The sequence below is a fragment of the Phaeobacter sp. CECT 5382 genome, assembly GCF_001457775.1.
In the GTDB taxonomy this organism is placed as follows: Bacteria; Pseudomonadota; Alphaproteobacteria; order Rhodobacterales; family Rhodobacteraceae; genus Pseudophaeobacter.
In genome coordinates this window covers 283,509-340,014 of record NZ_CYSG01000002.1, presented here as the reverse complement: position 1 = coordinate 340,014, position 56,506 = coordinate 283,509, and the positions used below count along the sequence as shown (strand labels likewise).

The 56,506-nt window shown below is 58.8% G+C and carries 54 protein-coding genes (1 of these 54 running past the window's edge); 29 read left to right on the top strand and 25 right to left on the bottom strand.

What is annotated here, in order from left to right; genetic code table 11:
* The 3 genes from PH5382_RS03595 to PH5382_RS03580 form a co-directional block, all read right to left on the bottom strand.
* Window positions 1–542: the 5' portion of a branched-chain amino acid ABC transporter permease gene (locus PH5382_RS03595; RefSeq protein WP_058332969.1), read on the bottom strand. Its footprint begins 454 nt before the window's first position; 542 of the gene's 996 nt are visible here — the first part of the coding sequence; its start codon is at window positions 540–542; its stop codon lies off the left edge, out of view.
* Between the two features lie 29 nt (window positions 543–571).
* Window positions 572–1,390, bottom strand: coding sequence for an ABC transporter ATP-binding protein (locus PH5382_RS03590; RefSeq protein WP_058332968.1), 819 nt, complete (start codon window positions 1,388–1,390; stop codon window positions 572–574).
* A 327-nt stretch (window positions 1,391–1,717) separates the two neighbouring features.
* Entirely contained in the window at window positions 1,718–3,682 is a 1,965-nt protein-coding gene (locus tag PH5382_RS03580) for an AMP-binding protein (RefSeq protein ID WP_058332966.1), read from the bottom strand.
* A gap of 256 nt (window positions 3,683–3,938) precedes the next feature.
* Between PH5382_RS03580 and PH5382_RS03575 the strand changes: the two genes are divergently transcribed.
* The 3 genes from PH5382_RS03575 to PH5382_RS03565 are packed head-to-tail and all read left to right on the top strand — an operon-like array spanning window position 3,939 to window position 6,814.
* On the top strand, window positions 3,939–5,840 hold the full coding sequence (locus PH5382_RS03575) for a hybrid sensor histidine kinase/response regulator (RefSeq protein ID WP_058332965.1): 1,902 nt from the start codon (window positions 3,939–3,941) through the stop codon (window positions 5,838–5,840).
* Window positions 5,837–6,541, top strand: a complete 705-nt coding sequence (locus PH5382_RS03570) for a response regulator transcription factor (RefSeq protein ID WP_058332964.1) — start codon at window positions 5,837–5,839, stop codon at window positions 6,539–6,541. The genes PH5382_RS03575 and PH5382_RS03570 overlap by 4 nt, the downstream gene beginning before the upstream one ends.
* A gap of 45 nt (window positions 6,542–6,586) precedes the next feature.
* Entirely contained in the window at window positions 6,587–6,814 is a 228-nt protein-coding gene (locus PH5382_RS03565; RefSeq protein ID WP_058332963.1) for a WGR domain-containing protein, read from the top strand.
* 65 nt (window positions 6,815–6,879) lie between these two features.
* On the opposite strand, the gene PH5382_RS03560 is transcribed toward PH5382_RS03565, so the two are convergent.
* Window positions 6,880–8,073, bottom strand: a complete 1,194-nt coding sequence (locus PH5382_RS03560) for a hydantoinase/carbamoylase family amidase (RefSeq protein ID WP_058332962.1) — start codon at window positions 8,071–8,073, stop codon at window positions 6,880–6,882.
* A gap of 368 nt (window positions 8,074–8,441) precedes the next feature.
* On the opposite strand from PH5382_RS03560, the gene PH5382_RS03555 reads away from it, so the two are divergent.
* From PH5382_RS03555 to PH5382_RS03525, 7 genes are all read left to right on the top strand, one after another.
* Complete coding sequence (locus PH5382_RS03555) at window positions 8,442–9,092, top strand: histidine phosphatase family protein (protein ID WP_058333022.1); 651 nt, start codon at window positions 8,442–8,444, stop codon at window positions 9,090–9,092.
* A 78-nt stretch (window positions 9,093–9,170) separates the two neighbouring features.
* Window positions 9,171–9,785, top strand: a complete 615-nt coding sequence (locus tag PH5382_RS03550; RefSeq protein WP_058332961.1) for a glutathione S-transferase family protein — start codon at window positions 9,171–9,173, stop codon at window positions 9,783–9,785.
* 11 nt (window positions 9,786–9,796) lie between these two features.
* On the top strand, window positions 9,797–10,849 hold the full coding sequence (locus tag PH5382_RS03545; protein ID WP_058333021.1) for a saccharopine dehydrogenase: 1,053 nt from the start codon (window positions 9,797–9,799) through the stop codon (window positions 10,847–10,849).
* On the top strand, window positions 10,849–11,097 hold the full coding sequence (locus tag PH5382_RS03540; RefSeq protein ID WP_058332960.1) for a SemiSWEET family sugar transporter: 249 nt from the start codon (window positions 10,849–10,851) through the stop codon (window positions 11,095–11,097). Before PH5382_RS03545 ends, PH5382_RS03540 begins: the two co-directional genes overlap by 1 nt.
* Before the next feature lie 12 nt (window positions 11,098–11,109).
* The gene (locus PH5382_RS03535; RefSeq protein ID WP_058332959.1) at window positions 11,110–12,252 is read left to right on the top strand and encodes a saccharopine dehydrogenase family protein; all 1,143 of its coding nucleotides are present in this window, start codon (window positions 11,110–11,112) and stop codon (window positions 12,250–12,252) included.
* 140 nt (window positions 12,253–12,392) lie between these two features.
* The gene (locus PH5382_RS03530; protein ID WP_058332958.1) at window positions 12,393–12,980 is read left to right on the top strand and encodes a Crp/Fnr family transcriptional regulator; all 588 of its coding nucleotides are present in this window, start codon (window positions 12,393–12,395) and stop codon (window positions 12,978–12,980) included.
* 107 nt (window positions 12,981–13,087) lie between these two features.
* Entirely contained in the window at window positions 13,088–13,279 is a 192-nt protein-coding gene (locus tag PH5382_RS03525) for a YgaP family membrane protein (protein ID WP_058332957.1), read from the top strand.
* A gap of 141 nt (window positions 13,280–13,420) precedes the next feature.
* Here PH5382_RS03525 and PH5382_RS03520 read toward each other — a convergent pair whose 3' ends face one another.
* Window positions 13,421–14,545 carry an adenylate/guanylate cyclase domain-containing protein gene (locus PH5382_RS03520; RefSeq protein ID WP_231751784.1) on the bottom strand — a complete coding sequence of 375 codons (1,125 nt, stop codon included), beginning with the start codon at window positions 14,543–14,545 and terminating at the stop codon, window positions 13,421–13,423.
* Window positions 14,546–14,775: 230 nt separating this feature from the next.
* Between PH5382_RS03520 and PH5382_RS03515 the strand changes: the two genes are divergently transcribed.
* Window positions 14,776–16,428: a U32 family peptidase gene (locus PH5382_RS03515; protein WP_058332955.1), complete on the top strand. Its 1,653-nt coding sequence runs from the start codon at window positions 14,776–14,778 to the stop codon at window positions 16,426–16,428.
* A gap of 52 nt (window positions 16,429–16,480) precedes the next feature.
* On the opposite strand, the gene PH5382_RS03510 is transcribed toward PH5382_RS03515, so the two are convergent.
* The 8 genes from PH5382_RS03510 to PH5382_RS03475 all read right to left on the bottom strand — a co-directional run bounded on the left by PH5382_RS03510 (window position 16,481) and on the right by PH5382_RS03475 (window position 25,325).
* Window positions 16,481–16,804: a DUF3775 domain-containing protein gene (locus tag PH5382_RS03510; protein ID WP_058332954.1), complete on the bottom strand. Its 324-nt coding sequence runs from the start codon at window positions 16,802–16,804 to the stop codon at window positions 16,481–16,483.
* A gap of 96 nt (window positions 16,805–16,900) precedes the next feature.
* Window positions 16,901–18,196, bottom strand: coding sequence for an adenylate/guanylate cyclase domain-containing protein (locus tag PH5382_RS03505; RefSeq protein WP_058332953.1), 1,296 nt, complete (start codon window positions 18,194–18,196; stop codon window positions 16,901–16,903).
* The gene (locus PH5382_RS03500; protein WP_156414825.1) at window positions 18,193–19,407 is read right to left on the bottom strand and encodes a DNA recombination protein RmuC; all 1,215 of its coding nucleotides are present in this window, start codon (window positions 19,405–19,407) and stop codon (window positions 18,193–18,195) included. The genes PH5382_RS03505 and PH5382_RS03500 overlap by 4 nt, the downstream gene beginning before the upstream one ends.
* Window positions 19,407–21,329 carry a DNA mismatch repair endonuclease MutL gene (gene mutL / locus PH5382_RS03495; RefSeq protein ID WP_058332952.1) on the bottom strand — a complete coding sequence of 641 codons (1,923 nt, stop codon included), beginning with the start codon at window positions 21,327–21,329 and terminating at the stop codon, window positions 19,407–19,409. Before mutL ends, PH5382_RS03500 begins: the two co-directional genes overlap by 1 nt.
* Before the next feature lie 123 nt (window positions 21,330–21,452).
* A complete protein-coding gene (locus tag PH5382_RS03490) occupies window positions 21,453–22,382 on the bottom strand; it encodes a metal ABC transporter permease (protein ID WP_058332951.1) in 930 nt (309 codons plus the stop codon).
* Entirely contained in the window at window positions 22,379–23,584 is a 1,206-nt protein-coding gene (locus tag PH5382_RS03485) for a metal ABC transporter permease (RefSeq protein WP_058332950.1), read from the bottom strand. The genes PH5382_RS03490 and PH5382_RS03485 overlap by 4 nt, the downstream gene beginning before the upstream one ends.
* A gap of 11 nt (window positions 23,585–23,595) precedes the next feature.
* Window positions 23,596–24,390 carry a metal ABC transporter ATP-binding protein gene (locus PH5382_RS03480; protein ID WP_156414824.1) on the bottom strand — a complete coding sequence of 265 codons (795 nt, stop codon included), beginning with the start codon at window positions 24,388–24,390 and terminating at the stop codon, window positions 23,596–23,598.
* 2 nt (window positions 24,391–24,392) lie between these two features.
* A complete protein-coding gene (locus tag PH5382_RS03475) occupies window positions 24,393–25,325 on the bottom strand; it encodes a metal ABC transporter solute-binding protein, Zn/Mn family (protein ID WP_231751783.1) in 933 nt (310 codons plus the stop codon).
* A gap of 264 nt (window positions 25,326–25,589) precedes the next feature.
* Here PH5382_RS03475 and deoC point away from each other — a divergent pair, with 264 nt between their 5' ends.
* The 3 genes from deoC to PH5382_RS03460 are packed head-to-tail and all read left to right on the top strand — an operon-like array spanning window position 25,590 to window position 29,805.
* Entirely contained in the window at window positions 25,590–26,582 is a 993-nt protein-coding gene (deoC, locus tag PH5382_RS03470; RefSeq protein WP_058332947.1) for a deoxyribose-phosphate aldolase, read from the top strand.
* Window positions 26,583–26,594: 12 nt separating this feature from the next.
* Window positions 26,595–28,937, top strand: a complete 2,343-nt coding sequence (locus PH5382_RS03465; RefSeq protein WP_058332946.1) for an aldehyde dehydrogenase family protein — start codon at window positions 26,595–26,597, stop codon at window positions 28,935–28,937.
* Window positions 28,938–28,974: 37 nt separating this feature from the next.
* Window positions 28,975–29,805: an SDR family oxidoreductase gene (locus PH5382_RS03460; RefSeq protein WP_058332945.1), complete on the top strand. Its 831-nt coding sequence runs from the start codon at window positions 28,975–28,977 to the stop codon at window positions 29,803–29,805.
* 84 nt (window positions 29,806–29,889) lie between these two features.
* Here the strand turns inward: PH5382_RS03460 and PH5382_RS03455 are convergent, their stop codons facing one another.
* The 7 genes from PH5382_RS03455 to PH5382_RS03425 form a co-directional block, all read right to left on the bottom strand.
* Window positions 29,890–31,218, bottom strand: a complete 1,329-nt coding sequence (locus tag PH5382_RS03455) for a M16 family metallopeptidase (protein WP_058332944.1) — start codon at window positions 31,216–31,218, stop codon at window positions 29,890–29,892.
* Window positions 31,215–32,594 (bottom strand): M16 family metallopeptidase, encoded by a 1,380-nt coding sequence (locus PH5382_RS03450; protein ID WP_058332943.1) that lies wholly within the window; start codon window positions 32,592–32,594, stop codon window positions 31,215–31,217. The genes PH5382_RS03455 and PH5382_RS03450 overlap by 4 nt, the downstream gene beginning before the upstream one ends.
* Before the next feature lie 338 nt (window positions 32,595–32,932).
* Window positions 32,933–33,454 (bottom strand): DUF3035 domain-containing protein, encoded by a 522-nt coding sequence (locus PH5382_RS03445; protein WP_058332942.1) that lies wholly within the window; start codon window positions 33,452–33,454, stop codon window positions 32,933–32,935.
* A gap of 55 nt (window positions 33,455–33,509) precedes the next feature.
* Window positions 33,510–33,995 (bottom strand): signal peptidase II, encoded by a 486-nt coding sequence (gene lspA, locus PH5382_RS03440; RefSeq protein WP_058332941.1) that lies wholly within the window; start codon window positions 33,993–33,995, stop codon window positions 33,510–33,512.
* 37 nt (window positions 33,996–34,032) lie between these two features.
* A complete protein-coding gene (gene purH / locus PH5382_RS03435; RefSeq protein ID WP_058332940.1) occupies window positions 34,033–35,622 on the bottom strand; it encodes a bifunctional phosphoribosylaminoimidazolecarboxamide formyltransferase/IMP cyclohydrolase in 1,590 nt (529 codons plus the stop codon).
* A gap of 33 nt (window positions 35,623–35,655) precedes the next feature.
* Entirely contained in the window at window positions 35,656–37,410 is a 1,755-nt protein-coding gene (locus tag PH5382_RS03430) for a heparinase II/III family protein (RefSeq protein ID WP_058332939.1), read from the bottom strand.
* A gap of 123 nt (window positions 37,411–37,533) precedes the next feature.
* Window positions 37,534–38,796: an RsmB/NOP family class I SAM-dependent RNA methyltransferase gene (locus PH5382_RS03425; RefSeq protein ID WP_058332938.1), complete on the bottom strand. Its 1,263-nt coding sequence runs from the start codon at window positions 38,794–38,796 to the stop codon at window positions 37,534–37,536.
* Between the two features lie 113 nt (window positions 38,797–38,909).
* Between PH5382_RS03425 and PH5382_RS03420 the strand changes: the two genes are divergently transcribed.
* Both PH5382_RS03420 and PH5382_RS03415 read left to right on the top strand, forming a co-directional pair.
* Window positions 38,910–39,119 (top strand): DUF1674 domain-containing protein, encoded by a 210-nt coding sequence (locus tag PH5382_RS03420; RefSeq protein WP_058332937.1) that lies wholly within the window; start codon window positions 38,910–38,912, stop codon window positions 39,117–39,119.
* Window positions 39,120–39,140: 21 nt separating this feature from the next.
* Window positions 39,141–39,473 carry an NIPSNAP family protein gene (locus PH5382_RS03415; protein ID WP_058332936.1) on the top strand — a complete coding sequence of 111 codons (333 nt, stop codon included), beginning with the start codon at window positions 39,141–39,143 and terminating at the stop codon, window positions 39,471–39,473.
* A 75-nt stretch (window positions 39,474–39,548) separates the two neighbouring features.
* On the opposite strand, the gene dapB is transcribed toward PH5382_RS03415, so the two are convergent.
* Window positions 39,549–40,358 carry a 4-hydroxy-tetrahydrodipicolinate reductase gene (gene dapB / locus PH5382_RS03410; protein WP_058333019.1) on the bottom strand — a complete coding sequence of 270 codons (810 nt, stop codon included), beginning with the start codon at window positions 40,356–40,358 and terminating at the stop codon, window positions 39,549–39,551.
* A gap of 110 nt (window positions 40,359–40,468) precedes the next feature.
* Between dapB and rbfA the strand changes: the two genes are divergently transcribed.
* The 8 genes from rbfA to PH5382_RS03370 all read left to right on the top strand — a co-directional run bounded on the left by rbfA (window position 40,469) and on the right by PH5382_RS03370 (window position 46,884).
* On the top strand, window positions 40,469–40,864 hold the full coding sequence (gene rbfA / locus PH5382_RS03405; RefSeq protein ID WP_058332935.1) for a 30S ribosome-binding factor RbfA: 396 nt from the start codon (window positions 40,469–40,471) through the stop codon (window positions 40,862–40,864).
* Window positions 40,861–41,601, top strand: coding sequence for a phosphodiester glycosidase family protein (locus PH5382_RS03400; protein WP_197409985.1), 741 nt, complete (start codon window positions 40,861–40,863; stop codon window positions 41,599–41,601). The genes rbfA and PH5382_RS03400 overlap by 4 nt, the downstream gene beginning before the upstream one ends.
* Before the next feature lie 105 nt (window positions 41,602–41,706).
* A complete protein-coding gene (gene truB / locus PH5382_RS03395; RefSeq protein ID WP_058332934.1) occupies window positions 41,707–42,615 on the top strand; it encodes a tRNA pseudouridine(55) synthase TruB in 909 nt (302 codons plus the stop codon).
* A 74-nt stretch (window positions 42,616–42,689) separates the two neighbouring features.
* Entirely contained in the window at window positions 42,690–43,211 is a 522-nt protein-coding gene (locus PH5382_RS03390; RefSeq protein WP_058332933.1) for a DUF1643 domain-containing protein, read from the top strand.
* Between the two features lie 162 nt (window positions 43,212–43,373).
* Complete coding sequence (locus PH5382_RS03385; protein WP_058332932.1) at window positions 43,374–44,474, top strand: calcium-binding protein; 1,101 nt, start codon at window positions 43,374–43,376, stop codon at window positions 44,472–44,474.
* Between the two features lie 254 nt (window positions 44,475–44,728).
* Window positions 44,729–44,998, top strand: coding sequence for a 30S ribosomal protein S15 (rpsO, locus tag PH5382_RS03380; RefSeq protein WP_009810119.1), 270 nt, complete (start codon window positions 44,729–44,731; stop codon window positions 44,996–44,998).
* Between the two features lie 155 nt (window positions 44,999–45,153).
* Entirely contained in the window at window positions 45,154–45,405 is a 252-nt protein-coding gene (locus PH5382_RS03375; RefSeq protein WP_058332931.1) for a DUF6525 family protein, read from the top strand.
* Between the two features lie 153 nt (window positions 45,406–45,558).
* Window positions 45,559–46,884 carry an FAD-dependent oxidoreductase gene (locus PH5382_RS03370; protein ID WP_231751782.1) on the top strand — a complete coding sequence of 442 codons (1,326 nt, stop codon included), beginning with the start codon at window positions 45,559–45,561 and terminating at the stop codon, window positions 46,882–46,884.
* On the opposite strand, the gene PH5382_RS03365 is transcribed toward PH5382_RS03370, so the two are convergent.
* Window positions 46,881–48,251, bottom strand: a complete 1,371-nt coding sequence (locus PH5382_RS03365) for a pyridoxal phosphate-dependent decarboxylase family protein (RefSeq protein WP_058332930.1) — start codon at window positions 48,249–48,251, stop codon at window positions 46,881–46,883. The two genes, PH5382_RS03370 and PH5382_RS03365, sit on opposite strands and share 4 nt — an antisense overlap.
* A gap of 58 nt (window positions 48,252–48,309) precedes the next feature.
* On the opposite strand from PH5382_RS03365, the gene PH5382_RS03360 reads away from it, so the two are divergent.
* Entirely contained in the window at window positions 48,310–48,630 is a 321-nt protein-coding gene (locus PH5382_RS03360; protein WP_058332929.1) for an ArsR/SmtB family transcription factor, read from the top strand.
* A gap of 24 nt (window positions 48,631–48,654) precedes the next feature.
* On the opposite strand, the gene PH5382_RS03355 is transcribed toward PH5382_RS03360, so the two are convergent.
* Entirely contained in the window at window positions 48,655–49,092 is a 438-nt protein-coding gene (locus PH5382_RS03355; protein ID WP_058332928.1) for a PACE efflux transporter, read from the bottom strand.
* Between the two features lie 337 nt (window positions 49,093–49,429).
* On the opposite strand from PH5382_RS03355, the gene pnp reads away from it, so the two are divergent.
* The 3 genes from pnp (at window position 49,430) to PH5382_RS03340 (ending at window position 53,052) form a co-directional block, all read left to right on the top strand.
* Window positions 49,430–51,562, top strand: a complete 2,133-nt coding sequence (gene pnp / locus PH5382_RS03350; RefSeq protein ID WP_058332927.1) for a polyribonucleotide nucleotidyltransferase — start codon at window positions 49,430–49,432, stop codon at window positions 51,560–51,562.
* Between the two features lie 154 nt (window positions 51,563–51,716).
* Window positions 51,717–52,433, top strand: coding sequence for a glycosyltransferase family 25 protein (locus PH5382_RS03345; protein ID WP_058332926.1), 717 nt, complete (start codon window positions 51,717–51,719; stop codon window positions 52,431–52,433).
* A 136-nt stretch (window positions 52,434–52,569) separates the two neighbouring features.
* Window positions 52,570–53,052 carry a hypothetical protein gene (locus PH5382_RS03340; protein ID WP_058332925.1) on the top strand — a complete coding sequence of 161 codons (483 nt, stop codon included), beginning with the start codon at window positions 52,570–52,572 and terminating at the stop codon, window positions 53,050–53,052.
* Between the two features lie 145 nt (window positions 53,053–53,197).
* On the opposite strand, the gene PH5382_RS03335 is transcribed toward PH5382_RS03340, so the two are convergent.
* A complete protein-coding gene (locus PH5382_RS03335) occupies window positions 53,198–53,851 on the bottom strand; it encodes a peroxiredoxin (protein ID WP_058332924.1) in 654 nt (217 codons plus the stop codon).
* A gap of 277 nt (window positions 53,852–54,128) precedes the next feature.
* Between PH5382_RS03335 and PH5382_RS03330 the strand changes: the two genes are divergently transcribed.
* A complete protein-coding gene (locus tag PH5382_RS03330) occupies window positions 54,129–55,568 on the top strand; it encodes an aldehyde dehydrogenase family protein (RefSeq protein WP_058332923.1) in 1,440 nt (479 codons plus the stop codon).
* A 280-nt stretch (window positions 55,569–55,848) separates the two neighbouring features.
* Here the strand turns inward: PH5382_RS03330 and PH5382_RS03325 are convergent, their stop codons facing one another.
* Entirely contained in the window at window positions 55,849–56,292 is a 444-nt protein-coding gene (locus PH5382_RS03325) for a glyoxalase superfamily protein (protein ID WP_058332922.1), read from the bottom strand.
* Window positions 56,293–56,506: the final 214 nt, after the last annotated feature.

The window sequence follows — 56,506 nt, the reverse complement described above, 5'->3', positions numbered from 1 at the left end:
GCAACGATATCGAGATTGTCGATGAAGAAGCCGTAGAAATTGTCAGAGCCCAAACCTGCGCTCATGTCTTCGATCCAGAAGGAGCCACCCTGGGGCAGGCCCACGTCCAGCGTCTTGATCTCAGAGCCCCACATCAGGTCGGAAAACCCTTCGAGGAAATAGGCCAAGCCGATGGTCGCCATGAACAGAATGATCGGCTCTTGCCCTACCAGATGGCGCATGACGATACGCTGCACCAGCCAGGCAAAGATCACCATCACGCCAACGGTCAGCAGGATCGCCAGCAGGGCGGGCACATGCCAGCCAAAATGATGCACCTCAGTGCCAAACACTGCGTTGATGATATGGCTAAAGGGCACCTGCCCTTCCATGATGCCCACCAGAGTCATGGCCGCAAACAGCGCCATCACGCCCTGAGCGTAGTTGAAAATACCGGAAGCCTTGTAGATCAACACAAAACCCAGTGCCACCAGCGCATAGAGCACGCCGGACATCAGGCCGTTGATGAAGACTTCGGTTGCAAAAAGAAACTGGTCAGACATCAGTCGCTCTCCTCATATCTGTCAGAACTTTAGTCATGTGCCACACCGAGATAGGCGTCGATCACATCTTGGTTGTTACGCACCTCATCAGGTGTGCCATCGCCGATCTTTTTGCCGTAATCCATCACCACAACGCGATCAGACAGATCCATCACAACGCCCATGTCGTGTTCGATCAGGGCGATGGTGGTGCCAAATTCATCATTCACGTCGAGAATGAAGCGGGACATGTCCTCTTTTTCTTCGACGTTCATGCCCGCCATCGGCTCATCCAGCAGCAAAAGCTTGGGCTCAGCTGCCAAAGCACGCGCCAGTTCCACTCGCTTTTTCAAACCATAAGGCAGACGCCCTACCGGAGTTTTGCGAATGTGCTGAATTTCCAGAAAGTCGATAACCTTTTCAACCACTTCACGGTTCGCAGTCTCTTCTTTCTCGGCTTTGCCTTTCCACAGTGCCTGTTGGAACAGGCCCGATTTCATGTGGTTCAGACGACCCGTCATCACGTTGTCCAGAACACTCATGCCTTCAAACAGGGCGATGTTCTGAAAGGTCCGTGCGATACCCTGCTGTGCAACCTGATAGGGGCGCATCTGCGGGCGCGGCTTGCCGTGATATTCGACCGTGCCCTCTTGTGGCACGTAGAACCCGGAGATCACGTTCAACATCGAGGATTTACCGGCGCCGTTGGGGCCGATGATGGCGCGAATTTCCCCCTCGCGGATATCAAAAGAGATATCCTGGATCGCGACAACGCCGCCAAATCGCAGAGTGATGTTCTTCATTTCCATCACCACGGCGCCAATGGTGCGGCCGTCGTCGGTGACGTAGCTATCGGATTGGTCAAGCATGACTGACGTCTCCATTTTGCTGCCACATAGAAGTGTTAAGACCTCTGTGTGACACTTGAGAAAGAAAAGCAGAAAGGAGATCTCTGCAATGTTTAGCGAGTTCGAACACGGATGCCTTCTGGAAATGGCACTTGAGTGCAAGCGCAAGGGCCTGTCTCAGTCCGAAAGCCGGGCCAGTATCAGATCCCGCACCAGCGGTTTCAGCGCTCAGTTCAGGATCCGGCAAGTGGTACACACTGCCTTTCATCCCGAATTGTGCCCCGACCTGATCTGACAACCTGTCCGCCTGCCGACTGTCGGCAGGGCTGCAATTTGAAACGACTGATGTCATTCTGCAGCCACCTTATGCGCTGCACCCGATGCCAGATCCGCATCGATGATGGTCAGCGTCGCGCTGATGGCACCTTTGCGACCATCTTCATAAGTCACTTCGGTTGTTGTCGAAATTTCACCGGAACCGTCGTAGAGCGCGCCAATGATATCGGCAAACTTTTCTTCGACGATACGACGACGCACCTTGCGGGTCCGGGTCATCTCACCGTCATCGGCATCCAGTTCCTTGTGCAGCACGACAAAGCGGTGCACCTGACAGCCCGACAGCATCGGATCTGCGGCGACTGATTTGTTCACCTCCGAGACATGTTCCTGGATCGAGGCCAGAACCTTGGGGTGGCCGGCCAGTTCCTGGTAAGATGCATAGGCGATATTGTTGCGTTCCGCCCAGTTGCCCACCGCCGAAAGGTCGATGTTGATAAAGGCAACACAGCGATCTTTTTCGTTCCCAAAGAGCACGGCTTCGAGAATGTCGGGGTAGAACTTCAGTTTGTTTTCGACATATTTCGGCGCAAACATGCTGCCATCGGCCATTTTGCCAACGTCTTTGGCCCGGTCGATGATGCGCAGATGGCCAGAGCCCTCTTCAAAGAAGCCAGCATCGCCTGTTGCGACCCAGCCTTCGGGATCTTTGGTGTCGGCGGTGCTTTCGGGGTTCTTGTAGTACTCTACAAAGGTGCCGGGCGAACGGTAGAAGATCTCACCATTGTCGGCGATGCGGATTTCCACATCCGGTGCAGGCACACCGACAGTGTCGGCCCGCACTTCACCATCCGGCTGCACGGTGATGAACACGGTTGCTTCGGTCTGGCCATAAAGCTGTTTCAGGTTGATACCGAGCGAGCGATAGAATTCAAAGATTTCCGGGCCAATCGCCTCACCAGCAGTATAGCCAACGCGCACATTACCAAAGCCAAGCGTATCTTTCAGCGGCCCGTAGACCAGCTTGTCACCCAGTGCATATTTCAGTCGGTCCATCAGACCAACGGGCTTGCCATCGAGAATGCTGGGGCCAACCTTCTTGGCATGCGCCATGAAGTGGTGGAACATCTTACGCTTGAAATTGCCCGCGTCTTCCATGCGGATCATCACATTGGTCAGCTGAGTTTCAAACACTCGCGGTGGGGCGAAATAGTAGCTCGGACCGATTTCACGCAAATCGGTCATCATGGTCTCTGGGCTTTCCGGGCAGTTCACACAGAACCCGGCCCAGTAGGCCTGACCAATCGAGAAGATGAAATCGCCAACCCAGGCCATCGGCAGATAGGCGAGAATCTCATCCGTCTGCTTCAGCTTGTCGAACTCGCAGGCATTCTTGGCGCTCTCGATGATATTGCGGTTGGACAGAACCACGCCCTTGGGCTTGCCGGTGGTGCCCGAGGTGTACAGCATCACGCAGGTGCTGTCGTAGGTCAGCGCGGCGCGGCGCGCATTGAGATCGGTGATCCACTCATCATAGGCAGCGCGGCCCTGATCCTGGATATGGGAATACTGGTGCAGCGTATGATGGTCGTATTTGCGCAGACCGCGTGGATCCAGATAGATCAGATGTTCGAACTGATGCAGCTGATCCTGCACCTCGATCACCTTGTCGACCTGTTCCTGATCGGCGGCAATGACGAAACGTGCCCCACAGTGCTGCAGCACATAGGCCATCTCTTCGGCGTTGGCGTCCTGATACAGCGGTACAGGGATCGCACCAACCGACTGTGCGGCAACCATCGACCAATACATATAGGGACGGTTACGGCCAATAATGGCAATGAAGTCACCTTCATTCACGCCAAGATTGATAAGACCAAGCGCCAGTGCTTCGATCTCCTTGGCGGTCTCCGCCCAGGTCCAGCACTGCCAAATGCCAAATTCCTTTTCCCGGTAGGCCGGCTGATTGCCGAATTCCGAGACGTTGCGTTCAAGCAGCGCCGGCAGGGAGAGTTTCCCTGCAGCGCCTGACTGCATCTGAGCCAATGTTCTTTCTCCTCCCGTTCCGGCCTCCTCGACCGGATGATCGCTATGGCGCGATTCTGGTCCCGATTAGGGACGTGTTCATGCTAGTGCGTCAACTTTTTCGTGAAGTTTTCTCAAATCTAACGAATTGTAACAGGTGAGAATTTCTTTTCAGCATATCCGCAAGGAGCCAACCTGCCCTCTTTGCCATTCCCCGTCACGGTGGTAGCCATGGGCTTGAACGGGTGGGAACGGGCGCAAAAATTCAATGAACAGATCAGACAAGACACGCGCCGCAATGACCACGGCCGGGCTCAACCTGATTGCCCAGGCCATTTCCATCTATGATAGTGATCTGCGCCTCGCAGTCTGCAACATCCGCTTCCAGGAGATGTTCAACCTGCCCGATGCCCTGGTCACCCCCGGCGCGCGGTTTGATGACACCATTCGCCATATTGCCACCAGCGGTGAATATGGTCCCGTTGATGATATCGAAGGCTTTGTCACCGCCCGTGTTGATCAGGCGCTCGCCTTCGAGCCGCACTACCTTGAGCGCACCCGCGCCAACGGACAGGTGATCTCAATCGAAGGCGCGCCCTTGCCACAGGGGGGCTGGGTTGCCGTTTATACCGACATCAGCCGCACCAAGCGGGTCGAACAATTGTTGCGGGCCCGCTCCGAGGAAATGTCGGATCGGCTGCTGTCGCATGCTGAGGAACTTTCAGCCACCAACCGTAAACTGGCCGCCACCATCACCGCCCTTGAAGAAGCCAAGCGCCAGTTGACCGAGATCGAGGGCCGCACCCGGCTCACCACTGAAATGATGCCAGCCCATATCGCCCATGTCGATGTGGATGGGCACTATACCTATACCAACCGACGGCTGAGCTCGGTCTTTCCCAGCCGACCTTCGGATATTCTGGGGATGCATATTTCCGACGCCCTTGGCCCATCTGCCTTTGGCCGGATCGAGCCGCATCTGATGGCCGCCTACAAAGGCGGCAGCCCGGTTTTCGAGTTCACCGAAGAACACGACAGCCGCCGCATTCGCGTTGCCTTCACCCCAGATCAGACCGGCGGCGTGTTTATCCTGTCGATGGATGTGACCGAGGAAACCCAGGCCCGCGTCGCTCTGCAACAAGCCCGCCGCCGCGAGATGGCAGCGCAGATGACCTCGGGTTTGGCGCATGATTTTTCAAACCTGTTGACCATCATACTGGGCATGCAGGGCAAACTTGACAAGATGGACCTGTCCGACAGCGCGGCTGAGTTGGTCCAGGGCACCCTGTCGGCTGCCCGACGCGGCGGGCGATTGCTGAACCGGATTGGCGAGATGACCGGCCAGCGCAGCCTGCGACCACAGGCCACCAACATGCATGCGCTGCTGTCTGAATTGCAGATCCTTGCGACCCCTTCTCTGCCCCAGGGCATAGGGCTCAGCGTGCTGGACAACACCCCGGATGTGCTGTTGCTACTGGATGCCGGCAAGCTGCAGGATGCGCTGCTAAACCTGATTCTAAATGCCCGCGATGCCTGTGGCGTCAACGGGCAGATCACCGTCAGCGCCCATGTTGTGGGGCAGATCTGGCTGGAGATCAGCGTAACAGACACTGGCCCCGGTTTTTCCTCGGAGGCGCTCAAGAATGCGCTCAACCCGTTTTTCACCACCAAAGGCAGCGAAGGGTCCGGCCTTGGTCTGCCAATGGTCTATGACATGGCCAAATCCGCCGGTGGCGACATGCGGGTCGGCAATACGGTTTCGGGCGCAAGTGTCACGCTGCGCCTGCCTTACCGACAGGCCCCTGACGCCAAAGGCGGCATTGCGTTGCTGGTCGAAGACAGCGAAGAGTTGCGCGCCGCCTTTCGCGACATGCTGATCGATCTTGGCTATTCGGTGATCGAGGCCACCAGCGTTGATGAGGCCTCAGCGCTGACAGCGGATATCCCCGATATCGCTCTGGTGCTGTCAGATGTGCGGCTGGAAGGCGAAGCCACCGGCATTGATCTGGCGCAACGCCTCAAAGGCTCCGGGCTGCCTATCATTCTAATGACCTCTTTGCCGCCCAGTGATCCGCAGTTCCGCATGGCCCTTAAGGCTGGACCTGTGTTGCAAAAACCCTTTACCACCCAACAACTGTCCGCCCTCATCAAACCGGAGACACCAGCATGACCGCGCCTCTTGTCACCATTCTGGACGATGAACCTGAAATCCGTCAGATCCTCACGGAAACCCTAGAGGAAGCTGGCTTTCGCACCCAGAGCTTTGCCCGTGCTCGCGAATTCGAGGCCTCGCTGAAGCGGGTGACGCCGGATGTCTGCCTGGTTGACCTTTCTCTGCCGGACGTGGATGGGCTGACGCTGGTGCACCGTCTGGCGCTGGAACAGGGTGCGGCTGTCATCATCATATCCGGGCGCGCACAGGTGCAGGACCGGGTCACCGGGTTGGAGCTGGGGGCAGATGACTACATCACCAAACCCTTTGATCCAGCCGAGGTGGTGGCACGCATTCGTGCCCGCCTGCGGTCAGGGCCGCGCAATCAACCCGTGAGCGGTAATTCCGCCACCTTTTCAGGCTGGACCGCCCATTTCGACCGCTACGTTCTTGAAGACGACAGCGGCGTCGAAACGCCGTTTTCCCATGCCGAAGGCGAAGTGCTGCGCCTGTTCCTTGACAGTCCCAAGCGGCTGATTTCGCGCGCTCAAATGCAAGAGGCCCTAGGTGGTGGGGCCGGAGACAGTTTTGACCGTGCCATGGATGTTCGAGTGTCCCGTCTGCGCACCAAGCTGCGCGAAGATCCAAAAAACCCACGCCTGATCAAGACGATATATGGCGCCGGCTATATTTTCCTCGGCGATGTCACCTGGAGCTGATTCCCACTCTTGCCGAGGCGATTCGCTCTAGTGTAGAATCAGCCCATGGCCACCTGTCTACTCTATCGCCAAGCGCAAAGAAGTCGCTCCCGGTTCTACCGGATCGAACTTGCCCTGAACCTGTTTTCCGAGGTTTCAGTCCTCAGGGAATGGGGCATTGCCGGTGGCAACGGGCAAAGTGCGATCAATATCTACGATAATCTGCGCGAAGCCTCGCTGGCTGCTGACCGTCACCGCAACCGCATGCTGAAACGGGGCTATGCCCGCGACTGACCGCAGAGGGCACGCAGCCCGCAAACAATGCACCGTCCCTGACGCAGCAGGCCCTGCCAAGAGCACTAGAGAGAAAGCGCCGCCTGGTTCAGAACCTGTAGCCCCAGAACCAGATCGTCTTCGTGGGTGTCTTCATCAAAAGCGTGGCTGATGCCGCCGATTGACGGTACGAACAGCATGGCCGACGGCATCACCCGTGACACATTGGCTGCGTCATGCAACGCGCCCGACGGCAGATCAAGCCATTTGCCCGGCGCGAGATCCTGAGCCGCATCCTGCAGCGCGCCTTTCAGCCGAGCATCCATGGCAGCCGGCTCAATGCCCCCGATGTCTCCCAGTTCGACCGTGACACCACGCTCCTGTGAAATCGCCTCGGCGATCTCCTGCACGGCCTTTCCCATCCGGGACAGACGCCCAGGGTCACCGTCGCGCCATTGCAGCGAAAACCGCGCGGTTCCCGGCACCACCGAAGAGGCATTTGGGCTAATCTCAGCGTGTCCCAGCGTCCAGACCGTTGCTGGTGTCGCCAGAGCGCCAAATGCTACGTTGATCCGCTGATTGAAATCGGACAAGGCCTGAAAGGCATCCTGGCGCAGCGCCATCGGCGTGGTGCCTGCATGGTTTTGGCGACCGCATATCTTGATACGGATTTCGCGAATGCCGACAATGTCGCTCACGACCCCAATCTGATTGCCCGACACATCCATGCCTGGTCCCTGTTCGATGTGCATCTCTATGAAACCGCTGAACATTTCATGCGGCAGAAACTCTTTCGCCCGGCCCGACATCCGGGCGCGTGCTGCTCCCAATGTCAAACCATCGGTATCCGTGAACCTATCCGCTTCGGCTAGGGTGGCGTTCCCGGTCCAGACATCCGATCCGGTGAGAATGCCGAACCGGCCTTCTTCGTCCTGAAAGTTCGCGACTGAAATCGGTGGGCCTCCGTCTTCCTTTGAGGCCCGCGCAATTTCCAGCCCTGCAACAACTCCCAGCGCCCCATCCAGCCAGCCACCCTCGGGCTGGCTGTCGCTATGCGATCCGATCAACAGGGACTTTTCACCATTGAGGCCAAAGAGATTGCCGATTGGGTCCAGATGCACGGTGAGGCCAGCCTCCTGCATGCGTGAAGCAAGCCACCGGCGCGCTGCGATATCCACAACCGTAAACGCCGGCCGGACAACCCCTTTGTCTACCCCCGAGGCTCCGAATGATCGCAACTGGTGCAAGTCCTCAAGAAAGCGGGCTGGGTTTAGGGCCATGTGATTACCTCTATCATTGGACACCTGCCTGGCTAGTCTCAGTATTACCAGTATTACCAGTGTCAATATTCATGCATTCTGCGTTAACCTTTATGTTCCACGCCAAATCAGTCCACGCAATGGTCAAGACGGAAACTCGGCTTCTTTTGTCGTATTTCAGACAAAAATTTCTAAAAACATATACTTTTTGACGCTCCAAATGTCACAAATCAGTCTAATACCCTCCAGTCAAAAGTGCGTTTAACGCGCCCCTCTAAACCTCAAATTGAAACGAGATGGTGAAATCTTCGCGCCCTGGTCAAACCCTCTCTTCCATGTCCGAAGAGGCTTGCTTATGAGATTTGGTACAAAGATATGGGATGCGCCAGATGACACATATTACGCTGATCCGCCACGGCCAGGCCAATACCGAAGCGCGTGACGAAGTCAGTTATGACCGGCTGAGCCCCCTTGGCCATCAACAGGCCGATTGGCTGGGGCAATATCTGGCCAGCAGCAACGCACACCATCCCCGTGTTTATAGTGGCACACTGACCCGCCATATAGAAACCGCGTCCGGCATGGGATGCACAGAGGTCACGCAGGATGCGCGGCTCAACGAGATGGAATATTTCACCATGGCCCAGGCCATGCAGGAACAGCATGGATTAGCGATCCCCGAAGAGCGCGAGGGCTTCATCGCCCACCTGCCAAAGGTCTTCAAAGCCTGGGCTGCCGGAGAAATCGACAACCCTCCCGAAAGCTGGTGTGATTTCGAACACCGCACCCAGTCTGTTCTGGCCGAGATCGCCGCCGGTGAAGGCCCGGCTTTGGTGGTGACATCCGGAGGCTTCATTTCAATGGCCATGCGCCAGGCGATGGGGCTGAATACCGATGGCATGGCCCGCATGGCGCTGGCCATCATGAACACCTCGATGCACCGGTTGTTTCCCATCGGCGGCCATCTCAGCCCGGTGCTGTTCAATGCGGTTCCGCACCTCGACAATAGTGAACGGCAACATGCGCAAACTCATCTTTAAATTGATCCGTCCTTGATCCCGCCCAGCTTCAAACGGGCCCGTCATTGACCGCGACCTATGTCCACAAGGAGAACAGACATGCAGCTCTACTATGCCCCCGGCACCATTTCAGTCGCTGTCGCTATCGCGCTTGAAGAGGCAGGTCTCGACTATGAGGCCATCAAGATCAGTTTTGCAGACAAAGAGCACCTCAGCCCGGCCTATGCCCAGATCAATCCCAAGGCCCGCGTACCAGCGCTGGCGATTGACGGCGGCATTCTGACCGAAACCGGTGCCCTGCTGGACTATATTGCCGATCTCGCCCCTGAGGCAGCGCTGCGCCCCAGTGATCCAATACTGGCGGCCCGCATGCGCGAGGTGATGTATTATCTGGCCTCCACCATGCATGTGAACCACGCCCATAAAATGCGCGGCAGCCGCTGGGCTGACAAGACCTCCAGCTACAAGGACATGCAGGCCAAGGTGCCGGAAACCATGGCCGCCTCCTGCGCGCATCTCAGCCAATACGGGCTGCGCGGCCCCTTTGTGCTGGGCGAAGAAATCAGCCTGGCAGATTGCTACCTCTATGTTGTCTGCACCTGGCTTGACGGCGACGGCGTAGACCTTGCAGAATTTCCCAAAATCCAATCTTTCATGACGGCAATGGAACAGCGCGCACCGGTGCGTGCGATCTATGCTAAAGGAATGCTCTAAAGGACGCGATGATGACACATCTCTGGGTACGGGCCGAACAGCGCCCCAATGAAGACCGCGTTGGCCTGACGCCCGAAGGCGCCAAGGCGCTGCTGTCAGGCGGCATCAAGGTCACGGTCGAGGAGAGCACAGTGCGGGCGATCCCCTTGCAGGGCTATATCGATGCAGGCTGCGAGATCGCACCTGAGAATTCATGGCCCACAGCCCCAGCGGATGCCATTATATTTGGCCTGAAAGAGCTGCCCGAAGACGGCACAGCGCTGCCGCATCGCCACATCATGTTTGGCCATGCCTTCAAGGGGCAGCATTCCGGCAAAGCACTGCTGGATCGGTTCGCCGCCGGTGGTGGCACGCTGTATGATCTGGAATATCTGGTCGACGAGACTGGCCGCCGGGTTGCCGCCTTTGGCTATTGGGCCGGCTATGCTGGTGCTGCCGTGACCCTGAAAACCTGGTGCGCCCAGCAACGTGGCGAGATTTGTGGCCCCGTGGGTGTCTATTCTGGCAAGGATGCGCTGCTGGCGGAACTGAGCGCCGAGCTGGACGCTGCAACGACACAGCGCCCGACTGCCATCGTCATTGGTGCGCTGGGGCGCGTCGGTGCCGGCGCTGCGGATCTATGCGAAGCCATGGGTGTCGCTGTGACCAAATGGGACATGGCCGAGACCGCCAGCGGTGGCCCTTTCCCGGAAATCCTGGACCATGATCTGTTTCTCAACTGCATCTTTGCCCGCCCCGGCACCCCGGTCTTTGTGCCACCTGAGGCCCTGACAGCCGATCGCAAGCTCAGCGCCATTGGTGATGTCGCTTGCGATCCCGACAGTGACTACAACCCGGTGCCGGTCTATGATCGCGCCACCAGCTGGCAGGAACCTGCCCTGCGCGTCGCTACTGATCCGGTGCTGGACGTTATGGCGATTGACAACCTGCCTTCCATGTTGCCCGTTGAAAGCTCACAGGACTATGCCGCACAACTGCTGCCGTCACTGGTGACGCTCACAGACTTGAAAGCCGGTGTTTGGGGGCGGGCTGAGGCTAAGTTCCGTGAATTCGTACCCGCCTGATGGAACTCTATCTCGGATATTCTGCCGCCTTCATGGGCACTATCTGCTGGCTGCCTCAGGCTTGGAAGGCCTGGGCCAGCCGTGATACCTCTGGCCTGTCACTGGCGGCCAACCTGATGTTTTTGCTCACCGTCACGCTATGGTTTTTATACGGGCTGATGGTGGGTGACTGGCCGATCATCATTGCCAATATCTGTGCCATCCTCATTGTGCTCAGCATTGTGGCGGCCATATTGCGCTATAAATAAGGGAGAACTCTCATGACTATTCACTGGTGCGGCACTGGCCTATCCGCCATCCCCGGCCTGCGCCGCCTGTTGGAGGCTGGTCACGATGTGGCCGTTTGGAACCGGACAGCCGACAAAGCCCGTGAGGCGGTAGGCGATCTCACCTCCAACATTCATGTCTTTGACATCAACAATCTCGGTGAAATGCTCAGCCCGGCGGATGTTGTCGTCTCGATGCTGCCCGGTGACTGGCACGTGCCGCTGGCAGAACTGGCGATTTCCAAAGGGGCGCATTTTGTATCCTCCTCCTATATCGCGCCCGAAATGCGTGCGCTGGATGCCAAGGCCAAAGAGGCCGGTGTGGCGCTGGTCAATGAGGTCGGTCTGGACCCCGGCATCGACCACCTGATGGCCCATGCTCTGGTGGATGACTACAAGGCCTCTGATGCCTTTGACCCTGCCAACGAGGTCAGCTTTCTGTCCTATTGCGGCGGCATCCCAAAGATCCCCAACCCGTTCCGCTACAAATTCAGCTGGTCACCTCTGGGGGTTCTGAAAGCGCTGCGTTCGCCGTCGAAATCCATTCGCGACTTCAAAGAACTGGATGTCTCGCGCCCCTGGGATGCGATCTCCTCCTTTGACGCGCCCCTGCCGACACCCGAAAGCTTCGAGGTCTATCCCAACCGCGATTCCCTCCCCTTTATGGGGCAATATGAGTTCGGCTCCGACTGGAACGTGAAGGAGTTCGTGCGCGGCACCCTGCGTCTGAATGGCTGGACCGAAGCCTGGGACGCGGTTTTCAAAGAGGTCGAAACCCTCGAAGGAGAAGCCGGTGACGCCCGCCTGAAAGAAATGTCCGACCAGTTCTGGGACGAAAATTCTTATGATGAGGGAGAGCCCGACCGGGTTGTGCTCTGTGTGGATCTGAAGGCCGAAAAGGCAGGCAAAACCGTCTGGCACAAGACCTATGTGATGGATGCCTGGGGGGATGAGCGCGGCACCGCCATGGCGCGTCTGGTGTCCTTCCCGGTGTCCTTTGCCATCGAGGCGGTGATGAACGGCAAGATCAAGCCTGGCGTCAGCGCCGCCCCAAGTGATGCTGCATTGGTGGAAAACTGGATGGGGGAGATCAGCAAGCTGGCCCAGCATCTGGAAGTCAACAACCGCCTTGCCTGACCGCTTGAGCAAACAGACAGGTAAAAGGCCCGCTTCTGCGGGCCTTTTACATTTCAAGCAGGGACCGTCACACCAGTTCTCGCTTGAAACTGACGCTGTGCTGGTGTGAGTTGGCTACAGTTGTGATGGGAACGCTTTGAATGAGTGTCGTCAGAAAATTTTCCGCGCCACAGGGGACAACACTATTCAGCCCCGGGCAGGACTGCCCCGGATTTTTGATCCTGACAAAGGGCTGTATCAAAGTCACCCTGACAGGCAGCAGTGGCCGCGAAGTGGTGTTGTACCGGGTACACCCCGGCGAGGTCTGCCTACAGACCTTTTCCTGCCTGATCGAAGATCAGAGCTATGCCGCCGAAGGCATTGTCGAAGAGGATCTGGAAGGCGACCTGATCCCGGCAGGCCAGTTCCGCCAACAATTGGACCTAGACGCAGAGTTTCGCAATGATGTGCTGAACTCGGTCGCCCTGCGGTTTACCGAATACCAGCAGCTGATCGAAGACATCGCCCTGACCGGGTTTGACGCCCGCCTCGCCAAGGTGCTGTTGCGGCTTGCGGATCAGGCGGGTGTTGTGCATGCGACCCATTCTGCCCTGGCAGCGGAGACCGCATCAGGGCGGGCCTATGTGTCGCGCCGTCTGGCTGAATTTGCCCGCCGGGGCTTGGTTGAACAGCTGAGCGATGGCATTCGGATCTGCAAAAATCACGAGCTGCTGCAGATTTCAGTGTAAATACAGGAAGCTTCGCACATTCTTCGCACATACGGTGACTCTGTCACCGCCCCTTACATCTTCTTTTTGCTATGCTTCTTGCAGCAACGCCAAAAGGAGATCTCCTCATGACCAAAAACGAAGGCACCATTGACCGCGTTCTGCGCGTTATCGCCGGTATCGTTCTGCTCTCGCTTGTGTTTATCGGACCGCAAACCCTATGGGGACTGATCGGGATTGTGCCATTGGCGACCGGCCTGCTCGGCAACTGCCCACTCTACTCTATCTTGGGTATCAACACCTGCCCGCTGAAAAGCTAGAGGCAGCAGGCGCGCTATTTGGCGGAATGGCGCGCCATAATTAGGAATACATCTGATGTCCGACAGCGCGAACGATCAGGTGCGTTGAACCCTAGTCCAGACTTGGCCATGGCCAATGCGATGCGCGGCTCTTTCGTCTTCCTAATCCTCGCCTTTGGACAGGGTCCAGACTTCTACGCGCTCTTGCCGCCCCCGGATGTCGAGTGGGCCAAACCTCTTTAGGTTGGCAAAGCGCCCTGCCTGCGTCGGATCATACTGCTCTGCCCGGACAGCATCAAGCAGCGGCTGTCCCACAACCAGATCACACACAAGCCTGCGAGTTGCTTCTTGCAACCGACTGGCGGTGTTCACCGTATCGCCAATGACGGTGAATTCGACAAAATCTGCTGTACCGACATCGCCAAGAACCACTGGACCGTAGTGCAGCCCAATGCCAATCCGGACCGGTGGCTGCCCCATCCGGGCCCGCTCCTGGTTCCAATCTTGCGCTGAACTGAGCAACTCGTAGGCACAGGCCAAGGCATTGCTGGCGCCACTTCCACCATTCTCCGGAAAACCAAAAATCGCGAGCACCTCATCACCGATATACCCCTCTATGGTGCCGTTCCATTTGAAGATAACCTTTTGCATCCAAGCGTGAATGTCGCGCAGCAGCTGCATGACATCGGCGGGCTCCAACCCTTCTGAAAGTTTGGTGAAGCCCACGATATCAGCAAAAAGAACTGCTAAATCCTGTTGTTTGACCGGCCCAAGCGGCTGATCCTTGGCCGCCAGTGTCGCCACCAGCTTGGGCGGAAAATACCGCGCCAGATTTACGCGCGCCCGTTCGGCCGCACTTGCGGCCAACTGCGCGCGTCGTAAGCTTTGCTGCATCTCGATACGGGCCGTCACATCACGCTGAATCGCCATGTACTGATAGATTTCGCCCTGCTCATCTCGCAGCCCGGCGATCGACCATTCCATCCAGAATTCCGTTCCATCCCGCCGGTAATTGATTGCCAGCCCTTCCCAAACACCGCCCCTGCGCAGAACCTCACGCATATTGGCAAAAACCTTGAGGTCGGTCTTTGGTCCCTGCAACAAGCGAGGCGACTGGCCCAGGATCTGTCCAATGCGCCATCCGGTCATTTTTTCAAAAGCAGGATTGGCGTAAATGACCTCCGGGCCCGGCGGGTCAAGGTTTGTTGAAGTGACCAAGATGCTTTCGGCAGCTGCCCCCAATATGGCGCTGGAATCAATCCCAGTTGCGCTGCCCCGCCTTGGCATCAACGTCCCCTTTTTGCCCTGTTCAAGATAGGCGAGACCCAACTTCCATCTGAAAGGCATCTCGCTTTGGAGCCCCCAGTTGATACCCAATGATAGCGCATTTGGAGGAAGAACCCAAACTGCGCGACCAAGACAGAGGCCAGCGGCTTCTTTGCGCTATGTCATTCCAATTTGCCAACTGATGTCCTATAGGCCGGCTTCCCTGTTTTGCTCCAGATGAGATCCAGATCATGTCACGCTCCGAACTCCTGATGCCCGCCGGAAACCTGCGCAAGCTCAAGCTCGCAATCCTGTATGGCGCGGATGTTGTCTATCTTGGCACGCCGGATATGTCTTTGCGCACCAAGTCCGAGTTCTCGCTAGAAGAGGTGATCGAAGGCGTCGAGTTCTGCCATGCGCATGGGCGGCGGGCCTATCTGACGCTGAACCTGTTTTCGCATAATAAAGATATCGACAAGCTGGATGAATATATCGACACCGTCCGCAAAGTGCGCCCCGACGGGTTGATCATCGCTGACCCTGGCGTGTTTCAATACGTGAAGGACCGCGCTCCCGAGCTACCGCTGCATATCTCGACGCAGAGCAATATCTGCTCCTGGCTGTCGGTGAAATTCTGGCAAGACCAAGGCGCCGAGCTTTGTGTACTGGCGCGCGAAGTTTCGTTTTCTGAGCTGAAAGAGATCCGCGAGAAATGCCCGGATATCAAACTGGAGGCCTTTGTACATGGCGCCATGTGCATGACCTATTCGGGGCGCTGCCTGCTGTCGAATTTCATGGCCGAACGCGGTGCAAATCAGGGCAATTGCGCCAATGCCTGCCGCTGGAACTACACCTTCCGCATGCGCCTGAAAGACGGCACCGTGCAGGACCTGCAGATCACCGACGACAATGCCGACATGTTTGAATTCCTGCTCGAAGAGGGCTGCCGCCCCGGCGAGCTGATGCCGATCGAAGAAGATGCGCGCGGCTCATATATCCTCAACTCCAAAGATCTCTGCATCATGCCCAAGCTGGATCAATACCTTGCTATTGGTGTTGACAGTCTCAAGGTCGAGGGGCGCGGCAAGTCGGAATATTACTGCGCCATCGTGGCCCGCGCCTATCGCATGGCGATTGATGACTACTATGCCGATCCGGAGAACTGGGACCCCAAGCCCTATATGCGCGAGTTGGAGTCCGTGGGGAACCGTGGCTACACACTGGCCTTTCATGATGGGCGCCTGACCAACTATGCCCATAATTATGAGCACACCGCTTCCCTGGCGCAGTGGGAATATGCCGGGGTTGTCAATGAGGTGACAAATGACGCTTTTCTGGTAGAAGTGAAGAACAAGCTGGTCGCGGGCGAGGTGCTGGAATTTGTCTCTCCCATCGCGCGCGAAACCGTGTTGCTACGCGTGTATGACTTTGAAAATGCCGCCAATGGCAAACGCACGGATGTGGTTCACGGCAGCACCAAAACCCTGATCCGTTTGCCTTTTGCCCTGTTCGATCATGAAGACCTTGATGATCTGAAGGCGCGTTTCCCGCAGTATTCAGTGATGCGCAAGGAACGCGCCTTGACAGAGGAGCAATGGAACCGTGTGCGCTTCGACAAACTCACGCAGGGGCTGGAGATTGGCGGCAAGGAAAACCCCGAGGCCTATGCAAAACGCCGCGATGCCCTGGCAAAAAGCGTTGATGACGACAGCAATGAGCGCCGTTTCAAAACCAACCGTGTCGGGGTCGAAGGTTGCTGTGGCAAAGGCTGCAATGGCTGCATGATTTTCTGGCAGGATGACCAATACGCGCGCGCCCGTGAGGTCCTGCTCAAACGCAAACAGGGTCAACAGCTCAGCCGGGCCGAAGCCACGGTGTTGAAACAGGCCGTACCGCAGCTTTAAACGCCCGTTTCTAGTGATCTGATGGGCCTGAAAGCAGGAAACATGGATCGGCCTAGCGGCCGATCACATCATCCTCAACATCCTGCACATCTACCCCTAAGGCATCTAGCCCGGCCTCGATATTGTCGGCCAGATGCGGTGTTCCGATCAGATAATCCGCTGTCGGGACTGAGGCCTCGGATTTGGCTGTCTCAACCGCTTCAGACAGTTCTTCGGCTTCAAAACTGCCGCGACCAATCCACATGATCGCAACCAGCTCGGCCTGTTCATCAACGCCCAGCCGTTCGATGAAGGCGCGCAATTCACCTTCGGCCCGGCCCAACTCGCGCGCCATCAGCGCCACCTGTGCAACCTTGCGTGTGGAAATCTCCAGCATTGTCCGTCTCCTTCTGTTCGCCGCTTGCCCCATCTGACAGTACCCCAGCGCGGGGGTCTTTGATCTGAGGCAAGGAATGCAGCCTCGGCCAAGAGCTCAGTCCGTTTCTGCAGCGCAGGTCTTCCGTCCGAAGATCTCCAACCCGCTGCTGCGCCCGCGCAGCTGCACCGGTGGCAGAGCAGACCATCCCTCGCGCGCGGGCTCTGTGCCCGCTGCTTTTAGCACCGCAGCAGAGGCGATGACCCCGGCACCTGTCGTCTTGGTCAGCTCTTCCAGGCGTGCCGCAGTGTTCACCGTATCCCCAAACACCGAATACTCCAAACGCTCAGCGGCACCGACAACACCAGAGAACACCATACCATAGTGCAAGCCGACGCCTGTTCGAACAGGGTTACGTCCCATTGCTTGGCGCTCCTCCGCCCAGTCGTCCATCTGCTTAAGCAGAAGCTCCACACAGCGTAGCGCCTGCCTCGCGGCGTCATCACCTTCGAAGAGGATCATGGCGCCATCGCCAATGAACTTGTCGATCATCCCTTCTGATGCATTGACAGCCAGTTGCACCCGGCGACGGAATTCACTGATATAGGCTCCAACTTCTTCGGGATCACGCCCTTCTGACCAATTGGTAAAGCCGCGAATATCGACGAACATCACCACCATGTCTTCCTGTTTGCCCCGGCGCAGCTCACTCAGAGCACCATCCGCCAGCCGGTCCGCCATCTTGGCTGGCAGATAGCGTGTGAGATTGGCGCGGGCTTGCGCATCTATGATCGAGTTGTGCAACAGCTTGCGTGTTCTGTAGGCCGCCACGACCAGCACCAACCCACCCAGAGAGATCATGACCACACGCACCATATTGGGTGGTAAAAGCAGCATGAATTCAGCGCGTTCAGCAACAAATGGCGTTATTTCCTCTGGCTGCCAAAGGGTGAGATAGGACAGCCCCCCGACAGTCAGAGCCACGCAATAGGCCTGCAAATATGGATTGAAGCGCAAAACTGCAAAAGCAAGGATAACTGGCACCAACCATGTCGGCGGCAGCAGAAAGGTCAACTCTCCCGGAAACCCAGTATTGGCCAAGCCCGCCCCTGTGTTCACCAACATGAAGACACAGTCGAGCGTCACCGTCGGCCAAACCATCCAGCGACGAAACCGTCCCGAAGTGGCCAACCAATATGAAAGCCCCCCGAGCAGGAAGTATGAGAGCAGTGTCAACAAGGCCAAGAGCCACTGAACCCTCAGATAGTCCTGGTCGGCCCCCTCCCCTTTCACCAAAAGCAAAAAGGCGATCAACAGGCAAAGGGCCACACCAATACGCAGCACCGCCACAATGCGTTCGACTTCGACCTCTGCTTTGTGAAGCAGAGTTTTGTCCAGAGATTGTCCTATCATGGGTCTTTCTGTTCCAGTGGGACCACATTGGTCACAGGCTCTTCTGCCAGATCTTCAAAATCGAAATGATCCAGCCGTTGCGCGCGGCGCCCGGCTTTTTCGGCGCTGATCTTGATCTCGGCGATATCTTTGGCTGCCTGGCCAAAATGGCGATCCAGATTACCGACCCGATCGCCCAGCCGTTCCACATCCCGGTGCAGATGGCCAAGTTCGGCCCGGATGGCGCCTGCCTGTTCGCGCATGCGGGCGTCTTTCAAAATGGCGCGCATGGTGTTCAGTGTCGCCATGCAGGTGGTGGGCGAGACAATCCAGACACGGGCTGCGAACCCCTCACGAACCACCGCAGTGAAATTGGCATGCAGCTCAGCATAGACCGCCTCGGAGGGCAGAAACATCAGCGCGCCCTCGGCGGTTTCGCCCTCAAGAATGTATTTCTCGGAAATGGCCCTGATATGTGCCCGCAGCGCAGTTTTCATCTGGCGAATGGCATAGGCCTGCTCATCGCGGGTTTCGGCCCGGCGCAGCGCCTCATAGGGCTCCAGCGGGAATTTGCTGTCGATCACAATGGGCCCAGGCGGGTTGGGCAGATGCACCAGACAGTCGGCCCGTTTGCCATTGCTCAATGTCGCCTGCATCGTATAGCTGCCTGCGGGCAAGGCCTTTGAGACGATATCGTTGAGCTGGATTTCCCCAAAAGCGCCACGAGTCTGCTTGTTTGACAGAATGTCCTGCAGTGATAGCACGTCCCCGGACAGTTTGGTGATATTATCCTGCGCCTTGTCGATGGTCGCCAGCCGTTCCTGCAGCTGCGTCAGAGAGGTCACCGTGCGTTTGGCGCTGCCGTGCAGGCTTTCCTGCATACCTTCCTGCATTTCAGCCATGGCGCGAGACTGGCGCTGTGCATTGTCCGCTAGGCGATCATTCATATGCTGCTGCACATCGGTGAGGCGCGCCTCGACGGTTTGCACCATCTGCACCTGCGCCGTCGCCTGCGTGTCTGACACATGCTGCAAGCCGCCGCGCAGCTGATGCACGGATTGACCCAGCTGCGAGATTTGTTGCGCCAGCGGCACCATAGCGCGCGCAGTCCGTCCCGAGGCCCGCAGAGACAACACCAACAACAGGATCAGAAGCCCGGCAAATCCAACAGCCAACAGGATCATCACCCCGATCTGGTCCATCGCCTGCACTGCCTGTTCCATGCCTTCCATCAGCTGCGCCCGAACAACCGTTCGATATCGGCGAGCTTCAGCTCCACATAGGTCGGGCGGCCATGGTTGCACTGGCCGGAATGCGGCGTGGCCTCCATTTCGCGCAGCAATGCGTTCATCTCTTCGCCGCGCATCCGTCGGCCAGACCGGATCGAGCCATGACAGGCCACACGCGATAAGATCGCCTCAAGCCGCGCCTGTACCAGCTGGCTTTCGCCCTGATCGTCCAGCTCATCCAGAATGTCTTTCACCATCGCCTCCGCATTGACCTCTCCGAGGATTGCAGGGGTTTCACGCACCGCCAGAGCATTTCCGCCGAAGGCTTCGATACCGAGACCGAATTTCTTCAATGCCTCCGCATGGGCCAGAATGCGCGCACAGTCATTGCTGCCCAGCTCGACGATCTCGGGGATCAACAGCGCCTGAGCCGCGACGCCATTTTCAGCCATCTGGTGCTTCAGCTTTTCATAGACCAGACGCTCATGCGCCGCGTGCTGATCTACGATGACCATCCCGTCTTCGGTCTGGGCGATGATGTAGTTTTCATGCACCTGCCCGCGTGCCGCACCCAACGGCAGATGCTCAGCCCCGGGCGCGGCAGGTTCAGGCGCATCCGACAGTGGCCCCGGGGCCACCTCGGTCACGCGACCACTGTATTCGCCCTGCAGTTCAGCAAAGCCTGCTGAGGGCGGTAGCGGCGCATGAGACGATCCCGCCTGCGGCTGTTCCGGGGATTGCGCCGCATAGGAAAAACTGCGTGCGCCCATCGACGGGCGATCCATCTGATAGATGCGCGCAGCACCCGTTGCAGTGGGCTCCTCGGGTCGCATTGCCCCCAGGGTCGCCCCCGCCACGGTGGTTGAAGCACGATGTCCGGCCTCGGCCAGCGCATGACGCAGCGCCGATACAATCAACCCACGTGCAAGGCCCGGATCGCGAAAACGGACCTCGGATTTGGCGGGATGCACGTTCACATCGACCAGCGTCGGATCACAGTCAATGAACAGCGCTGCCGCCGGATGGCGATCCCGACTGAGGAAATCAAAATAGGCCCCCCGCAGCGCGCCTGTCAGCATCTTGTCCTTAACGGGCCGTGAGTTCACAAACAGAAACTGCGCCACCGCAGCGCCGCGCGAATAGGTCGGCAGCGCGGCATAGCCAAAAAGGCGAATGCCGTCGCGTGTCGCATCGATGCGCAGGGCGTTTTCAGCAAATTCACGCCCCAGAACCGAAGCCAGCCGCCCGTGCAGCGCATCAAACAGATCACCAGTTGCGGGATCGGCGCGGAAGGTCACGCGCCCCTCACCGCCGCCCGACACATCGCGCAGGGTAAACCCAACAGAGGGTTCTGCCATGGCAAGACGCTTGATCACATCACTGATGGCCTGGGATTCTGCGCGATCCGTGCGCATGAATTTCAACCGGGCCGGCGTTGCGTAAAACAGATCGCGCAGCTCTACAATTGTGCCAGTGCGCAGAGCTGCAGGTTTCACCGGATCCATCTTGCCGCCCGCCACGCGGATCTGGGCAGCGTCATGGCCTGCGGCCCGGCTGGTGATAGTCAGCCGCCCCACCGCCCCGAGCGACGGGAGGGCCTCCCCCCGAAATCCAAAGGTGTGGATGTTCAAAAGGTCTGAGCCATCAATCTTGGAGGTGGCATGGCGCGACAGCGCCAGCGGCAGATCCTCAGGCGTCATGCCGCAGCCATCGTCGGTGACCCGGATCAAAGTCTTGCCACCATCGGCAATCTCGATAGTGATACGGTTTGCCCCCGCATCAATGGCGTTTTCCACCAGTTCCTTCACCGCGGACGCGGGGCGTTCCACCACTTCACCAGCGGCAATCCGGTTGATTGCGCTGTCATCCAGCTGGCGAATAGTCGGGCGATGCGGGTCGCTGATATTGGGGTCTTGGTTGCTCATACCGCTAAATTTAGCAGCTTCGCCCGATTCTGCCACGGCAATCTGAACAAGAGGGGAACAAAACCAAAAGCGCAAAACAGGAGCCAAGCTGCTACTCGCCCCCGCTTTGCGGATGTTCAGGTATCAGATCCCTGCAGGTGCACCTGCGCGGCTACGACAAGGGCCAAATCTGGCCGCGACGCCCAGGATCACACCAGACACCGTGGCAATCATACCCGCTGCGCTGACCGCATCAGAAGCTCCCAGCCACAGGGGGCCATAGCCGGCGAGAACGTATCCCAGCACCGCCGAAAGCACCGCGAACAAGACACTCCAGCCGATCTGGTCTTCCAGCCGGTTGGTCATCATCCGCGCTGCGGCTGGTGGGCAGATGAACATAGCGATCACGATGATAGAACCCACCGCATCAAAGGCCGCAACAGCTGCCACAGCGGCAGTGATCACCAGGCCAAGCCCCAGCAGATTGGTGCGAATGCCCATGGTGCGGGCAAAGCCTTCATCAAAGGTAGAAATCTTCAGCGCCCGCCAGAACAGGGCGATAAACAGGCAGACCCCGACGAGCGTCAGCGCCATGCGCGGTAGCTCAACCGGCAACTGGGCCAGTGCTGTCGCATCAAACAGCGATGACCAGCCAATGGCATCCAGCCAGATCAGGCTTTCGAGATTGCCATAGAGCGCATGTTCAACATCCAGGTGCACGGTCGAGGTGTCGGATTGCTCCAGCAGCAAAACGCCGCCGGCGAACATAGTGGTAAAGACTACCCCCATGGCTGCCCCCGGCTCTATCCGGCCCAGACGGCGGATCGCTTCGATCAGGATGACCGCAACAATTGCTGCACCAGCAGCGCCCAGCATCATCGGCCAGGCGGCAATCATGCCAGTCATCAGAAAGGCAACGACAATCCCCGGCAGCACCACATGGCTGATGGCATCGCCAATCAACGCTTGTCGGCGCAGTAGCAGGAAATTCCCCGGCAAGGCGCAGGCCACGGCCGCAAAGATGCCGATCAGCATCGGTGTCAGGGACAGGGGGACAAACTCTTCGCCGCTCATGACAGCACCTCGTGTGGGCCACCGATCTGGCGGTCGATTTCCTGGATCTGGTCCTGTGTCAGCACCGTTTCGATATCGCGCAGCCCATCATAGAGCGCCGCTGCGGCCTCATGCGCCATATCAGAGCGTACCACTTCCCAGCGTCGTTCATCGCGCAGCGCCTTGGAGGCCCGCGCGCGGCCCCGTTCTGTAGCCACGCCGTCGGCGCGCACAAGGCCCGCCCGGCGCAACAGCCGCAATGTCAGACTTTCGTAAATGGCGTGTCCCTGCGCCAGCGCCAGCAGCCCCTGGCGCAGATGCACCCGGCGCTGGAATTTCAAATGGCGCAGCACTGCTGCCAGCACGCCGCGATTTGGTGCCAAAAACAATGACAACGCAAAGAAGGCAAAGCTGACCAGCACAATGATCGGCCCAGTTGGCAGATTGGGAGCAGAAGCCGAAAGCGCCGCTCCGACGTAGGCCGAAAGCCCGCCAAACAGTCCTGCCAGCAGCACCACATGTTCAGAGCGTTCGGTCCAGAACCGTGCGGTGACAGCCGGAATAATCAGAAGTGCCACGATCAGGATCAACCCGACAATCTTCAGGCCCACCACGGTCACCGCCATCACCAGCCCCATCATCAGCATGTCGATCCGTTCCACCGGCAAGCCGCGCGCTGTAGCATATTCGGGATCAAAAGCCACCAGCGTCATCGGGCGACGAGTCAGCAGGATCATCACCAGCGCCGCTGCACCGCCCCCGGCGATCACCAGTGCATCGCTGTACAGCATCCCTGCGGTCGAGCCGAGCAGGAACCCTTCGAGGCCCGCCTGACGCCCGACGCCAAGCGTCTGGATCACCGTCAGCAGCACAATGCCCAGGCCAAAAAAGACTGAAAGCACCGCGCCAATAGCGGCGTCTTCGGCCAACCGCGTGTTGCGGGTCAGCCAGTTCATGCACAGAAGGCCGATCCCGGCCGTCACAGCCGATCCAAGCAACAGCCCCGCCAGGTTGCGACCGTCACCGCCTAAGAAAACCATCACCAGAAAGGCGATGCAGACGCCCGGCAAGGTCGCATGACTCACAGCGTCCGAGACCAGGGCGCGTTTACGCAGGAACAGAAACGTGCCCGTGATGCCGGCGGCAGTGCCCAAGAGGGCCGCGCCAATGGCGACCAACGTGGCATTGTAGCCGAGTTGAAGAAGAAGCGCGTCCAATAGCATTGATCTCGTCCTTACACCCGGGCCAGTTTGTCGATCTGCGTGGTCGCCAAACGCCCGCCATAGGCCGCCTGCAGGGTCGCCTCGGTAAAGGCTTCTGCCACCGTGCCTTCGGCAACGCGACGGGTGTTGATCAAAAAGACATTGTCGAAATATTCGACCACGGTCGCCAGATCATGATGCACCACCACAACTGTCTTGCCTGCTTCGCGCAGAGATTTCAGTACCGAAATGATGGCCTTTTCCGTCGCAGCATCTACCCCCGCAAAGGGTTCATCCAGCAGGTAGAGATCGGCCCCCTGCGCCAGCGCACGGGCCAGAAACACGCGCTGCTGCTGCCCCCCCGAAAGTTGTCCGATCTGACGTTCGGCAAAATCACCCATGCCGACGCGTTCAAGACAGTCCATCGCCTTGGCACGGTGGCTGCGCCCGATCCGGCCCAGCAGGCCCAACTCGCGGTAAAGCCCCATCAGGACCACATCGATCACCCGGGTCGGGAAATCCCAGTCGACACTGGCGCGCTGCGGCACATAGGCGATGCGGGCGCGCTGTTCCTCCAAAGGGCGGCCAAAAACCTGCACCCGGCCAGAAACTGGCGGCACGATCCCGAGCGCGGCCTTCAGCATAGTGGACTTACCGGCGCCATTAGGGCCGATAATCGCGGTCATCTGCCCCGGCTGCACGGTCATATCAACGGAAAAGACCGCAGGTTTTTCGCCGTAGGTCACGGTGAGGCCGCGAATGGAAAGCGGGCTCTTTGCGATGCACGCCTCCTCTTCTGCGCTGATATTTGCAAGCGTCACTGTCATGATCAAAGACCCGCTGAGAGTTTGCCATCCATGCCACGCGCGGGCACATCGGCGCCCAGAGCATTTGCAATGGTGGTGATATTGTGGTCGAGCATCCCCAAATAGGTGCCCTCATAGGTGCCCTCAGATCCCATCGCATCCGAGAACAACTCGCCACCGATAGAGACCTCATGCCCCCGGGCGGCCGCCCCTTCGATCAGCGCGCGGATCGAACGATCCGAGACAGAGCTTTCGACAAAAACCGCCTTGATGCCGCGGTTCACCAGCATATCCACTAGGGTGCCGATCCGGTTCAGACCCGCCTCGGACTGGGTGGAAATTCCCTGAATGCCGAGCACCTCGAAACCGTAGTCGCGACCAAAGTAGCCGAATGCATCATGGGCGGTCAGCAGAACACGGTTGCTGCCAGGGACCTTGGCCAGGGTCTCGTCGCCATAGGCGATCAGGCGATCCAGCTCTGCCAGATGCGCGGTGGCATTTGCGGCGAACAGGTCTGCGACTTCGGGACGCGCATTGGTCAGGGCATTTTGTACCTCGACCACCACAAGTTTCCACATCGCGGGCGTCATCCAGACATGCGGATCGAACTTGTCGGCATAGTCATCATGCCCGCGCAGCAGCTCTTTTGGCAGACCTTCGGCAACCGCGACGACCGCCCGCTTGCGCTCCAGATCGTGAAAGAACTCCTGCATCTGCGCCTCAAGATACAGACCGTGCCACAGCACCAGATCGGCGCGGGTCATGGCGACGATATCGGTACGGGTCTGACGATAAGCATGAGGATCCACACCGGGCCCCATCAAAGCCTTGACCGTGACCGCGTCACCGCCAACCTGACGCACCGCATCCGCGATCATACCCGTGGTCGCAACCACTTTCAGTGGGGCTTCAGCCAGTGCGCGCGCCACAGTCAGTGGTAAAGCAAGCAACATCATCAGCCCCATTAGAGCAATATTTCCAAGTCGCATCGGGTAAAGTCTCCAGTCGGTTGGTCGGTATCGTAGGCTTTGTGCGTTGTGTTCTGTTGGCGTGAATATGAGAATGATTCGCAAGTTAGTCAATGAAATTGAGAATTATTCGCAAGAAAGATCGTGATTTTTGTCCAAGAGGTCAAAACAAAGCCACTCAGCGCCCGGTTTGCTTGCCAAGATGCCGCACCCGTGCGACTTTCGCGCAGAACTCTGTTGAGGATCTCCGGAATGGAAAGCCAGACTTTGGAACAAACAACGCCCTTGGCTCCTACACATGATGAGCCCCGCAATCCCGGTATGCCGCTTGACTTGGATTGGGTCGCCTCAGTGCAGGCAAATACTTCGGCGATTGAACGCCGCTGTGCAACGCTGCCCGCCCGGCGCTCGGTCAAAAAGGATTATCAAGCCGCCTGGTTGCTCAAGGCCGTGACCTGTATCGATCTGACCACCCTGTCCGGCGATGACACCGAAGAACGCGTGCGCCGCCTGTGTGCCAAGGCGCGCCAGCCGGTACGCGCCGATATCATGCAGGCGCTGGACATGGATCCGATCACCACTGGCGCGGTCTGCGTCTATCACGAGATGATCCCGGCGGCCGTCAAAGCGCTCGAAGGAACCGGCATTCCTGTTGCGGCTGTATCGACCGGGTTCCCAGCGGGTCTTTCGCCGTTTCATCTGCGGGTCGCCGAGATCGAAGAAAGCGTCAAGGCCGGTGCCAAAGAGATCGACATCGTTATTTCCCGCCGCCATGTGCTGTCTGGCAACTGGCAGGCACTTTATGATGAGATGAAAACCTTTCGCGCCGCCTGCGGTGAGGCCCATATCAAAGCGATCCTCGCCACCGGGGAGCTGGGCAGCCTGCGCAATGTCGCTCGTGCCTCGCTGATCTGCATGATGGCGGGGGCCGATTTCATCAAGACCTCCACCGGCAAGGAAAGCGTCAACGCCACCCTGCCCGTCAGTCTGGTGATGATCCGCGCCATTCGCAACTATTATGACCGCACCGGGTTCCGGGTCGGCTACAAACCAGCGGGTGGCATCTCCAAGGCCAAGGATGCGCTGGTGTATCTGTCGCTGATCAAGGAAGAGCTGGGCGACCGTTGGCTGCAGCCGGATCTGTTCCGCTTTGGTGCCTCATCCTTGCTGAACGACATCGAGCGTCAGCTGGAACACCACGTCACCGGAGCCTACTCCGCAAGCTACCGCCACGCGTCGGCCTAAGGACGATCAGACATGTCAATCAAAGAGATCTTTAAATCCATGAACTACGGTCCTGCCCCTGAAAGCGCCGCCGAGGCGCTGGCCTGGCTGGTCGATCAAGGTGATCGGTTTGGCCAATATATCAATGGTACATTCACTCAGCCTCACGATGGGTTCGAAAGCCGCAATCCGGCCAGCGGCGAGGTTCTGGCAACGCTGAGCCAGGCCAGCCAGGCCGATGTTGATGCCGCAGTTGAAGCAGCCCGCAAAGCCCAGCCCAAATGGGAGAAACTGGGCGGGCCGGGGCGCGCACGCTATATTTATGCCATCGCGCGCCTGTTGCAAAAACACTCTCGCCTGTTCGCGGTGTTGGAAACGCTCGACAATGGCAAACCGATCCGCGAAAGCCGCGATATCGACATCCCACTGGCACAGCGCCATTTCTATTATCACGCGGGCATGGCGCAGCTGATGGAGAGCGAGCTGCCTGACGCCGAGGCGCTGGGTGTTTGTGGCCAGATCATTCCCTGGAACTTTCCCCTCTTGATGCTGGCCTGGAAGATCGCGCCTGCGATTGCCATGGGCAACACAGTGGTGTTGAAACCGGCGGAATATACCTCGCTGACAGCGCTGCTGTTTGCCGATATCTGCCAACAGGCCGGTCTGCCCAAGGGCGTGGTCAATATCGTCACCGGCGATGGCACCGTGGGTGAGATGATCGTGGCCTCTGACGTGGACAAGATCGCCTTTACCGGCTCCACCTCTGTCGGGCGGCGCATCCGCGAAGCCACTGCCGGGACCGGCAAGGCGCTGGCGCTCGAGCTGGGGGGCAAATCCCCCTATATCGTGTTTGACGATGCTGATCTCGATTCTGCCGTCGAAGGCCTGGTGGATGCGATCTGGTTCAACCAGGGTCAGGTCTGCTGCGCCGGGTCACGCCTTTTGGTGCAGGAAGGCATTGCCGATCGCTTCTATGCCAAGCTCAAGGCGCGCATGGACAAGCTGCGGCTTGGCAACCCGCTGGATAAATCCATCGACATCGGAGCCATGGTGGATCCGGTGCAGCTGGACACCGTGTCTGCCATGGTGGCAGCCAATGAGGCCGGAGAGACCTATCAACCCAGCCTGCGCCTGCCGCAACAGGGCTGCTATTTCCCGCCAACGCTGATCCAGGGCCTCGCGCCCTCTGATCCGCTGATGCAGGAAGAGATCTTTGGCCCCGTTCTCGTCTCCTGCACCTTCCGCACCCCGGCTGAGGCGGTAGATCTGGCCAATAACAGCCGCTATGGATTGGCCGCGACTGTTTGGAGCGAAAACATCAATCTGGCGCTCGATCTTGCGCCGAAACTGGTGGCCGGGGTGGTTTGGATCAACGGCACCAATATGTTCGACGCCGCAGCCGGTTTTGGCGGGGTACGCGAAAGCGGTTTTGGCCGCGAAGGCGGGTGGGAGGGCCTAAGCGGCTATACCCGTCCCAAGGGTAAGGCCAAGCCGCTGGCGCAGGTCAGAGCCTTTGAGGGCAAAACCGGTAGCCATACCAGCGACGCGGTAGATCGCACGGCCAAGATGTATATCGGCGGCAAACAGACCCGCCCCGACAGTGGCTATTCCAAACCAGTTTACAACACTCACGGCGCCTTGTTGGGTCATGTCGGCCAAGGCAGTCGCAAAGACGTGCGCAACGCAGTCGAGGCCGCAGCCGGGGCCAAGGCCTGGTCCAAAACCACAGGCCATCTGCGTGCACAGATCCTCTATTACATCGGCGAAAACCTGTCGGCACGGGCGGATGAGTTCGCCCATCGGATCAATGCCATGACCGGAAAGAAGGGCGGCGCGAAAGAGGTCGAAACCTCGATCCAGCGCCTGTTCACGGCGGCGGCCTGGGCCGACAAATTTGACGGCCAAGCCCACGGCGTACCGATGCGGGCCGTGGCACTGGCGATGAAAGAACCGGTTGGCGTCATTGGCGCGCTCTGTGCCGACGAGGCCCCCCTTCTGGGGCTGATATCGGTGATGGCACCGGCCCTGGCGATGGGCAACCGTCTGGTTCTGGCAGCGTCAGAAGCCTTCCCGCTGGCGGCGACCGATTTTTATCAGGTGCTGGAAACCTCAGATGTGCCGGCAGGTGTGGTCAATATCCTCACCGGCGATGCAAGCGATCTGGCGCAGCCGCTGGCGTCCCACATGAATGTGGATGCGGTCTGGAGCTTTTCTTCGACCGATCTTGCCGAAACCATCGAAAAAGCCTCGGCGCTCAACCTCAAACGGAGCTGGGTGGCTCATGCCACGTCGCTCGACTGGAACGTCGATCACAGCCGAAAGTTCCTGCAAGAGTCCACAGAGGTGAAGAACATCTGGGTGCCCTACGGCGAATAACCAGATCAACACAGCCCGACAATGACAGGAGAAAATGATGGCCACCACGTTTGATTTCAACAATAAAACGGTGGCCGTCATTGGCGGCACCAGCGGCATCAATCGCGGCATTGCCGAACGCTTTGCCGCCGCTGGCGCCCAGGTTGCCGTCGCCTCGCGCTCGCAGGACAAGGTCGACGACACAGTAGCTTCCCTGAAGGCACGCGGTGCGGCCGCGGCACTGGGTATCGCCTTTGACGTGCGTGACCCCGAGGCCGTGGCGGAAGGCTTTGCCAAAATTCATGAGAGTTTTGGCGATTTGGATATACTGGTCTCGGGGGCGGCCGGCAATTTCCCCGCGCTGGCTGCCGATATGTCGGTCAATGCCTTCAAGACGGTCATTGATATTGATCTCATGGGTACCATCCACGTGATGAAGGCGGCCTATCCCTATCTGACCCGTCCCGGGGCCAGCATCATCAGTATCTCGGCACCGCAGTCCTATCTGCCCTATGAGGGGCAGTCGCATGTCTGCGCCGCCAAGGCAGGTGTTGATCAGATCACCCGTACGCTCAGCCTGGAATGGGGCCTTGAAGGCATCCGCATCAATTCCGTCGTGCCCGGCTTTATCGATGGAACCGAAGGTGCCAAACGTCTGGCCCCAAGCCCCGAGGTGCTAAAGGGCCTGACCCGCAGCATACCGCTGGGCCGTCTGGGCGACTGCGATGATGTCGCCAATGCCTGCCTGTTTCTGGGCTCCGACATGGCCAGCTATATCAGCGGCACGGTGCTGGCGGTGGATGGCGCGTTGTATCAGCGTGGTTCTGGCAGCACCGGCGAGATGATGGGGCATATGCTGCGCGCGGCCTCGGCCCAGAAAAAAGGCTAGGCTGGTCTAGCGACGCGCAACAAAAAAGGCCGGGGGATTTCCCCGGCCTTTTTGTTCGTAGCTCAATCACAGATCCGCTGCATATCAATTGCTAGCGATCAGCCCCTCTGGGCGGCCAACCACCACAAAATGTAGCTGTTCGGGCAACAGAACCTCGCTGGCCACTTGGTTGATTTCCTCCAACGTGACCGCGTTGATCTTGTCATTGCGGGTTTTCACATAGTCGATCGGAAGATCATCCATCTGCATGCCCACCAGAATGGACGCGATCCGGCCATTGCCATCAAAACGCAGCGGGTAGGCGCCGGTCAGATAGGTCTTGGCGTCCGTCAGCTCCTTTTGTGTCACGCCCTCGCTGGCCATACGGTGCCACTCGCCCTGTATGACCTCAACCGCCTCGGCCATCTTGGCGTTGGCGGATCCGAGTTGCCCCATGTAGACCGCCGCCAGATCCTGCGGCAGCATAAAGGAATAGACCCCATAGGTGAGGCCCCGTTTTTCGCGCACCTCTTCCATGAGGCGGCTGTCAAAGGAACCCCCACCCAGGATCTGGTTCATGATATAGGCAGCAAAGAAGCGCGGATCATCCCGCTCGATCCCCTGATGACCAAACAAGGCCACGGACTGTGGTGTGTCATAATCAACGATGCTGACACCGCCCTCGATGGTGACCACTGCCGGGCCCGGCAGTGGCACTCCGGTGGGGGCAAGTTCGCCCAACAGGTTGTCTAGCAACAGGCCAAGGTCCTCGGGTGTGATGTCCCCAACCGCACTTACATAGAGCCTATCACGGGCAAAAACCGCCTCATGCGCGGCAAAGATGTCCTGACGGGTCAGTTCGGAAACCGTCTCTATGCTGCCTTTGCCTGCAGATCCATAGGGATGGTCGCTGTAGGCCATCTCAGCAAAAGCCTGACCGGCGATCTTGTTGGGGTCTTTAAGATCCGACCGCAACCCGGCCAGCACCTGCGCCCGTACCCGATCCAGCGCATCTTGATCAAAACGCGGTGCGTGAATGGTCTGATGTAGCAGCGCCATGGCTTCATCCCGGTTTTCCGTGAGGAAGCGCGCCGAAATAGACAGGCTGTCGCGATCCGCATCATAGCTGAACGAAGCCGCCAGGTTTTCCAAGGTCCGGGCATATTCTTGCGCCCGCATCTCGCCTGAACCTTCTTCGAGAAGGCCAGACATTAGATTGATAGCACCACGTTTTTCTGCAACATCCAACGACGTGCCACCGCGAAAGCGCAACTCCAGCGCAGTGAAAGGGATCGAATGATCCGCGACCAGCCAGGCCTTGATGCCGCCAGGAGAGGTGATTTCCTCGATCTTGATCTCAGCATGGGCTGGCAGCACCAACAGAGAAACCCAGGTGCTCAGCGCCGCAATAATCATCAGTGTCAGACGTTTCATTCCGCTGCCTCCTGTCGCATCATCCACCCGGTGACCGAGACCTCGGGCCGCAGTACCTCATGGGCGGCGGCAATGATTTCATCCGCCGTGACCGATTGCAGCACCTGCGGCCAGGCCTGCACATCCGCCACCGTCAGCCCGGTGGTCAGTGCCCGGCCATAACGATTGGCGATCCCGTCCACATTGTCACGGGCGTAGATCTCTGAGGCGCGCAGCTGCAGCTTGATCCGGTCGAGCTGATCGGGGTTCACCCCCTCGTCGAGGAACCGCGTCACACTTGCATCCAGCGCCGCCTCGGCCTCTTCCATGGTCACACCATCGGCCGGCACGATCAGGAAATCAAAGCTGGTATCATCCAGCGAGGTGCCGGAATAAAAGGCCCCAGTATAGACAGCGACCTGCTGGTCAAATTGCAGCGCATTGGCCAGGTAGGATGTTGTACCGCCGCCCAGGAGCTCTGACAGCAGATACAGCGCTGCGGCTTTTTCCTGCGCGCCCGCGTCCCGCTCCGGTGCCAGGTAGGATCGCTGCACATAGGGCTGTGCCACGCGTGGATCTTTGTAGATCACCCGGCGTTCGGCGGTTTGTGGTGGCTCTTTGCTGCGCTGGCGGATCTTGGGCAGGTCCGGATTGGCAGGGATCACCCCGTAATAGGTCTCGGCCAATGCCTTGACCTCGACCGGGTCCACATCGCCCGACACCACCAGAATGGCATTATTGGGCGCATAAAAGGTGCCGTAAAAGGACAAGGCATCCGCCATGTCCAGCTCTTCCATCTCGTGGCGCCAGCCGATGATTGGCTGCCCGTAGCGATGGTTGAGGTACTGCGCCGCGTTCAATTGCTCCCCGAAAAGGGCGCGCGGATTGTTATCGGTGCGCTGGTTGCGCTCCTCCAGGATCACTTCGCGTTCGGTGACGATGTCTTCTTCGGCGAGACGCAGATTGACCATGCGGTCGCTTTCCATCCGCATCATCAGCTCCAGCCGATCCGAAGCGATGCGCTGAAAATAGGCGGTGTAGTCATAGCTGGTAAAGGCATTGTCACGGCCGCCGTTGGCCGCCACGGTTGCTGACAGCTCTCCCGGGGCCAGGGTATCGGTCCCTTTGAACAGCAGGTGTTCCAGGAAATGCGCCACGCCGGACTGCCCGATAGGCTCATCTGCCGATCCGGCACGATACCAGACCATATGCTGCACCACTGGCACCCGGTGATCTTCGACCACGACCACCTCCATGCCATTGTCCAGCGTGAATGTCGTCACCAGGTCATCCGGCCCCGCAGCGCCATGCTGCGTCTTGGCCATGGCCCCTGTCAGACTGACAGCCGTCAGACTGATGGCCAGTACGGCCGTCGCCAAGGCGATCCTTCGGATCATGTGGCTTTCTCCTTTTTCTGTCGCGTGCCCCTGTGTCGAGGTCTGACGCGAATACTGCTCGATTACCTGTCATCTTCCCGGTTCATTGACGTCGCCTGGTTGCTCCTGCGATCTGGAGCATCCTAGGGTCGCGCCCCGGGGTCATTGCATCCGACACTTGTATTTGTGGTCGGTGTGGCTGGGATCAACCTACGCTCTTGCTCTCAGTGTGCAAGCGGCGCTGGCGCAAAAGTGAAAGATCAGACGTTAAAAGCAAAAGAGACGCCCGCGTGGGACGTCTCTTGCAAATCTTCACACAGGTGCAAATCCACAAACGAGCTGTGTTTCAAACCAGGTGTCTAATCCTCGTTGCGCGGCGGCGCAGAAGGTGTCGCGACACCGGCCCGGCGGAAAGCCGCATTGACGGCAAAGGGGTCCAGGGTCTGTTTGGAATAGATCTGCTCATAGCGGTCAACAGGCGCGATCTTGATCTTGCCACCGCGCCGTTTGCGTTTCAGGAACTTGGCGTCCTCGGCCGCAAGGGTCTGGCGCACATTGGCCGCAACACCATAACGGCTGGAGGCAGTCACAAGACCGGCATCTCCAGACGGGATTGCCCCCGTCGGCTCCGCAGCTGCAGGCTTGCCACCAAGCGCGGCAATAGCCTCGGCCTGCGGGTTGGCATCCGTGAGATTGCTACCGCCCGGAGTCGGCGCAGGAAGCGCAGAATAATCCGCAGGTTCGGTCAATGGCTTGGGTGGCAAGACCAGAAATTCGTCCGGACCCGTCCCGGTGGCGCGAATATCACGCAGCTCTTTTTGCACACAGCCAGAAACGGCCACCGCGCCAATCAGACCTAAAATCACCAGAGGAAGTCTCATTTCCCCAATACTCCTGCCAGTTTCCACGCGGTTTTAGCCTATTTGCTGCACGAGGTCACGCAGGCTTTTTCACACGACCTTCGAACAGGATCAAACCCGCCGCTCCGGCAAAGATGAACACATCAGCCACGTTGAACACAAAGGGATTATTGATGCCGCAACAGGACATATTGAGAAAATCAAGCACATAGCCATAAAGCAGCCGATCCGCGACATTCCCCAAAGCACCGCCGATCACCAGCCCGGCCGAGATCTGCATTGCGACACCCTTGTCGCTGCCCCGGCCAACCCAGATCACCAGCGCCAGACAAATCACCAGCGACAGGCCGATTAAAGCCCAGCGCGCCACATCATCGCCACCGCCAAACAGGCCGAAATTGATGCCGGTGTTTTCGCCATAGCGAAAGTTCAGCAAGGGCGGCAGCACGTCAATGCTGAGACGGCGCGACAGGCCCATCCAGTGGATGACCAGGTATTTGCTGGCCTGATCCAACAGAAAGGCCCAGAAGGCGCCCCAGAATATTAAACGTGCTGCAGCCATGTATTTTCCCTGTCTCGTGTTTCCCTGTCTCGCGCGACTAGTGACGGAAGTGGCGCATGCCGGTAAAGACCATGGCGATGCCCTTTTCATCAGCTGCCGCGATTACCTCGTTGTCGCGCATTGATCCGCCAGGCTGGATGACGCAGGTCGCCCCAGCGGCAGCCGCTTCTAGCAAGCCATCGGCAAAGGGGAAAAACGCATCCGAGGCCACAGCAGAGCCTTTCGCAAGGCTCGCGTCCAGCCCCAGCTCATCCGCCATGCGCTGCGCTTTTGACGCCGCCACATTGGCACTATCCAGACGGCTCATCTGGCCGGCACCAACACCGACGGTTGCGCTGCCTTTGACATAGACAATGGCGTTGGATTTCACGTGTTTGGCGACTTTCCAGGCAAACAGCAGATCCTGCATCTGTTCATCTGTTGGTGCGACCTTGGTGACCACTTTCAAATCATCCATGCCGACGTAGCCTACGTCTTTGTCCTGCACCAGAAGACCGCCACCAACCTGTTTGTAGGCGGTAATGGCAGCGCGAGTGTCGGGCAGGCCATCGGTCAGCAGCAGGCGCAGGTTCTTTTTGGCGGCAAAGATCGCCTTGGCCTCATCTGATGCGCCGGGGGCAATCACCACCTCGGTGAAGATCTCGACGATCTTGCTGGCGGTTTCAGCGTCCAGCGGCTGGTTCAGCGCAACAATGCCGCCAAAGGCCGAGGTACGGTCGCAATCGAATGCTTTCTGATAGGCCTCGACCAGCGTGGCACCCTTGGCGACACCGCAGGGGTTGGCGTGTTTGATGATCGCCACGGCAGCCGTTTCAGCCGGATCAAACTCTGCCACCAGCTCATAGGCTGCGTCGGTGTCGTTGATGTTGTTATAGGACAGCTCTTTGCCCTGCAGCTGCACTGCGGTGGCGACACCAGGGCGATCCGTGCCATCGGTATAAAAGGCCGCCTTCTGGTGGCTGTTCTCACCATAGCGCAGGGTTTGCTTCAGCTCACCGGCAAAGGCACGGCGACGGGGCGCTTCCAGCTCCAGCGCGCCTGCCAGCCAGGTCGACACAGCCGCGTCATAGGCAGCGGTGCGGGCATAGGCGATCTGCGCCAGCTTGCGGCGGAATTTGGGGCAGGTGGCACCGCTGTGCTGATCCATGTCGCCCAGCAATTTGTCATAGTCGGCCACATCAACAACCACGGTCACATCGCCATGATTCTTGGCCGCCGCACGGATCATCGCCGGGCCACCAATGTCGATGTTCTCGATGCAGGTGTCATAGTCCGCACCCTTGGCCACAGTTTCCTCAAACGGGTAGAGGTTAACCACCAGCAAATCGATCGGGCCGATGCCGTGCTCTTCCATCGCCTTGACGTGATCGGCATTGTCGCGCAATGCCAAAAGACCACCATGCACCATCGGGTGCAGGGTCTTGACCCGGCCATCCATCATTTCAGGAAAGCCAGTGATATCGGCCACGTCTTTGACCGTGAGACCAGCCTCGCGCAGGGCTTTGGCAGAGCCGCCGGTGGACAGCAGCTCAACGCCACGCTCGGACAGTGCCTTTCCCAGCGCGATCAGGCCGGTCTTGTCGGATACAGAAAGCAGGGCGCGGCGGATGGGGGTCATTACGGTCATGGCAGGGCGGTCCTTTGCAGGCTCAGTACAGGCTCAGTCAAAAATCTCGGGCTCATCCCGATTCAGGTCACGCACGGCAACGGCAGTTTCTTGTGCCTTGCTCAGCGTCCACCTGACGCGTGTCGCATACTCGATTGCGCGGCCAGTTAAAACGATCTGCTTTGCCGCACGCGGTTTTAATCGCGTTTTTTCAAGATAAACACTGGGTTCCAGCGTCAATTCACAGCTGCCATCATGGCGAAACACCCAGATTTCGCCACTTTTGAGCGCCATCGACACGGCAGAGCCGCCAAGATCCAGGGCAGAATCCACCTCCGGATGCAGATGCAGGCGCAATTCGAATCCAATGCCTTTGACCCCGGCCTTGTCCAACACTTTGGAAAACCGGCGTTGAGCGGGATCATCCAGTGCGACCAACAAATCCTCTCCGGCCAGCCCGCGCCCATCATCCGACAGTTCCAGCGTGCGCGCATGGGTCAGGCCAAAGTCACGCAGATAGCCATCATGCCCGCCCTGAAACCGCAGCCCGTCCACCATCTCGCTCAGCTCGACCTGAACCTCGTTTGGGCCGTCAATCAGTAGCTCCTGTCCGGTAGCGCGATCTGCCGGGGCTAGGCGCGCACTGGAGTGCCCTTCGAGACAGAGCGTCGAATGTGAGGGCGTGGCCCGACCCGCGCGGCGCCATTCCACGCCAAAGGTCTCTCCCGAGCCGCAATTGACGATCAATGGCCGCCGCCCTGAAGTAAGTTCAAACGCCAGAGTAGAGGCATGACCATTGCTGGAGGCCGCACCCTTGGGCGGCAGGGCCGCATCGATCACCACTGTCGTGCGCCGGGCCGACAGCCGGGCATAGCCCATGGCCAGCCCATCATTCTGACTGGCGGCGACATGGCTGGCTGCCAATGCGTGGTCAAGCCAGCCTTCGAGCCCCCGGCCGCCACCATGGAATCGGGCCAGCCCGCCATCCGCATGACGCAGGATCCGCAGGGCAGGCGCAATCCGTTCGATGGCTGCCGTTTGCGCCGCGGGCACTGTGCGCCCGGCCTCGTGCAGGGCAGCGGCAGCCCAGGTTAGCAGAGTAAAGACCTCCAGCAGCTCTTCGGGATTACGGGTCGGCATGCCACCTTCGGCGTCGATCTGGCTCTCGCATTCGGCGGCCAGGGCGCGAATGGCCGGATCCGCCAGCTCTTCGCGTCCCTGCAGAGTCAGACCAGCGTATATCAGCCCCGTGAGCGCCTCAAAACGCGGCAACCCCGGCGAGGCCCCCTGCCAGCGCTGTGACAAAAACCAGGTCTGCTGCGACAGGGATTGATAGAATACTTCGGTCTCGGCGCGATCTTTGCCGCTGAGCAGAAACAGAGCATGGTTGATCCAGCGGATCACCCGACGCCCGGTCAGATCCGGCGACCAGGCCAGTGCCGAGCTGAGATTGACACCTGTGCCATGCGCCTCGATCCAGCCCCAGACCCATTTCTGCGCCTTCACCCGGGCCCGGATATCGCCGACGGCGGCCAGATCATCCAGCCAGGCAAACCCCTGACGCTCTGCGTCAAAGGCGGCATCCGGCGCGTTCACCTCCCACAGGCCCGTGGTTTCTGATTCGACCAGATAGCCTGCAAACAACAGATTGCCCGCGACCAGCTGGCGCCCGCGGGCAAAACTGCCAATGGTGCGTGGTTCAGGCTGCGACACGAAACCGGTCGCGGCTGGCTGCTTTCGGGCACGCCAGGCGTAATACCTATTCATCAGACGAGTTCCACGGCTCGCCACTCGGTCGTATCTGGACATGCTCTCTGCCTCATACCCTCTGATCCCGACACCGCAAGGGCGTGAGGCCAATCAGGAGTTTTGGCAAAAGGATAGCCGCCTTGGTGCCTCAAGTCACCGAAGAATGCGCGCTTTGCAAAAGGCTCAGGCGGTTTTGCGCAAGAGCACCATATAAAAGCCATCCATACCGCCCTGTTCCGGCCAGTAATCCGGCCGCAGACGCAGCCCGCCTTCTTCAGTGATCCAGGCAGGCTCAATGCCGGGGCGATCCAAGACCGTGCGATCCACCGACATATCTGGGAACATCTCCAGCGCCTCTTCGATCTGGCATTCGCCTTCGTCTGGTAGGAGCGAACAGGTGCAAAACACCATACGACCACCGGGCTTAACCAGGCTCCAGGCATGGGCCAGCATACGCGCCTGCAATTCGATCAGCTCACCAAAGGCGCTGCCGTCCTTAGCATGGGGCAGATCCGGGTGACGACGGATAGTGCCGGTGGCCGAACAGGGCGCATCCAACAGCACCGCATCAAATTCACCCGTTTGCTCCAGCGCGTCGCCTGTAATCAAATCCGCCACAAGGCCAGTGCGGGTAAGGTTTTCGCGCAGGCGCTCCAATCGCGTGGCCGAGGTATCGACGGCCGTCACATTGGCGCCGCTGGCGGCCATCTGCATGGTCTTGCCACCGGGGGCCGCGCATAGATCCAGCACCCGCTCACCTGTCTTGGCCTGCAAAAGCTGTGCAGGCAGGGCTGCTGCAGCATCCTGCACCCACCAGTCGCCGACCTCATACCCTGGCAATGCAGAAACCTGACCGGCCTCTGCCAGACGCCGCGATCCGGTTTCCAGAAGGGTGCCGCCCAGTGCAGTCAGATCGGCGCCAGGCTTGCCGGTGATATCCAGCGGAGCTCCGGCATAATGTGCCGCCTCGATGGACAGCATCGCCTCGTTGCCCCAAGCCTGCGCCAACGGGCTGCGCAGCCATTTCGGCAGGCGCGGCACGCGCAGCTTGGCCCATTCCGCCGGACCCTGATCGGCCACCTTGCGCAGCACCGCATTGACCAGACCTTTGAGTTGAGCGTGACGACGGTGTTTCGAGATAATCGCCACCATGTCGTTGACCACCCCGTGGGCGGCCGCCCCGTGACACAGTTCTACCGTGCCCAGACGCAATGCGTTCTGCACAGTCAGCGGTGTCGATTTTTTCAGGTGTTTTTGCAGGACACGATCGGCCCGTTCCAGGCTGCGCAAGGTCTGCAATGTCAGCCGCTGCGTACGGGCGCGATCTTCAGGCGCCAGCCGCTCCAGCGCGCCAGCCGCATAACATTCCGCCAATAGCCGCCCCTCTCCGAGCACCTGATCAAGCAGGTAGATCACGGTGCGGCGGGCCTGGGGTCCATCGGACATTGCTGCTCTCCTTAACATGACGTGCACCCGGCTGGTCAGACCTGCGGTACCCGGGTGGCTTGCCCCCACCAAGGGAGGGCGTATATCATGGCCGCAACATAAAGGAACCCGCCATGAGCGATGACAGCCAAAGCCCACAAACGGTACCAGAGAATAGTCAGGATCTGCCGCCCGCCGCCCAGCGCGCCCTGGCCGAAGCCGCAGCCCGCCGCAAGGAAGCTGCCACCAAGGCAAAGCCACCGGTTGAGTTGGGTGGCCGTGATGGGTTGGATCCGGCCCGCTATGGCGACTGGGAGAAAAAAGGCATCGCCGTCGATTTCTAACAGACGAAAGCCCCAGACCGCATGATTCTTGAAATTCGCCGCTACACCCTGCACCCCGGTCAGCGAGAGGCCTTTATCCGGTTCTTTGAGGAGGTCAACCGCACCGCCCTGCGTGATGCTGGCATGCGGGTCTTTGGCCCGATGCGCGACCTGGAAGACCCAGACAAGGTACATTGGATGCGCGCCTTTGATAGCCTGGAGCACCGCGACAGCGTCAAAGAGGCCTTTTATAGCGGACCCGTCTGGGCCAAAGAGGTCGAACCCCATGTGATGCCACTGATTGCGCATTTCGAAGCCTCGGTGGTCGAGACCACCCAAGGCTTCGAAGGGTTTAACGAGACCGCTGACCTGTAAGTCAAACCTATCAGATCAGCAGGCAGATCAAATGGCAGGGTCCCGACTGGGTCCAGACTAGCTCCTGTGGGCGCGCTAGAGCCCCAGAACATCCATCATGTCATATTCACCGGGAGACTTGTCCTGTCCCCACAGTGCTGCCTTGAGCGCCCCACGGGCAAAGATGGCGCGATCCGTCGCCATATGGCGCAGCACGATACGCTCTCCAGCGGCGGCAAACAGCACATCATGTTCGCCAACAATATCGCCGCCACGAATGGCGCTAAAGCCGATATCACCACGCCTGCGCGCGCCTGTGATGCCATCGCGCCCCGAATCGGAAACCTCCGACAGCTTCACGCCACGTCCTTCGGCGGCGGCCTCTCCCAACATCAGCGCAGTGCCGGAGGGGGCATCGACCTTCTTATTGTGATGGGCCTCGATCACCTCGATGTCGAAATCTTCGTCCAGCGCAGCCGCGACCTTCTTGGTCAGCTGCACCAAGAGGTTCACGCCGAGGCTCATATTGCCGGCCCGCACGATCACCGCATGGCGCGCGGCGGGCTCCAGCTGAGCGATCTGTTCCTCTGTCATACCGGTGGTGCCAATCACATGTACAGCACGGGCCTGCGCGGCGAGTTTGGAAAAGGCGATCGTCGCCTCGGGCGAGGTAAAGTCAATCACCGCCTGTGCTTTCGCAAAGGCCTCCAACGGGTCATCCGTAACCACAACCCCAATGGCGCTGCCGCCCATCACAACCCCGAGATCCTGCCCGACCCAGGCATGACCGCTGCGCTCCACCGCACCGACAAGTCGTGCTTTGTCGCTGTCCAGAACGGTTTTGATCAGCATCTGCCCCATGCGGCCTGATGCCCCTGTAATCACGATACCCGGTGTTTCGCTCATCGCCTGATCCTCACCTCTGTTCAAAGCCTGCTTATGAAGTTTTTGCTGGATTTGTCCTACCTGCTTGGCGATGACTTGGCAAAGGGCTGGTTTCGGCATAGATCCAAGTTATGGCAAAGAACAATTCCTCTGAGGGGCGCGGCCCCTCCCAACGGCAGCTGCGCGTCGGCGAGCTGATCCGCCGGACCCTGTCCGAAGTGCTCACCCGTGGTGATTTGCACGATCCAGAGCTGAACCGCATGTCGATCACCGTCGGCGAGGTTCGCGTAACTCCTGATTTGCGTATCGCAACCGCCTATGTGCTGCCTCTGGGCGGCAAGGGCCAGGAGGACCTGCTCAAGCTGCTGGCACGCAATAAGGGCGAGCTGCGGCATCTGGCCGGCAAAAAGCTGGGCATGAAATTTGCGCCGGACCTGCGCTTCCAGCTGGATCTCACCTATGACCAGATGGATGCCACAAAAGCGATGCTGGAACAGGACGCGGTGCGCCGCGATCTTGAGGATTGATCCGCAGCGCCCTGATCCTGCTGGCGACCCTTTGGGTGGCCCCAGCGGTTGGGGCGGTGGAGTGCAGCAATATCGCCTATGAAGGCAATCGCTATACCCTATGCGAAGTGGACGCCCAACAAGAACAGCTGCGCCTGTTTTTGCGTGACGACAATGGCGAGATCCTCGGTCATTTTTTCAACATCGAGGACGCCCTTGCAGCTGAAGGCAAAGAGCTGGTTTTTGCCACCAATGCCGGCATGTATCACGCCAATCGCGCACCCGTCGGATTATATGTCGAAGACGGCCAGGAAGAGATGCGGCTGATCCCCAATGCGGGGCCCGGCAACTTTGGCCTGTTGCCCAATGGGGTGTTCTGCCTGCGGGATAGCCGCGCCGATGTGATTGAAACTCTGGCCTTTCGCGACAGCGGCACCCGCTGCACCTCTGCCACCCAGTCCGGACCGATGTTGGTAATCGACGGCGAATTGCATCCTCGGTTTTTGCCCGATTCGACCTCCTACTATATTCGCAACGGCGTCGGCACCTCGACCGATGGCACCAGGGTGGTCTTTGCCATCTCGCGCAATGCGGTGACCTTTCACCAGTTCGGCAGCCTGTTTCGTGACCACCTGAAACTGCCCAATGCGCTGTATTTTGATGGCAATATTTCACGCCTGCACGCACCACAGCTGGGTCGTAGTGATGCCGGTTTCATGATGGGGCCGGTTGTCGGCGTCACCGCAGACAAACCCTGATCCAATTCGGCGCGCGACCGCAGTCGCGGTAAAACCTGCAAGCGGAATTGACAGGGCTGCCCCCGTGGGCTAGGCCGCGCGCCTCACTTGAATTTGGGGAACGACATGGCACGCAAACGCAAAGGCCGCGATATTTCTGGCTGGTTGGTGGTGGACAAACCCGCCGGGCTGACCTCTACGGCCGTCGTCAACAAGGTCCGTTGGGCGCTTGAAGCCAAGAAAGCCGGCCATGCAGGCACACTTGACCCCGAAGCGACCGGCGTTCTGGCCATCGCCCTGGGCGAAGCCACCAAGACCGTTCCTTATATCACCGACGCATTGAAGGCTTATACCTTTACGGTGCGGCTGGGACAGGCGACCAATACCGACGATGCCGAAGGCGAAGTGATTGCGCAAAGCGATGCGCGCCCCAGTGATGACGAAATCAAAGAGGCGCTGTCGGCTTTTGTTGGCGACATACAGCAGGTGCCGCCAAAATTCTCGGCGGTGAAGATCGACGGGCAGCGCGCCTATAAACTGGCCCGCGATGGCGACGAAGATTTCGAGATCGCAGCCCGGCCTTTGTGGGTCGAGGAGCTGGTTCTGGTGGATCGCCCCGACGCAGATCACGTGGTTCTGGAAATGACCTGCGGCAAAGGCGGCTATGTCCGCTCGATCGCCCGGGATCTCGGCGCGGCGCTTGGCTGCTTTGGCCACGTCAAAGAGCTGCGCCGGATCTGGTCCGGCCCCTTTGATGCCGCCGATGGCCTGACCCTGGACGAAGTCTTGCGCATGGAGCGCACCCCCGAACTGGACACCCATCTGCGCCCCCTCGAAGAAGGGCTGGCCGATCTGCCAGAGCTGAAATGCACCGCCGAAGGAGCTGTGCGCCTGCGCAATGGCAACCCCGGCATGGTGCTGGCCGCAACGGTAGAATACGGCGACGAGGCCTGGGCCTCCTATGACGGCAAGGCGGTTGCCGTGGGCATCTATAAGGCTGGCGAGCTGCACCCCAGTCGGGTTTTTGTGCAATAATACCGCCTCTTTTCGGCAAGATCCGCTGTTGAGCGGGACTTGCCAGTAAAGTCAGGGACTGGCAGGACTAGCCCATGATCACCCGCAGCCATACCAAGGGCGACGCGCCCTCCACCGCTGTCTATTCCGACTGCGAGACCTATCGCTATAGTCTCACCCGGGTCTGGGAGCCGGATGCGCAAAAGGTGATGTTTGTGATGCTGAACCCCTCCAAAGCAACCGAGGTACAGAACGATCCCACCATCGAACGCTGTGAGCGTCGCGCGCGGGCCTTGGGATTTGGCGGCTTTCAGGCAACCAATATATTTGCCATCCGCGCAACGGACCCACGGGTAATGCGGGCGGCCGCTGAGCCGGAAGGCCCGGATAATCGCGCCGCCATCCTCGCCGGTCTCGACTGGGCCGATATGGTGATCTGCGCCTGGGGCACCCATGGAGAACATCGCCAGCAAGGTCCGGCGATCGAAAAACTGTTGCGGGGCAGTGGTAGACCCTTGCATCACCTCGGGCTGAGCAAGGCGGGCCACCCGAAACATCCGCTCTATATCGCCTACAGCCAGGCCCCCGCAGAATGGGTTTGCGGCTCGCCAGACTGACGTAGTCTCGGCTTGCGCTGCCCAAGCCATTGAAACCACCCCGACAAAACCCAACCGCTGATGTTCCCGGTTTGTTTGGAAACAATAAAGGTTCATATGGCAGACTGTGCACCAGCTAGCCTGCCCCTGCAGGCTAGCTCTGTGTTTGTTTGAGGGTATGCCATGTTGTGGTTTGCAGGCCTGCTGGGGCTCATGGGAATAGGTGGTGCTGCATTGCTGGATTTCGGCGACAGCGATGCAACGGATTCGGATGAGGCCGACGACCAGGACAATTTGGACGATTCAGCCCAGGCCGGAACCGACATCATTCCGGCAGACGAATTCCTGGATTCTGACAGGACTGAAACCGCCGAGGGCCACGAGGATGGCCTGAGCATCTGCGACTTCATCACCGAAGGCGTCGATGATCAGACCGGCGCCCTTCCGAGCTTTGAGGGCGAGAGTCTGATCGGCACTGATGCCGCCGACATTCTGGTCGGGCAGGATCTTGGCGAGGAAATCCTCGCGGCAGGCGGCGATGACCAGATGAACGGCTATGGTGGTGAGGATCTGCTCGATGGCGGTGGCGACCAGGACACTCTTTTCGGAGGGGCTGGTCACGACACCCTGCTTGGCGGTGCCGGTAATGACCTCCTGCACGGCGAAGATGGCAACGACTGGCTGGACGGTGGGGCAGGAGGCGACAGTCTGTTTGGCCACTTTGGCGATGACACTCTGCAGGGTGGCTCTGGTGCGGATGTCGGCCATGGCGGGCAGGGAAATGACCGGTTGAGCGGGGCAGAAGGTGCGGATGCCCTACATGGCAACCAGGGGAGTGACACTCTTGAAGGCGGCGCGGGGCAGGACAGCCTGTTTGGCGGCGAGGGCAATGACCTGGTCTGGGGAAGTGATGGTGGCGCCGAAACCGACTATCTCAATGGTGGCGACGGGGACGACACCCTCGTGGCCGGAGCAGGTGATATTGTTACCGCTGGGGCAGGCGCTGATGTGATCTGGAGCGAGGATCTGGCCGGGAGCGGAGACGCGATAACCCTGATAGATTTTGACGTCGAAGAAGACCAGCTAGTGGTATTCTGGATACCAGAAGACGAGGACGAACCCGAAATCACGATTGAGGCTGACCCCATTGACCCTGACCAGCAGATTATCAGGGTCAATGGCAGCGAAGTATTGCGCCTGACCGGTGCGACCGATCTTGGCATTGGCGACATTGCCCTGATCGATACGACATCTGCCGCCTTGGCCAAACTACCCGTTGGCTAACCCGTACCAAACCCAACTCTGGATCCAACTCTGCGCTTGGTGCTGGACCTAACCCTGAGACGAACTGACCCCAGGCGAAATCTACTTTCGAGGCGGGCTTTGTCAGATCTTCTTTGCCTTTCCTGTCCAAACCGCCTATACGCCCGCATCTGCCTCTTATCCGCCTTGGATTCGCGGCAGTGACTACTCCATGGGCCTGCGCTGGACGACATCCCGGCCTGTGCCATCACTTTAACCTTTTAAAGGAGACCCCGATGTCGATTACAGCTGAAGAAAAAGCACGCTTGATGAAAGAATTCGCAACCAAAGAAGGCGACACCGGTTCGCCCGAAGTACAGGTTGCTATCCTCACCTCGCGCATCAACACCCTGACCGAGCACTTCAAAACCCACAAAAAAGACAACCACGGTCGTCGTGGTCTTTTGAAAATGGTTGCTCTGCGTCGTAAGCTGCTGGACTACACCAAAGGTAAAGATGTGGCCCGTTACCAGGACCTGATCAAACGCCTTGGCATCCGTCGCTAAGACATTCGATCCAATAGGATCCAGAAACGTCCGCTCATCCGAGCGGACGTTTTTTTGTGCCCGCTTGCCGTTCCTAGAGGACAATCTGCTTGTTGAAAGTATGTGTAATGTTATTACGTACTCCATTCAAATTGACACTCACAGGCTTAACTCAGATGGCAAACGGCAATCTTGGCGCGACAGCTCTCAGACGGCGCAAACGAAATCAGGACCCGATGGCGGCCTATGACAGCCTGCCAAAGGAATTGCGTCATTGGATGCAGACAGCAAAACTGCCCTGGTCCCCGGCCTCCTGCCGTGCCGTCTGGCGTAAGGCCCGCACCAGAGGCGACAATTTGGACAAGGTACTGGCAAGCCTGGACAGAGCAGAGGCTGCGACCCTCGCACGGGTCGCAAAACACAGCTGAACCGAACGCCAGTAACGACCAGTAACGACGTAGGAGAGCAGGTCGCGTATACCTTTTTGCCTGTCGCACTCCGACCAGCTTGCCTTTAAGCCCAGACCAAGATGGTATGCTCATTCAACCTTTTGGCGTGGGCACAATGCAGGCGGAGCACCTATGACGAAACAGACAATGAGTGCAGCAAATGTCGCAACAGATGTCGTGGTAATTGGCGGCGGCACCGCCGGCTTTGGCGCGGCTGTTGCTGCCGGTCGCCAGGGTCTCTCTGTCTGCCTGCTGGAGGCCGGCCCCAAGATCGGCGGCGTTATGGCTTTTTGTCCCGGCATGCCCTGGGGCGGCGCCTTCCCCTGTGACACCATCATTGGTGGCTTGATGCAGGAACTTTCGGACCGGCTGGCTGCCATGTCGCCCCCTGCGGCGGAGAAACGCAGCTGCGCGCTTGAGAATTTTGGTCCGGAAATCCAGTATGATCATGACATTGCCACCCTGACGATGTTCGAGATGCTGGAAGAGGCCAATGTTGATCTGCGCCTCAATGCCACGGCATTGAAACCCCGCATGGAAGGGCGTCGCATTGCCGGAATCGAATTCTGTGATCGCCACGGCCTGCAGGTGATCACGCCAAAGATCGTCATCGACTGTTCCGGCGATGGGGATATTTCTGCCAAGGCAGGAGTGCCCTACCGGCTCGGCGATGACAGCGGCAACATGATGGGGGTAAGCCTCACCTTTTCCATGGAAAACGCCAATTGGGACCAAGTCTTTGCTGAGGAAGACCCTTATTTCCAGCGCCAGGCTGCCAAGGGTATCAGCGAGGGTCGCCTGCACCAGGATCTGTCCAAGCTCTACCTGATGAAGGGGTTTCACCGCGACACTGTCTTTTGCAATTCGGTCGTGATCCGCGGTATTGACGGCACAGACCCACAGGCCGTCAGTCGCGCCACGCAGGAAGGCCGCCGACGCTGCCTGCAGATGGCGCAGTTCCTATGCCGCGATGTGCCCGGGTTCGAAGCAGCCCGGATGAGCAATCTCGGCCCCACCGTCGGGGTGCGAGAAACTCGCAAACTGGAAGGTATGATCCAAATCAGCGGCACCGATCTGGCAAAGGGCACCAAATTCCCGGATGGCATCGTCTGTTGTGACAACCCGATCGACGACGTCATGCGCAGCTCGGACGAGATGAGCCACGACGCCATTGTCGCATCGGGTAGCTACTACACCCTGCCCTTCCGCGCGCTGGTGCCCAGAAAGATCGAAAACCTGATGTTTGCCGGCCGCATTCTATCAGCGGATCCCGTCGCCTTTGCCTCGGTGCGCGGCATGCCGCAATGCATGGCCATGGGGCAAGCGACAGGTGTGGCGGCAGCCCAGGTCATTCACGACGAAACAACGGTGCAGCAGGTGGACACCAATGCCGTGATCACCAAGCTGCAGGCTCAGGGTGTGAAGGGGCTAGCGGGGGAAACGCTGATGTCCGCCTAGCGCATGCCTTCGCCCCCATCGCCCATAGGTCCGATGCGGTGCAGCAGGTCGACCAGCTGGTCCACATGCCTGTCTTCGGTACGAAACGACGACAGGCTGATACGGAAGGCCGGGCGATCCTGCCAAACGGTGCCGCCAAACCATGAGGTGCCGCTCTCTTGCACTTGTTTCAGGATCGACTGCGTTGCGGTATCATTCGCGCCACGCACCAGAACCTGATTGAGCACCACCCGATTGAGCACCTCAAACCCGGCCGCGCGCAGGGCATCGCCAATGCGTTCTGCCTGGATGTGGTGGCGCGTGACCATTTCTGCCACACCAACCCGGCCCAGACTGCGCAACGCCGCCCAGATCGGGATGCCACGAGCGCGGCGGGAAAACTCCAGCGTCAGGTTCTTTTGCGCCTCTGCCGAGGCACTGGAATAGGCCGCATCACTATTCATAACCCGCGCCAGCGCCTGTGGGTCACGACATATCGCCATCGCCCCATCATAGGGCGTGTTGAGCCATTTGTGGCCATCCGTAGTCCAGCTGTCCGCGCCTTCGATCCCCGCAGTCAGGCCCCTGAGATCAGGTGCGGCGCGGGCCCAAAGGCCAAAAGCCCCATCCACGTGCACCCAAGCCCCTGCCGCTTTGGCTCGCGGAATGATCTCGGCAAAACTATCAAACTCGCCGGTGTTCACTTCGCCAGCCTGCAGTATCAGCAGCGTATTCGCATCCATCTCTGGCAGTTGATCCGGCAGAATCCGACCCTTGTCATCCACCGGAGCCTTGATCACCCGATTCCAGCCAAATCCTAGCACCTGCAGCGCCTTGCGCACGGTCACATGGGTGCTGGCCGGAACCACCACCCGCACCTCGGGCGCGCCATGCAGCCCGTCCCCCACAACATCCCAGCCCTGCCGCGCCAGAAGTTCGGCCCGCGCCGCCGCCAGCGCGCTGAGCCCGCATGCCGTGGCTGAGGTACCAAAGGCCACCGCGCTTTCTCTGGGGAGATCCAGAACCTCAAGCAGCCATTTGCCTGCCTGACGTTCGATGGCATAGGCCGCCGGGCTGCCGTCCTCGGTCGAAGCACACTGATCCCAGGCAATCGACAGCCGTTCAGCTGCGGCAGCCACCGGCAGACAGGCACCAATGACAAAGCCAAAATAGTTGGGCCCGTTGTTGACCACCGTCGCAGGGGAGCCAAGGTCATCCATCAGGGCAACTGTTTCCTCTGATGGCCGACCCTGCGCAGGCAGCGGTTCGTCAAAACCCGTAAGCGCCGCAATGGCGTCAGCGGCCGGAAAGACCCGGCGACTGTCGACACCTGCGACATAACCAACTGCCCGTTTGTCAGCATCCTGTAGCAACTCGATCTCATTCATGGCAATCTCTCCCAACCCGAATCCATATCGTGAAATATCTATATAGAAGATACCCTATATGAACAAGCCGCTACCAGATCTTTTGCCTGCCCTGCGCGCCATGGCCAATCCACACCGGGTGCAAATCATGGAGTGGCTGCTGAATCCCGAGGCGCATTTCCCGCCGCAGCGGGATGGTGATCTGGTTCAGGATGGCGTTTGCGTCGGTTTCATCACCGAAAAAACCGGCCTCAGCCAGCCCACCGTCACCAGCCATATGAAGGCCCTCGAAAGCGCCGGGCTGGTCACCTCGAAAAAGATCAAGAACTGGGTGTTCTACAAGGCTGACCGGGAGGCTTTGCGCCAGATTTCAGAGAGCTTTGGCTCCGCCGCCGGCTAGGAACTTCTGCTTCGGCCCCCGGTCTTATTCTGTCTGTGCGGGTTTAGCAGGCTCCGGGATCGGAAAGATCACATCATAGGCCCAGTTGTAGACAAAAGCATAGACCAGGAAAAATCCGGCAAAGCCGAGATCCATCAGCAAGGCGGTCCAAAGGCCAATCTGCAGATACCAGGCGATAAAGGGCAGCAGCACAACCAGCAAGCCCAGCTCGAACAACACCGCATGAACAACACGCAGCGCAGGCCATTTGCGGGCATGTCCCAGCCAGCGTAGCATGGCGCGGTCAAAACCCAGATTGAACAGATAGTTCCAGATCATCGCCACCGTCGCGCTGACCACAGCAACTATGCCGATTGCATGCATCGCAAAGTCAAAGATCCAGGCCCCGAGCGGTGTCACGATCAAAAGACCGATCACTTCAAAACTGACTGCGTGACGTATGCGATCCGCTGTACTGCGCATATCACCCCCCTGACAGCTCCGTGAACGGCCACATGACCGATCCCAGAGCGCTCAAAACGGGCCGTCCCGCATGCTGTCCCGCGAAATCGGGGGAGGTCGTCCTCTCGTGCTTGCACTATATCGCCTGCCCTTTCGGCTTCAAGGGGCTGCAAGACTGCTCGCCACGCGCTTTTGCTTTCTTTTCGGGCCAATCTCCTGTATGGGCGGCCTATCTGAGACACGTGCGATGGCCCCGGCACGCGAAATTAAAGATGGCAGGGGCCGGCGGCAATGGGGCCGCTACATGCAACGGGAGACCCGGGATCCGCCTGGGAGTGCTCCCATTTAGGATGCTGACATGTTCAACGTTACGACGAAATCGATGCAGTGGGGCGAAGAAACGCTGACACTGGAAACGGGCAAAGTTGCCCGTCAGGCTGATGGCTCGGTCATCGCCACCCTGGGTGAAACTTCGGTCATGGCCAACGTGACCTTCGCCCGCAAGCAAAAGCCTGGCCAGGACTTCTTTCCCCTGACCGTGCACTATCAGGAAAAATACTATGCTGCGGGTAAAGTACCCGGTGGCTTCTTCAAGCGCGAAGCGCGCCCAACCGAAAAAGAAACACTGACTGCGCGCCTGATCGACCGCCCGATCCGCCCGCTGTTTGTACCTGGCTTCAAAAACGAAGTTCTGGTGATGTGCACCGTGCTGAGCCACGATCTGGTCAATGACCCTGATATGGTTGCAATGATCGCCGCCTCTGCTGCGCTGACTCTGTCTGGCGCGCCGTTCATGGGCCCAATCGCTTGTGCCCGCGTTGGCTTTGAGGGTGGCGAATACGTTCTGAACCCAACCGTAGACGACATGCAGGACCTGCGTCTGAACCCCGAACAGCGCCTGGATCTGGTTGTTGCCGGTACAAAAGACGCTGTGATGATGGTTGAATCCGAAGCCTATGAGCTGTCGGAAGCTGAAATGCTGGGCGCGGTCAAATTCGCCCATGACGCTTTCCAGCCTGTGATCGACCTGATCATCTCGCTGGCCGAAGACGCTGCCAAAGAGCCCTTCGACTTTGCTGCACCTGACTACGCGGATCTGTTCGAAGCCGTTAAGGCCGCTGGCGATGCAGAGATGCGCGCAGCCTTCGCGATCAGCGACAAGCAAGAGCGCACCGCCGCTGTTGCCGCCGCCCGCGATACTATCAAAGCAGCCCTGAGCGAAGAGCAGCTGGACGACGCCAACCTTGGCTCCGCCATGAAAAAGCTCGAAGCTGGCATTCTGCGTGGCGACGTTGTCAAAACCGGCAAGCGTATCGATGGCCGTAAAACAGACGAGATCCGTGACATCGTGTCCGAGACCGGCCTGCTGCCACGGACCCACGGTTCCGCCCTGTTCACCCGCGGTGAAACTCAGGGTCTGGTTGTGACCACATTGGGCACCGGAGACGACGAGCAGTTCATCGACGCGCTGCACGGCAACTTCAAATCCAACTTCCTGCTGCACTATAACTTCCCTCCCTATTCGGTTGGTGAAGTTGGCCGTGTGAGCGGCCCTGGCCGTCGCGAAATCGGTCACGGTAAGCTGGCATGGCGCGCGCTTCAGGCGGTTCTGCCTGCGGCAACCGACTTCCCTTACACCATCCGCGTGGTCTCTGAGATCACCGAATCGAACGGTTCCTCCTCGATGGCTTCGGTCTGTGGTGGCTCGCTGTCGATGATGGATGCGGGCGTTCCGCTGAAAGCACCGGTTGCCGGTGTTGCCATGGGTCTGATCCTGGAAGACGACGGTTCCTACGCGATCCTGTCCGACATTCTGGGCGACGAAGATCACCTGGGCGACATGGATTTCAAAGTGGCCGGCACCGAAGCAGGGATCACCTCGCTGCAGATGGACATCAAGATCGCAGGCATCACGCCCGAGATCATGGAAAAAGCCCTGGAGCAGGCCAAAGCTGGCCGTATCCACATCCTGGGTGAGATGAACAAAGCGCTCTCCGGCGCTGCGGACTTCTCGATCCACGCGCCACGCATCGAGACCATGCAGGTGCCCACCGACAAGATCCGTGAAGTTATCGGATCCGGCGGTAAGGTCATCCGCGAGATCGTCGAAGTCTCCGGCGCCAAGGTCGACATCAACGACGACGGCATCATCAAGATTGCGTCGCCAAACGGTGACTCGATCAAAAAAGCCTACGACATGATCTATTCCATCGTGGCCGAGCCCGAAGAAGGCAAAGTCTACACCGGGAAAGTGGTCAAAATCGTCGACTTCGGTGCATTCGTGAACTTCTTTGGAAAGCGCGACGGCCTGGTGCACGTATCCCAGATCGAAAACCGCCGCTTGAACCACCCTTCGGATGTTCTGAAGGAAGGTCAGGAAGTGAAAGTGAAGCTCCTGGGCTTTGACGATCGCGGCAAGGTGCGTCTGTCGATGAAAATGATCGACCAGGAAACCGGCGAAGAAATGGCTCCTGAAGCAAAAGAAGACTGATCTTCGGTCTGAACAGATTTAGAAGGTCCCGGTGGCAACATCGGGGCCTTTTCTTTTGTCGGCCTGCGCGTCTGGCCAAACACCGGACAAGACACTGCTCAAGACCACAAAGCCGCATCTTTCCCCGCCAACAGATCTGAGCTAAGCCAGTCTCATGCGCTCCTTTATCATTCATATGCCGACCAGCACTGCGCGCCGGGCCAATGCCGAACGCCTGTGTATCGATCTGCCCTCTGGTGAGTTGTTCGAAGCTGTAAACGGACGCGACCCGGCGCAAATCAGCAAGGTCAAATGGCACAACGGCGGTCTGCATGCCCCCAGATACCCATTTCCGCTGCGCCCGGCAGAAATCGGCGTTTTTCAAAGTCATCGCAGAATCTGGCAAAAGATGGTCGATGAAGAGATCGATCTAGCCCTGATCACCGAAGACGATCTGCAGATCGACCCGGTCCTGTTTCCCAAAGCGCTTGAGATGCTGAAACGTCATGCCACGCCGGACCACTACATCCGCCTGCCAGTGAAACAGCGTGAAACCCCGGCAAAGGTGCTGGAAGAACAACACGGCCTACAACTGATCCTGCCACGGGTCATCGGCCTGCAGTGCATCTGCCAGGTGGTGGGCCGCCGCGCTGCCGCTCGCCTTCTACAGGCAACCCAAGAAATCGACCGCCCGGTTGATACCTTTTTACAGATGCACTGGATCACGCAGCAGCCCGTGCATGCCCTACTCGGCACTGGCAACCGGGAGGTTGCCGCAGAGATCGGCGGCTCCACCATCCAGCAAAAGACGCCGAAGAAAGGCAAGCTGGCCCGCGAATTCAAACGCGCGTTTTACCGCGCCCAGATTTTCTCCCGCCCGCAAAAAGCATGATCTTTCATAGGGTGTGATAAGAGCCATGATGGGCAGCTTTGCGGACGAAGTTAGCGTTCGCTACGGCTGCGCGAACGGCTGCTGTGGTAGTTTCTTACCTTGCCAAGTAAGATCCTCTTCGGAGGAGTTAATCCAAATGACACGCCTACGCCCAGAGTTGATAGCAAAACATCCAGATCAAGAGTTCGTTGCCAATCTAGAAAGACTGGCAGAGGAGATAATTCGTAACATCGATCATGGTAAGGGCTGCGCAGAGTTATTGGAAAAGGTCGTTGATCTGACCGGCCTTCATTCTTTGGACGAAGAGTACTTTCGTTCGTTGCATTCACATTCGAGCGTCCAGGAATTTGCCAATATGGCTTCTTTGCCACGTGCGAAGCAAATTAATGATCTAAGTCGGGAAGAGTTGGAAGACATAGTCCGGCGGGCAATGGATGTGACAAGTTTGGACGCCGAATACTACATGGAACTGTTCGACAAGAACGTCCCTATGGCGGGGGCATCCAACCTGATCTTCCATCCACCAGATCAGTATACTGGAAGTATGGAAGACTATAAACCATCGCCGAAAGACATTGTTGAATTGGCGACAGCTGAAGCGAATGTAATTCGGCTCTAGAGGCTCCATCCTTTTCCCAAGCAGACATTCGCGAACCTTGCAGCATCGGTTACTTTGGGCTCAAAGCGGACCAACAAAATCTGACCAGAGCACATAAAAAAGGGGCCACCGGCCCCTTTTCTCGTATCACCGAAGATCTACCAGCTTAGCTGGGCGCTTTGGTTTTGCGCAGATAAGGAAAGATGGTCTCGAACTCGCCAAACTTGGCTGTCGCGTCTTCGTTCGACACGGTTGGCGGGATGATCACGTCTTCGCCGGGAACCCAGTTCGCCGGGGTGGCCACGCCATTGCCTGTCGCCATCTGTAGCCCATCCAGCGCACGCAGGATTTCAGCAAAGTTGCGGCCGACGGACATCGGATATGTCATCGACAGTTTCAGCTGTTTGTCGGGTCCAATGATAAACACAGACCGCACTGTGGCGCTATCGGCAGGGGTGCGGCCATCGGGCATATAGGCCTCAGCGGGCAGCATGTCGAAGGCCTTGGAAACCGCAAGAGCTTCATCAGCGATGATCGGGAAACCGGCGGCAGCATTGCCGTATGTCTCGATGTCACCTTTCCATTTCTTGTGGTCTTCGACGCCATCTACAGACACACCAATCACCTTGGTGCCGCGCTTAGCCCATTCGTCATTCAGCTGCGCCACAGCCGAAAACTCGGTGGTGCAGACCGGGGTGAAATCCTTGGGGTGAGAAAACAGAATCGCCCAGCTGTCGCCGATCCAGTCGTGGAAACTGATCTCTCCCTGGTCGGTATCGGCGGTGAAATTTGGAACAACATCATTAATACGCAAACCCATGACGGTCTCCTTTTCCTGTCAAAATCCGCACCCGCAATTGGGGCGTCATTGCTATGCCGCAACGTTACAGTCCCACTTAGGAATGGCCAGCCCAAAAGACAATCCCAGTCCTGACTGGACACAAGGTCGCGGAACTCTGCCAGTGTCCGTTCCCAATCGCATAATTTGATCAAATTATGCGATCTGCTCTCTTGCCCCTCCGGCAACGGGGTGACAGACTATCGCCTGACATCCGGCCACTGGGCTGGATTCTGCGTCTGAATTGGGAGACCCGGACATGATTGAGAAACGCGACTTTTACATCAACGGCCAGTGGGTGGCCCCCTCAAAAGCACATGATTTCGAGGTCATTGACCCCTCGACCGAAGAGGCCTGTGCGGTCATTTCGCTCGGTGATCAGGCCGATACGGATGCTGCTGTTGCCGCCGCCAAGACAGCCCTGCCCGGCTGGATGGCCACACCGGTCGAAGACCGCATCGCAATGGTCGAAAAGCTGATCGAAGTTTACAACAGCCGCAGCGAAGACATGGCGCAGGCGATGTCAGTTGAGATGGGCGCGCCCATCGATATGGCCCGCAGCCAACAAGTCGGTGCCGGCAGCTATCACCTGCAGAACTTCATCCGTGCCGCCAAGGCCTACAAATTCGACGCGCCCCTGGGCGACCATGCACCCAACGACCGCATCATTCACGAGGCAGTTGGCGTCGCAGCCCTGATCACCCCCTGGAACTGGCCAATGAACCAGGTGACCCTGAAGGTCGGCGCCGCCGCAATCGCCGGTTGCACCATGGTGCTGAAGCCTTCAGAGCAAAGCCCGCTCAACGCGATGGTCTTTGCCGAAATGATGGATGAGGCCGGTTTCCCTGCCGGTGTCTTCAATCTGGTCAATGGCGACGGTGTTGGCGTCGGCTCGCAACTGACAGCGCATCCTGATGTCGATATGGTCTCGTTCACCGGCTCGACCCGCGCCGGCATCGCGATTTCCAAATCCGCAGCCGAAACCCTGAAAAAAGTGCACTTGGAGCTCGGCGGCAAAGGTGCCAACGTGATCTTTGACGATGCTGACGACAAGGCCGTCAAACGCGGCGTGTTGCACATGATGAACAACACCGGCCAAAGCTGCAATGCACCAAGCCGGATGCTGGTTCAAAAGGGCATCTACGATCAGGCCGTCGCCACTGCTGCCGAAGTCGCTGACAAGGTCACCGTTGGTCCGGCCTCGCAAGAAGGCCGTCACATCGGTCCTGTGGTCAATGAGCTGCAGTGGAACAAGATCCAGGATCTGATCCAGAAAGGTATCGATGAGGGCGCCAAGCTGGTGGCGGGCGGCACTGGTCGTCCCGATGGGCTGAACAAAGGGTTCTATGTCAAACCCACGGTCTTTGCCGATGTGAACAACCAAATGGTGGTTGCGCGCGAAGAGATCTTTGGCCCCGTGCTGTCGATCATTCCTTTTGAAACCGAAGAGGAAGCCATAGAGATCGCCAATGACACGCCATACGGCCTGACCAACTATGTGCAGACGCAGGATGGAGCCCGCGCCAACCGCATGGCACGCGCCCTGCGCTCTGGCATGGTGGAGATGAATGGCAAATCGCGCAGCGCCGGTGCGCCCTTTGGCGGCATGAAGCAGTCCGGCAATGGCCGCGAAGGCGGCAGCTGGGGTATCGAGGATTTCCTCGAAGTCAAAGCTGTTGGCGGCTGGGCAACAGAATAATCGCCTCAACCAACTGGCTTATACCATGATATCTTGGGTCGCCTTTGGGCGGCCCTTTTTACATTCCATTTGCTGCTGTCACAGCAAATACAAACAGGCCCCAAATGCTCCCGCGCCCCAAAGATGCCCTGGCGATGCCAGAACACCTGTGGGACTTGGGCCCAGCGCCGCGCATTTGCGCGGCGCTGGGCCCAAGGGGAGGATGGCTTTCGCCAGAAAGCAGGACGACGCGCGGGAGCGCTCCCTTTGCCGGGCATGCTTGGTCACCAACCTGCAACGGTCAGCCGGTACAAAGCCCCTCGACGATGAGCTGCGGCACCCCATCCGAGGTCTTGCGCGCCGAACACCCGTCCCACCCGATCACGCCTTTGACCCGCTGACGCAGGGACGAAAAACTTTCAAACCGCACAACATCCACCGGCGCATCGAAATGCAGGGTGATTTGCCGATTTTCTCCGTCTCCCATTGTAAAGAGCCCAAGCACTTCGCCGGTAAAAGCCTGCCCCAGGTAGCGTCCACGCACCTGATCGCCGACCTTTAGCTGCAACTTGTTGCTCGCGTGGGCCTGCGCCGTGTTCCAGTCGCGCGCACCATGTTGCTGCGCCACCAGCTCCAGTGATTTGGAGTGGCTCACCACAACGCCGCTGTCTTGCAGTTGTTTTCGCAAACGCTTTGCCTGCGCCTTCAACGCTTCGGTCGAAGGTAAGTTTGAAAGATCTGTCATCTGTTTCGTCCCATTCAGGGCACGCAATAAGTGATGGGATCCGCATTGCCATCCAGCGCGCCAGAAAATGAGCGATAGATGTCTGTCACTGTCAGGGTTTCACCATGGCCCCAAATAAGGACTGCGGACGGCAGGAGACCCAAACCTGCCGCCCCCTTACGCCAGACAAGACATCTCCGTCAAGCCTGCCCCAATTGCGAAAAGCGGGTTTGAC

Excerpts from the sequence above, each read along its gene's own strand:
- PH5382_RS03590 (WP_058332968.1), bottom strand. The coding sequence starts at position 1,390 with ATGCTTGACCAATCCGATAGCTACGTCACCGACGACGGCCGCACCATT.
- PH5382_RS03580 (WP_058332966.1), bottom strand. The coding sequence starts at position 3,682 with ATGCAGTCAGGCGCTGCAGGGAAACTCTCCCTGCCGGCGCTGCTTGAA.
- PH5382_RS03575 (WP_058332965.1), top strand. The coding sequence starts at position 3,939 with ATGAACAGATCAGACAAGACACGCGCCGCAATGACCACGGCCGGGCTC.
- PH5382_RS03570 (WP_058332964.1), top strand. The coding sequence starts at position 5,837 with ATGACCGCGCCTCTTGTCACCATTCTGGACGATGAACCTGAAATCCGT.
- PH5382_RS03565 (WP_058332963.1), top strand. The coding sequence starts at position 6,587 with ATGGCCACCTGTCTACTCTATCGCCAAGCGCAAAGAAGTCGCTCCCGG.
- PH5382_RS03560 (WP_058332962.1), bottom strand. The coding sequence starts at position 8,073 with ATGGCCCTAAACCCAGCCCGCTTTCTTGAGGACTTGCACCAGTTGCGA.
- PH5382_RS03555 (WP_058333022.1), top strand. The coding sequence starts at position 8,442 with ATGACACATATTACGCTGATCCGCCACGGCCAGGCCAATACCGAAGCG.
- PH5382_RS03550 (WP_058332961.1), top strand. The coding sequence starts at position 9,171 with ATGCAGCTCTACTATGCCCCCGGCACCATTTCAGTCGCTGTCGCTATC.
- PH5382_RS03545 (WP_058333021.1), top strand. The coding sequence starts at position 9,797 with ATGACACATCTCTGGGTACGGGCCGAACAGCGCCCCAATGAAGACCGC.
- PH5382_RS03540 (WP_058332960.1), top strand. The coding sequence starts at position 10,849 with ATGGAACTCTATCTCGGATATTCTGCCGCCTTCATGGGCACTATCTGC.
- PH5382_RS03535 (WP_058332959.1), top strand. The coding sequence starts at position 11,110 with ATGACTATTCACTGGTGCGGCACTGGCCTATCCGCCATCCCCGGCCTG.
- PH5382_RS03530 (WP_058332958.1), top strand. The coding sequence starts at position 12,393 with ATGAGTGTCGTCAGAAAATTTTCCGCGCCACAGGGGACAACACTATTC.
- PH5382_RS03525 (WP_058332957.1), top strand. The coding sequence starts at position 13,088 with ATGACCAAAAACGAAGGCACCATTGACCGCGTTCTGCGCGTTATCGCC.
- PH5382_RS03520 (WP_231751784.1), bottom strand. The coding sequence starts at position 14,545 with ATGCCAAGGCGGGGCAGCGCAACTGGGATTGATTCCAGCGCCATATTG.
- PH5382_RS03515 (WP_058332955.1), top strand. The coding sequence starts at position 14,776 with ATGTCACGCTCCGAACTCCTGATGCCCGCCGGAAACCTGCGCAAGCTC.
- PH5382_RS03510 (WP_058332954.1), bottom strand. The coding sequence starts at position 16,804 with ATGCTGGAGATTTCCACACGCAAGGTTGCACAGGTGGCGCTGATGGCG.
- PH5382_RS03505 (WP_058332953.1), bottom strand. The coding sequence starts at position 18,196 with ATGATAGGACAATCTCTGGACAAAACTCTGCTTCACAAAGCAGAGGTC.
- PH5382_RS03500 (WP_156414825.1), bottom strand. The coding sequence starts at position 19,407 with ATGGAAGGCATGGAACAGGCAGTGCAGGCGATGGACCAGATCGGGGTG.
- mutL (WP_058332952.1), bottom strand. The coding sequence starts at position 21,329 with ATGAGCAACCAAGACCCCAATATCAGCGACCCGCATCGCCCGACTATT.
- PH5382_RS03490 (WP_058332951.1), bottom strand. The coding sequence starts at position 22,382 with ATGAGCGGCGAAGAGTTTGTCCCCCTGTCCCTGACACCGATGCTGATC.
- PH5382_RS03485 (WP_058332950.1), bottom strand. The coding sequence starts at position 23,584 with ATGCTATTGGACGCGCTTCTTCTTCAACTCGGCTACAATGCCACGTTG.
- PH5382_RS03480 (WP_156414824.1), bottom strand. The coding sequence starts at position 24,390 with ATGACAGTGACGCTTGCAAATATCAGCGCAGAAGAGGAGGCGTGCATC.
- PH5382_RS03475 (WP_231751783.1), bottom strand. The coding sequence starts at position 25,325 with ATGATGTTGCTTGCTTTACCACTGACTGTGGCGCGCGCACTGGCTGAA.
- deoC (WP_058332947.1), top strand. The coding sequence starts at position 25,590 with ATGGAAAGCCAGACTTTGGAACAAACAACGCCCTTGGCTCCTACACAT.
- PH5382_RS03465 (WP_058332946.1), top strand. The coding sequence starts at position 26,595 with ATGTCAATCAAAGAGATCTTTAAATCCATGAACTACGGTCCTGCCCCT.
- PH5382_RS03460 (WP_058332945.1), top strand. The coding sequence starts at position 28,975 with ATGGCCACCACGTTTGATTTCAACAATAAAACGGTGGCCGTCATTGGC.
- PH5382_RS03455 (WP_058332944.1), bottom strand. The coding sequence starts at position 31,218 with ATGAAACGTCTGACACTGATGATTATTGCGGCGCTGAGCACCTGGGTT.
- PH5382_RS03450 (WP_058332943.1), bottom strand. The coding sequence starts at position 32,594 with ATGATCCGAAGGATCGCCTTGGCGACGGCCGTACTGGCCATCAGTCTG.
- PH5382_RS03445 (WP_058332942.1), bottom strand. The coding sequence starts at position 33,454 with ATGAGACTTCCTCTGGTGATTTTAGGTCTGATTGGCGCGGTGGCCGTT.
- lspA (WP_058332941.1), bottom strand. The coding sequence starts at position 33,995 with ATGGCTGCAGCACGTTTAATATTCTGGGGCGCCTTCTGGGCCTTTCTG.
- purH (WP_058332940.1), bottom strand. The coding sequence starts at position 35,622 with ATGACCGTAATGACCCCCATCCGCCGCGCCCTGCTTTCTGTATCCGAC.
- PH5382_RS03430 (WP_058332939.1), bottom strand. The coding sequence starts at position 37,410 with ATGTCCAGATACGACCGAGTGGCGAGCCGTGGAACTCGTCTGATGAAT.
- PH5382_RS03425 (WP_058332938.1), bottom strand. The coding sequence starts at position 38,796 with ATGTCCGATGGACCCCAGGCCCGCCGCACCGTGATCTACCTGCTTGAT.
- PH5382_RS03420 (WP_058332937.1), top strand. The coding sequence starts at position 38,910 with ATGAGCGATGACAGCCAAAGCCCACAAACGGTACCAGAGAATAGTCAG.
- PH5382_RS03415 (WP_058332936.1), top strand. The coding sequence starts at position 39,141 with ATGATTCTTGAAATTCGCCGCTACACCCTGCACCCCGGTCAGCGAGAG.
- dapB (WP_058333019.1), bottom strand. The coding sequence starts at position 40,358 with ATGAGCGAAACACCGGGTATCGTGATTACAGGGGCATCAGGCCGCATG.
- rbfA (WP_058332935.1), top strand. The coding sequence starts at position 40,469 with ATGGCAAAGAACAATTCCTCTGAGGGGCGCGGCCCCTCCCAACGGCAG.
- truB (WP_058332934.1), top strand. The coding sequence starts at position 41,707 with ATGGCACGCAAACGCAAAGGCCGCGATATTTCTGGCTGGTTGGTGGTG.
- PH5382_RS03390 (WP_058332933.1), top strand. The coding sequence starts at position 42,690 with ATGATCACCCGCAGCCATACCAAGGGCGACGCGCCCTCCACCGCTGTC.
- PH5382_RS03385 (WP_058332932.1), top strand. The coding sequence starts at position 43,374 with ATGTTGTGGTTTGCAGGCCTGCTGGGGCTCATGGGAATAGGTGGTGCT.
- rpsO (WP_009810119.1), top strand. The coding sequence starts at position 44,729 with ATGTCGATTACAGCTGAAGAAAAAGCACGCTTGATGAAAGAATTCGCA.
- PH5382_RS03375 (WP_058332931.1), top strand. The coding sequence starts at position 45,154 with ATGGCAAACGGCAATCTTGGCGCGACAGCTCTCAGACGGCGCAAACGA.
- PH5382_RS03370 (WP_231751782.1), top strand. The coding sequence starts at position 45,559 with ATGACGAAACAGACAATGAGTGCAGCAAATGTCGCAACAGATGTCGTG.
- PH5382_RS03365 (WP_058332930.1), bottom strand. The coding sequence starts at position 48,251 with ATGAATGAGATCGAGTTGCTACAGGATGCTGACAAACGGGCAGTTGGT.
- PH5382_RS03360 (WP_058332929.1), top strand. The coding sequence starts at position 48,310 with ATGAACAAGCCGCTACCAGATCTTTTGCCTGCCCTGCGCGCCATGGCC.
- PH5382_RS03355 (WP_058332928.1), bottom strand. The coding sequence starts at position 49,092 with ATGCGCAGTACAGCGGATCGCATACGTCACGCAGTCAGTTTTGAAGTG.
- pnp (WP_058332927.1), top strand. The coding sequence starts at position 49,430 with ATGTTCAACGTTACGACGAAATCGATGCAGTGGGGCGAAGAAACGCTG.
- PH5382_RS03345 (WP_058332926.1), top strand. The coding sequence starts at position 51,717 with ATGCGCTCCTTTATCATTCATATGCCGACCAGCACTGCGCGCCGGGCC.
- PH5382_RS03340 (WP_058332925.1), top strand. The coding sequence starts at position 52,570 with ATGACACGCCTACGCCCAGAGTTGATAGCAAAACATCCAGATCAAGAG.
- PH5382_RS03335 (WP_058332924.1), bottom strand. The coding sequence starts at position 53,851 with ATGGGTTTGCGTATTAATGATGTTGTTCCAAATTTCACCGCCGATACC.
- PH5382_RS03330 (WP_058332923.1), top strand. The coding sequence starts at position 54,129 with ATGATTGAGAAACGCGACTTTTACATCAACGGCCAGTGGGTGGCCCCC.
- PH5382_RS03325 (WP_058332922.1), bottom strand. The coding sequence starts at position 56,292 with ATGACAGATCTTTCAAACTTACCTTCGACCGAAGCGTTGAAGGCGCAG.